47 protein-coding genes, 2 tRNA genes and 2 riboswitches (1 of these 51 cut by a window edge) are annotated in these 57,310 nt (G+C 71.1%); of the genes, 26 read left to right on the top strand and 23 right to left on the bottom strand.

Annotated features, from left to right (window positions below; all coding sequences use genetic code 11):
- The 5 genes from DRV96_RS02715 to DRV96_RS02735 form a co-directional block, all read right to left on the bottom strand.
- The coding region (locus DRV96_RS02715) for a transposase (protein WP_473199541.1) at positions 1-377 on the bottom strand (377 nt) is incomplete at its 3' end.
- Between the two features lie 61 nt (positions 378-438).
- Positions 439-1,746 carry a trigger factor gene (gene tig / locus DRV96_RS02720; protein ID WP_119287482.1) on the bottom strand — a complete coding sequence of 436 codons (1,308 nt, stop codon included), beginning with the start codon at positions 1,744-1,746 and terminating at the stop codon, positions 439-441.
- Between the two features lie 26 nt (positions 1,747-1,772).
- Positions 1,773-1,859: transfer RNA gene (locus DRV96_RS02725), tRNA-Leu, on the bottom strand.
- 103 nt (positions 1,860-1,962) lie between these two features.
- Positions 1,963-5,085: an efflux RND transporter permease subunit gene (locus tag DRV96_RS02730; protein ID WP_259371653.1), complete on the bottom strand. Its 3,123-nt coding sequence runs from the start codon at positions 5,083-5,085 to the stop codon at positions 1,963-1,965.
- Between the two features lie 36 nt (positions 5,086-5,121).
- The gene (locus DRV96_RS02735) at positions 5,122-6,246 is read right to left on the bottom strand and encodes an efflux RND transporter periplasmic adaptor subunit (RefSeq protein WP_119287776.1); all 1,125 of its coding nucleotides are present in this window, start codon (positions 6,244-6,246) and stop codon (positions 5,122-5,124) included.
- A 167-nt stretch (positions 6,247-6,413) separates the two neighbouring features.
- Here DRV96_RS02735 and hpnC point away from each other — a divergent pair, with 167 nt between their 5' ends.
- From hpnC to DRV96_RS02755, 4 genes are all read left to right on the top strand, one after another.
- On the top strand, positions 6,414-7,268 hold the full coding sequence (hpnC, locus tag DRV96_RS02740; protein ID WP_119287484.1) for a squalene synthase HpnC: 855 nt from the start codon (positions 6,414-6,416) through the stop codon (positions 7,266-7,268).
- Positions 7,265-8,113: a presqualene diphosphate synthase HpnD gene (gene hpnD, locus DRV96_RS02745; protein ID WP_119287487.1), complete on the top strand. Its 849-nt coding sequence runs from the start codon at positions 7,265-7,267 to the stop codon at positions 8,111-8,113. Before hpnC ends, hpnD begins: the two co-directional genes overlap by 4 nt.
- On the top strand, positions 8,077-9,378 hold the full coding sequence (gene hpnE / locus DRV96_RS02750; RefSeq protein WP_336470509.1) for a hydroxysqualene dehydroxylase HpnE: 1,302 nt from the start codon (positions 8,077-8,079) through the stop codon (positions 9,376-9,378). The genes hpnD and hpnE overlap by 37 nt, the downstream gene beginning before the upstream one ends.
- A gap of 105 nt (positions 9,379-9,483) precedes the next feature.
- Positions 9,484-10,254, top strand: coding sequence for an IclR family transcriptional regulator (locus DRV96_RS02755; protein ID WP_119287490.1), 771 nt, complete (start codon positions 9,484-9,486; stop codon positions 10,252-10,254).
- A gap of 24 nt (positions 10,255-10,278) precedes the next feature.
- Here the strand turns inward: DRV96_RS02755 and pbpG are convergent, their stop codons facing one another.
- From pbpG to DRV96_RS02785, 6 genes are all read right to left on the bottom strand, one after another.
- Positions 10,279-11,292 (bottom strand): D-alanyl-D-alanine endopeptidase, encoded by a 1,014-nt coding sequence (gene pbpG / locus DRV96_RS02760; protein ID WP_119287493.1) that lies wholly within the window; start codon positions 11,290-11,292, stop codon positions 10,279-10,281.
- A 145-nt stretch (positions 11,293-11,437) separates the two neighbouring features.
- Positions 11,438-12,979 carry a 2-isopropylmalate synthase gene (locus tag DRV96_RS02765; RefSeq protein WP_119287495.1) on the bottom strand — a complete coding sequence of 514 codons (1,542 nt, stop codon included), beginning with the start codon at positions 12,977-12,979 and terminating at the stop codon, positions 11,438-11,440.
- Positions 12,980-13,214: 235 nt separating this feature from the next.
- On the bottom strand, positions 13,215-14,042 hold the full coding sequence (gene pssA, locus DRV96_RS02770; RefSeq protein WP_119287497.1) for a CDP-diacylglycerol--serine O-phosphatidyltransferase: 828 nt from the start codon (positions 14,040-14,042) through the stop codon (positions 13,215-13,217).
- A 76-nt stretch (positions 14,043-14,118) separates the two neighbouring features.
- Positions 14,119-15,135 (bottom strand): ketol-acid reductoisomerase, encoded by a 1,017-nt coding sequence (gene ilvC / locus DRV96_RS02775; protein WP_119287499.1) that lies wholly within the window; start codon positions 15,133-15,135, stop codon positions 14,119-14,121.
- A gap of 138 nt (positions 15,136-15,273) precedes the next feature.
- Positions 15,274-15,765 (bottom strand): acetolactate synthase small subunit, encoded by a 492-nt coding sequence (gene ilvN / locus DRV96_RS02780; protein ID WP_119287501.1) that lies wholly within the window; start codon positions 15,763-15,765, stop codon positions 15,274-15,276.
- A gap of 168 nt (positions 15,766-15,933) precedes the next feature.
- The gene (locus DRV96_RS02785; protein ID WP_119287503.1) at positions 15,934-17,718 is read right to left on the bottom strand and encodes an acetolactate synthase 3 catalytic subunit; all 1,785 of its coding nucleotides are present in this window, start codon (positions 17,716-17,718) and stop codon (positions 15,934-15,936) included.
- A gap of 241 nt (positions 17,719-17,959) precedes the next feature.
- Here DRV96_RS02785 and DRV96_RS02790 point away from each other — a divergent pair, with 241 nt between their 5' ends.
- From DRV96_RS02790 to DRV96_RS02810, 5 genes are all read left to right on the top strand, one after another.
- Complete coding sequence (locus DRV96_RS02790; protein WP_119287505.1) at positions 17,960-18,526, top strand: RNA polymerase sigma factor; 567 nt, start codon at positions 17,960-17,962, stop codon at positions 18,524-18,526.
- Entirely contained in the window at positions 18,523-18,975 is a 453-nt protein-coding gene (locus DRV96_RS02795; protein WP_119287507.1) for a DUF3619 family protein, read from the top strand. Before DRV96_RS02790 ends, DRV96_RS02795 begins: the two co-directional genes overlap by 4 nt.
- 65 nt (positions 18,976-19,040) lie before the next feature.
- Positions 19,041-19,748 carry a DUF3106 domain-containing protein gene (locus tag DRV96_RS02800; RefSeq protein WP_162910927.1) on the top strand — a complete coding sequence of 236 codons (708 nt, stop codon included), beginning with the start codon at positions 19,041-19,043 and terminating at the stop codon, positions 19,746-19,748.
- Positions 19,745-20,281, top strand: coding sequence for an RDD family protein (locus DRV96_RS02805; protein ID WP_119287512.1), 537 nt, complete (start codon positions 19,745-19,747; stop codon positions 20,279-20,281). The genes DRV96_RS02800 and DRV96_RS02805 overlap by 4 nt, the downstream gene beginning before the upstream one ends.
- Positions 20,282-20,323: 42 nt before the next feature.
- Complete coding sequence (locus DRV96_RS02810) at positions 20,324-20,905, top strand: LOG family protein (protein WP_119287514.1); 582 nt, start codon at positions 20,324-20,326, stop codon at positions 20,903-20,905.
- Positions 20,906-20,920: 15 nt separating this feature from the next.
- Here DRV96_RS02810 and DRV96_RS02815 read toward each other — a convergent pair whose 3' ends face one another.
- On the bottom strand, positions 20,921-21,259 hold the full coding sequence (locus DRV96_RS02815; protein WP_119287516.1) for a P-II family nitrogen regulator: 339 nt from the start codon (positions 21,257-21,259) through the stop codon (positions 20,921-20,923).
- Positions 21,260-21,292: 33 nt separating this feature from the next.
- Positions 21,293-22,975 (bottom strand): NAD+ synthase, encoded by a 1,683-nt coding sequence (locus DRV96_RS02820; RefSeq protein WP_119287518.1) that lies wholly within the window; start codon positions 22,973-22,975, stop codon positions 21,293-21,295.
- Between the two features lie 12 nt (positions 22,976-22,987).
- Between DRV96_RS02820 and DRV96_RS02825 the strand changes: the two genes are divergently transcribed.
- Positions 22,988-24,193 carry a GNAT family N-acetyltransferase gene (locus DRV96_RS02825; protein WP_119287521.1) on the top strand — a complete coding sequence of 402 codons (1,206 nt, stop codon included), beginning with the start codon at positions 22,988-22,990 and terminating at the stop codon, positions 24,191-24,193.
- Here DRV96_RS02825 and DRV96_RS02830 read toward each other — a convergent pair.
- Positions 24,180-26,915 (bottom strand): M16 family metallopeptidase, encoded by a 2,736-nt coding sequence (locus DRV96_RS02830; RefSeq protein ID WP_235823253.1) that lies wholly within the window; start codon positions 26,913-26,915, stop codon positions 24,180-24,182. The genes DRV96_RS02825 and DRV96_RS02830 overlap by 14 nt on opposite strands.
- Before the next feature lie 170 nt (positions 26,916-27,085).
- A complete protein-coding gene (gene ppa, locus DRV96_RS02835; protein WP_119287525.1) occupies positions 27,086-27,625 on the bottom strand; it encodes an inorganic diphosphatase in 540 nt (179 codons plus the stop codon).
- Between the two features lie 203 nt (positions 27,626-27,828).
- Here ppa and DRV96_RS02840 point away from each other — a divergent pair, with 203 nt between their 5' ends.
- The 3 genes from DRV96_RS02840 (at position 27,829) to DRV96_RS02850 (ending at position 32,385) form a co-directional block, all read left to right on the top strand.
- Positions 27,829-29,982: a sodium-translocating pyrophosphatase gene (locus DRV96_RS02840; protein ID WP_119287527.1), complete on the top strand. Its 2,154-nt coding sequence runs from the start codon at positions 27,829-27,831 to the stop codon at positions 29,980-29,982.
- A gap of 85 nt (positions 29,983-30,067) precedes the next feature.
- Positions 30,068-31,549, top strand: coding sequence for an NfeD family protein (locus tag DRV96_RS02845; protein ID WP_119287529.1), 1,482 nt, complete (start codon positions 30,068-30,070; stop codon positions 31,547-31,549).
- A 35-nt stretch (positions 31,550-31,584) separates the two neighbouring features.
- The gene (locus DRV96_RS02850) at positions 31,585-32,385 is read left to right on the top strand and encodes a slipin family protein (RefSeq protein ID WP_119287531.1); all 801 of its coding nucleotides are present in this window, start codon (positions 31,585-31,587) and stop codon (positions 32,383-32,385) included.
- On the opposite strand, the gene DRV96_RS02855 is transcribed toward DRV96_RS02850, so the two are convergent.
- Together DRV96_RS02855 and DRV96_RS02860 are read right to left on the bottom strand one after the other, a co-directional pair.
- Entirely contained in the window at positions 32,358-33,344 is a 987-nt protein-coding gene (locus DRV96_RS02855; RefSeq protein ID WP_210756957.1) for an endonuclease/exonuclease/phosphatase family protein, read from the bottom strand. The genes DRV96_RS02850 and DRV96_RS02855 overlap by 28 nt on opposite strands.
- Before the next feature lie 4 nt (positions 33,345-33,348).
- Positions 33,349-34,143, bottom strand: coding sequence for an enoyl-CoA hydratase (locus tag DRV96_RS02860; protein ID WP_119287533.1), 795 nt, complete (start codon positions 34,141-34,143; stop codon positions 33,349-33,351).
- A gap of 104 nt (positions 34,144-34,247) precedes the next feature.
- Between DRV96_RS02860 and DRV96_RS02865 the strand changes: the two genes are divergently transcribed.
- The gene (locus DRV96_RS02865; protein WP_119287535.1) at positions 34,248-35,345 is read left to right on the top strand and encodes an acyl-CoA dehydrogenase family protein; all 1,098 of its coding nucleotides are present in this window, start codon (positions 34,248-34,250) and stop codon (positions 35,343-35,345) included.
- A gap of 18 nt (positions 35,346-35,363) precedes the next feature.
- On the opposite strand, the gene DRV96_RS02870 is transcribed toward DRV96_RS02865, so the two are convergent.
- Positions 35,364-37,016, bottom strand: a complete 1,653-nt coding sequence (locus DRV96_RS02870) for an acyl-CoA synthetase (protein WP_119287537.1) — start codon at positions 37,014-37,016, stop codon at positions 35,364-35,366.
- Between the two features lie 190 nt (positions 37,017-37,206).
- Here DRV96_RS02870 and DRV96_RS02875 point away from each other — a divergent pair, with 190 nt between their 5' ends.
- From DRV96_RS02875 to DRV96_RS02895, 5 genes are all read left to right on the top strand, one after another.
- Complete coding sequence (locus DRV96_RS02875; RefSeq protein WP_119287781.1) at positions 37,207-37,983, top strand: ABC transporter ATP-binding protein; 777 nt, start codon at positions 37,207-37,209, stop codon at positions 37,981-37,983.
- A complete protein-coding gene (locus DRV96_RS02880) occupies positions 37,976-38,686 on the top strand; it encodes an ABC transporter ATP-binding protein (RefSeq protein WP_119287540.1) in 711 nt (236 codons plus the stop codon). Before DRV96_RS02875 ends, DRV96_RS02880 begins: the two co-directional genes overlap by 8 nt.
- 50 nt (positions 38,687-38,736) lie before the next feature.
- Positions 38,737-39,948: an ABC transporter substrate-binding protein gene (locus DRV96_RS02885; protein ID WP_119287542.1), complete on the top strand. Its 1,212-nt coding sequence runs from the start codon at positions 38,737-38,739 to the stop codon at positions 39,946-39,948.
- Positions 39,949-40,015: 67 nt separating this feature from the next.
- Entirely contained in the window at positions 40,016-40,903 is an 888-nt protein-coding gene (locus DRV96_RS02890; RefSeq protein WP_119287544.1) for a branched-chain amino acid ABC transporter permease, read from the top strand.
- A gap of 107 nt (positions 40,904-41,010) precedes the next feature.
- Positions 41,011-41,901, top strand: a complete 891-nt coding sequence (locus DRV96_RS02895) for a branched-chain amino acid ABC transporter permease (protein WP_210756960.1) — start codon at positions 41,011-41,013, stop codon at positions 41,899-41,901.
- Positions 41,902-41,935: 34 nt separating this feature from the next.
- On the opposite strand, the gene DRV96_RS02900 is transcribed toward DRV96_RS02895, so the two are convergent.
- From DRV96_RS02900 to DRV96_RS02910, 3 genes are read right to left on the bottom strand one after another with little or no spacing between them, the layout of a single operon-like run.
- Positions 41,936-43,516, bottom strand: coding sequence for an aldehyde dehydrogenase family protein (locus DRV96_RS02900; RefSeq protein ID WP_119287549.1), 1,581 nt, complete (start codon positions 43,514-43,516; stop codon positions 41,936-41,938).
- Positions 43,517-43,564: 48 nt separating this feature from the next.
- Positions 43,565-44,866, bottom strand: a complete 1,302-nt coding sequence (locus DRV96_RS02905; RefSeq protein ID WP_119287551.1) for an O-acetylhomoserine aminocarboxypropyltransferase/cysteine synthase family protein — start codon at positions 44,864-44,866, stop codon at positions 43,565-43,567.
- A 21-nt stretch (positions 44,867-44,887) separates the two neighbouring features.
- Positions 44,888-45,349, bottom strand: a complete 462-nt coding sequence (locus DRV96_RS02910; protein ID WP_119287553.1) for a CoA-binding protein — start codon at positions 45,347-45,349, stop codon at positions 44,888-44,890.
- A 98-nt stretch (positions 45,350-45,447) separates the two neighbouring features.
- Between DRV96_RS02910 and DRV96_RS02915 the strand changes: the two genes are divergently transcribed.
- From DRV96_RS02915 to gcvP, 7 genes are all read left to right on the top strand, one after another.
- The gene (locus tag DRV96_RS02915; RefSeq protein ID WP_119287784.1) at positions 45,448-46,782 is read left to right on the top strand and encodes an aspartate aminotransferase family protein; all 1,335 of its coding nucleotides are present in this window, start codon (positions 45,448-45,450) and stop codon (positions 46,780-46,782) included.
- Positions 46,783-46,892: 110 nt separating this feature from the next.
- Positions 46,893-47,879 carry a TAXI family TRAP transporter solute-binding subunit gene (locus DRV96_RS02920; protein WP_119287556.1) on the top strand — a complete coding sequence of 329 codons (987 nt, stop codon included), beginning with the start codon at positions 46,893-46,895 and terminating at the stop codon, positions 47,877-47,879.
- Positions 47,880-48,001: 122 nt separating this feature from the next.
- Positions 48,002-50,599: a TRAP transporter permease gene (locus tag DRV96_RS02925; protein WP_119287558.1), complete on the top strand. Its 2,598-nt coding sequence runs from the start codon at positions 48,002-48,004 to the stop codon at positions 50,597-50,599.
- Positions 50,596-51,252 (top strand): aspartate/glutamate racemase family protein, encoded by a 657-nt coding sequence (locus tag DRV96_RS02930; protein WP_119287560.1) that lies wholly within the window; start codon positions 50,596-50,598, stop codon positions 51,250-51,252. Before DRV96_RS02925 ends, DRV96_RS02930 begins: the two co-directional genes overlap by 4 nt.
- Positions 51,250-51,349, top strand: a riboswitch (glycine riboswitch). It overlaps the preceding gene by 3 nt.
- A 10-nt stretch (positions 51,350-51,359) precedes the next feature.
- A riboswitch (glycine riboswitch) is annotated at positions 51,360-51,471 on the top strand.
- Between the two features lie 45 nt (positions 51,472-51,516).
- Complete coding sequence (gcvT, locus tag DRV96_RS02935; RefSeq protein ID WP_119287563.1) at positions 51,517-52,665, top strand: glycine cleavage system aminomethyltransferase GcvT; 1,149 nt, start codon at positions 51,517-51,519, stop codon at positions 52,663-52,665.
- Between the two features lie 23 nt (positions 52,666-52,688).
- Positions 52,689-53,063 (top strand): glycine cleavage system protein GcvH, encoded by a 375-nt coding sequence (gcvH, locus tag DRV96_RS02940; protein WP_119287566.1) that lies wholly within the window; start codon positions 52,689-52,691, stop codon positions 53,061-53,063.
- 49 nt (positions 53,064-53,112) lie between these two features.
- Positions 53,113-56,019 carry an aminomethyl-transferring glycine dehydrogenase gene (gene gcvP / locus DRV96_RS02945; RefSeq protein ID WP_119287568.1) on the top strand — a complete coding sequence of 969 codons (2,907 nt, stop codon included), beginning with the start codon at positions 53,113-53,115 and terminating at the stop codon, positions 56,017-56,019.
- Positions 56,020-56,070: 51 nt separating this feature from the next.
- Here gcvP and DRV96_RS02950 read toward each other — a convergent pair.
- Positions 56,071-56,163 (bottom strand) — tRNA-Ser (locus DRV96_RS02950).
- 49 nt (positions 56,164-56,212) lie between these two features.
- On the bottom strand, positions 56,213-57,310 hold the 3' portion of the coding sequence (locus DRV96_RS02955) for an aspartate kinase (protein ID WP_119287786.1). The gene runs 177 nt beyond the window's last position; the window shows 1,098 of its 1,275 coding nt (coding positions 178-1,275); its start codon lies off the right edge, out of view; its stop codon occupies positions 56,213-56,215.

The raw sequence follows: 57,310 nt of genomic DNA on the forward strand, positions 1-57,310 counted from the left end.
AGCCGCGCCAGCTCGCGTCCACTGCCCACGCCTTCGAGCGTGGCGTACAGCCACAGCGCAAACAGGATGCGCGGGTCGATCGCCGCGCGTCCGGCGTTGCTGCCGCGCGCCTTGATCGCATCGGTCAGCCGGCTCAGGTCCTGCCGCTCGACGTAGCCCCATACCAGCCGCGCTCGGTGATCCTCGCCCAGCAGCGACTCCAGGTCCGATGCTCGCAGTTCGATCTGCTTGCGGTTGGGCTGCAGCAGCCGCGGCGGCTGCGCGCGCAGCGCAACGGCTCGCGCTTGCGCGGCGGCCTGCGCTGCTTGCTCATCGACGGGCGCCAAGTCCTCGAACAAAACCCCGGCCACGCTGTCTTGGTGCTTCGGATCGCTCATGCCCAACAGCAAGCCAGAGACATGCCAGCACGAGGGCAGCGGACGAAAAACTCTCACGCTCTCAGGCCGTCATCAGCTCGTCGAACGGCACCGTCTTGTCGACGACCTTGGCCTGGCCGAGCACGTGCGCGGTGACGTTGTTCTCGATCACGACCGCCTCGACTTCGGCCATGCGCTGGCGGTCGCCGAGGTACCAGCGCACCACTTCGGCCGGCTTCTCGTAGCTCTGCGCGACTTCCTCGATGTGCGCCTGCAGCTGCTCGGGCTTGGCCTGCAGGTTGTGCGCGCGCACCAGCTCGGCCACCACCAGCCCGAGGCGCACGCGGCGCTCGGCCTGCGGCTGGAACAGTTCGGCCGGGATCGGCGCCTTGTCGGCGTCCTTGACGCCGCGCTTCTTCAGGTCCTCGCGCGCGGCGGCGGTCATGCGCTCGACCTCGGCCTCGACGAGCGCCTTCGGCACGTCGAGCTCGGCGACCTTGACCAGCGCGTCCATCACGGCAGCCTTGTTGCGCGCCTGCACGCGGAACTTGACCTCGCGCTCGAGGTTGCGCTTGACGTCTTCGCGCAGCGCCTCGAGCGTGCCGGCGGCGATGCCCAGCGACTTGACGAAGGCCTCGTCGACGGCCGGCAGGTGCTGCGCCTCGATCTTCTTCATCGACACCAGGAAGTCGGCCTCCTTGCCGGCGACCTCCTTGCCCTGGTAGTCGTCGGGGAACTTCAGGGGGAAGGTCTTGCTCTCGCCGACCTTCATGCCGCGCACAGCCTTGTCGAACTGCTCGAGCATCTGGCCTTCGCCGATGACGAACTGGAAGCCCTCGGCCTTGCCGCCGGCGAACGGCTCGCCGTCGATCTTGCCCTCGAAGTCGATCGTCACGCGGTCGCCCTCCTGCGCGCCTTCGGCGGCCGGGCGCTGCTGGAACGTGCGGCGCTGGCGGCGCAGGATGTCGATGGTCTTGTCGATCGCCGCGTCGGTGACCTCGGTGGCGATGCGCTCGACCTCGACGCCGGAGAGGTCGCCGATCTTGACCTCGGGGTAGACCTCGAAGGTCGCGTCGAACGCGAGCTGGCCCTCGGGGGCATCGGCCTTCGGTTCGATGCGCGGCATGCCGGCCACGCGCAGCTTGGCCTCGTTGGCGGCGTCGGCGAACGCGCGGCCGACGCGGTCGTTCATCACCTCGTACTGCACCGAATAGCCGTAGCGCTGGGCGACCACCGACAGCGGGACCTTGCCCGGGCGGAACCCGTCGGCCTTGACGGTGCGCGCGAGTTTCTTCAGGCGCGACTCGACCTCGCGGTTGATCTCGTCGGCGGGGAGCGTCAGCGTGATGCGGCGCTCGAGCTTGTCCAGGGTTTCCACGTTGACCGTCATGATGGGGAACTCTTTCGTCGTGTGTCTGGTGCGCGGGGGGGGACTCGAACCCCCACACCATCGCTGGCGTCAGGACCTAAACCTGGTGCGTCTACCAATTTCGCCACCCGCGCGAGGGCTCGAAGTGCGACGGGCCACGGCAGGCACCCTGCGGCCCGAACCGGCGATTCGGCGAACCGGGTAGTTTATCCGCTCACGGGCGCTGCGCGGCGCCGCTCAGGCCGCAGGCGCAGCGTCGCGCCGCACGCGGAACCACGCCGCGTACATCGCCGGCAGTGCGAGCAGCGTCAGCGCGGTGGCCACGACGAGGCCGCCCATGATCGCGACCGCCATCGGGCCCCAGAACACGCTGCGCGACAGCGGGATCATCGCCAGCACCGCGGCCGCGGCGGTCAGCACGATCGGCCGAAAGCGCCGCACCGCCGCCTCGACGATCGCGTCCCACGCCGGCACGCCGCGCGCGCGGTCCTGCTCGATCTGGTCGATCAGGATCACCGAGTTGCGCATGATCATCCCCGACAGCGCGATCACGCCGAGCAGCGCGACGAAGCCGAACGGCCGGTCGAGCAGCAGCAGCGCGGCGGCCACGCCGGCGATGCCCAGCGGACCGGTCAGGAACACCAGCAGCGCGCGGCTGAAGCTGTGCAGCTGCAGCATCAGCAGCGTGAAGATGATGAACAGCATCGCCGGCACGCCGGCGGCGATCGAGCCCTGGCCCTTGCTGCTCTCGGCCACGGCGCCGGCGACGACGATGTCGTAGCCGGGCGGCATCCGTTGCTTGATCTTGCTCAACTCGGGCCACAGCTGCGCCGTCACGGTCGCGCCCTGCAGGCCCTCGGCGACGTCGCCTTGCATCGTCACCGCGTACTGGCGCTGTTCGCGCCACAGCACGCCGGGCTCCCAACCGACCTCGATGCGCGCGACCTGCGCGAGCGGCACGGCACGCCCGTTCGCGGTGGGCAGGTAGGCGTCGGCGAGGTCGGTGATCGCACGGTGCTCGTCCTCGGGCTGGCGCAGCACGATGTCGAGCCGCTTGTCGCCCTCGCGGTACTGGCCGATCGTCGTGCCCGACAGGATCGTGCGCGACGCCTGCGCGATCGACTGACTCGTCACGCCGAGCGCACGCGCCTTGTCCTGGTCGACCTGCAGCCGCAGCGCGAGCACCGACTCGTTCCAGTTGTCATTGACGCCGCGCAGGTTCGCGTTGGTGCGCATCGCGTCCTTGACCTCGTCGGCCCAGCGGCGCACGCCGGCCACGTCGGGGCCGACGACGCGAAACATCACCGGGTACGACACCGGCGGCCCGTTGGGCAGCAGCTTGACGCGACCGCGCGCCTCGGGGAACTCGGCGGCCAGGATCGCCGGCAGCGCGCGGCGCAGCCGCTCGCGCTCGGCCAGGCTCGCCGGCAGCACGATCGCCTGGCTGACGTTGGGCTGCGGGAAGATCTGGTCCAGCGGCAGGTAGAAGCGCGGCACGCCCGAGCCGACCCAGGTCGTCACGCTGGCCACCCCGGGCTCGGCCATCAGGCGCGCCTCGAAGCGGCGCGCGACCTCGGCGCTGGTCTCGATCGCCGTGCCCTCGGGCAGCCACAGGTCGACCAGCAGCTCGGGCCGGTTCGAGTCGGGGAAGAACTGCTGCTGCACGCGCCCCATGCCGGCGAGGCCGAGCGCGAAGGTCAGCAGCGTCGCACCGATCGTCAGCCAGCGGTGACGCACGCACCAGCCGACCGTCGCGCGGAAGCGGTTGTAGAACGGTGTGTCGAACAGCTCGTGCGGCCCCTCGCCGGTGGCGTCGACCTTGGCCCTGACGCGCAGCAGCCGCCAGCCCAGCCACGGCACGAAGTACACCGAGACGACCCACGAGATCACGAGCGCCGCCGCCGTGACGGCGAAGATCGCGAACGTGTACTCGCCGGTGGCCGACTTCGCCAGCCCGATCGGCAGGAAGCCGGCGGCCGTGATCAGCGTGCCGGTGAGCATCGGCTTGGCGGTGACGTCGAACGCGAAGGTCGCCGCGCGCAGGCGGTCGTAGCCCTCCTCGAGCTTGCGCACCATCATCTCGACGACGATGATCGCGTCGTCGACGAGCAGGCCCAGCGCGATGATCAGCGAGCCCAGCGAGATCTTGTGCAGGCCCACGCCCCAGTAGTACATCGCGACGAAGGTGATCGCCAGCACGAGCGGGATCGTGATCGCCACCACCAGCCCCGGCCAGACGTCGATGCGCAGCGGCCGCGTGTGCAGCCCGAGGCTGACGAAGCTGACCGCCAGCACGATGACCAGCGCCTCGACGAGCACCTTGACGAACTCGCCGACCGAGCGGCTGACGGCCTGCGGCTGATCCTGCACCTGCACGAGTTCGACGCCGGCCGGCAGCTCGGCACGCAGGCGCTGCGCCTCGGCGCGCAGCGCCTTGCCCAGCGCGATGATGTCGCCACCGGGCGCCATCGACACGCCCAGCGCGATCACGTCGCGGCCCTGGTGGCGCACCATGACGGCCGGCGGGTCGACGTAGTCGCGGCGGATCGTCGCCAGGTCGCCCAGGCGCAGCGTGCTCGCCTGGCCGGTGGCGGGGTTGACGGCGCGGATCGGCAGCCGCGCGAGGTCGTCGACCGACGTGAATGCGCCGGCCACGCGCACCTGCACGTTGACGCCGCCAGCGTCGAGCACGCCGGCGCCCTCGACGGCGTTCTGCGCGCCGATCTGGGCGATCACCTGGTTCATGTCCAGGCCCAGCTGCGCGAGGCGGCGCTGCGGGATCTCGACGAACAGCTTTTCCGGCTGCACGCCGAACTGCGCGACCTTGGCCACGTCGCGCACGCGCAGCAGCCGCTCGCGCACCATGTCGGCGAACTCGCGCAGCTCCTCGCGGCTGAAGCCGTCGGCCGACAGGGCGAAGATCGAGCCGTAGACGTCGCCGAACTCGTCGTTGAACACCGGCCCGATCACGCCGGCCGGCAGCGTCGCGCGCATGTCGCCGACCTTCTTGCGCACTTGGTACCAGACGTCGGGCACCGACTGCGGCGGCGAGTCGTCGGCCAGCTGCAGCAGGGTCAGCGACTCGCCCGGCTTGGTGTAGCTGCGGATCACGTCGGCGTGCGGGACTTCCTGCAGCGTCTTCTCGATGCGGTCGGTGACCTGCTCGGCCATCTGCTGCGCCGTCGCGCCGGGCCAGAACGCCTGCACGACCATCGCGCGAAACGTGAACGGCGGATCCTCGTCCTGGCCGAGCTGGAAGTACGCCGCGCCGCCGAGCAGCAGCAGCACGATCATCAGGTAGCGCGTCAGCGGGGCGTGCTCGATCGCCCAGCGCGAGACGTTGAAGCGAGATGCGGTCAAGGCCGGCCCCACGGTGCGTCGACGGTGCCGCGCGCCTCAGCGCCCCGCCGGCGCCGGGGCGGCAGCGCGGCTGCCGGCCGCGTCGGCGGACGCACCGTGCTGCGTCACCTTCTGCCCCGCTGTCAGCACATGGACGCCGGCCGTGACGACGACATCGCCGTCCGCGAGCCCGCTCGCGACGAGCGCGACGTTGCCCTCGGTACCGGCCACGCCGACCGGGCGCGGCTGCACCGTCGACGTCGCCGCATCGACGACCCACACCGTGGTCTGTCCCTGCCGCTCGAACAGCGCCGTCAGCGGCAACCTGACGACGCCTTCACGCCGCGGCAGCGCGGCGGTCACGGTGGCCGTCTGCCCCAGGCGCACCGGCGCGTCGCCGACGTCGGCCTTGACGAGGAAGGTGCGCGTGAGCGGGTCGGCCGCGGCGGCGACTTCGCGCACACGCGCAGGAAACGGCGAAGCGTCGCTGCCCCACAGGCGCACCGTCAGCGCACCGGGTGTCGCCGCGATCGCGCGCAGGCGGTCGAGCTGATCCTCGGGCACCGAGAACACGACGTCGCGCGGCCCATCGTGCGCGACGCGCAGCACGGGGCTGCCGGCGGCGAGCACCGCCCCCGGCTCGGCCTCGACGGCGGTGACGACACCGGCCGCGTCGGCGCGCAACTCGGCGTAGCGCGCGAGGTTGGCCTGCACGCCGGCCTGCGCGCGGGCCTGCGCGAGTTGCGCCTGCGCCGCCTTCAACGCCGTGTCGTAACGGCTGAACTGCGCGTCGCTGATGAACCCCTGCTCGCGCAGCGCGCCGAAACGCTGCACGTCGGCTTCAGCCTGCGCGAACTGCACCTGCGCGGCCTGCAGCGCCGCCTGCGCGGCGTCGCTGCCCAGCCGCAGGTTGTCGGCGTCCAGACGCGCGAGGACTTGGCCGGCGCGCACCGGCTCGCCGAGGTTCACGCGCCGCTCGACGAGCCGGCCGCCCACCTCGAACGCGAGCCTCGACTCGGTGCGCGCGCGCACCTCGGCCGCGAACTGCTGCGTCGGCTGCGCACCGGACAGGCCCACGGTGACGGTGCGCACCGCGCGCACCGGCTCGGGCGACGGCGCGGGCCGCGAGCACGCGGCCAGCGCCACGCTCGCGGCAAGCAGCAGGGGCACGAACGCACGCATCGGGAACCTCGTCGGCGAACGCGCGACGAGCGCGGCATCCAGCATGCCGCGGCGCGACGCCACTTTAATGACTGACCGGTCAGTACTGTAGGGACCGCCGCGCGCGGTGTCAAGCAGCGAAGGCGCCGCCGCGAGGGGCGCCCGCCGTGGCGTGGACAATCACGCCGGTGAGCGTCGACCATTACGAGAACTTCCCCGTCGCGTCGTGGCTGTGCCCGCCGACGCTGCGCCCTGCGGTGCAAGCCATCTACTGGTTCGCGCGCACCGCCGACGACCTCGCCGACGAGGGCGACGTGCCGGCGCCCGAGCGTCTCGCGCAGCTGGCCGCCTACCGCGCCGAACTGGCCCGCGTGCTCGCCGACGCCCCCCCTGCCCCCGGCCCCTGGCGCACCGTCTTCGAGCCGCTGCAGCAGGCCGTGCGCCGGCACCGGCTGCCCGCGGCGCCGCTGTTCGACCTGCTCAGCGCGTTCGAGCAGGACGCGCACCCGCCGACCTACGCCGACCGCGCCGCGCTGCTCGACTACTGCCGCCGCTCGGCCAACCCGATCGGCCGCCTCCTGCTGCACCTGTACCGCGTCGACGACGCCACCGCGCTGGCGCGCTCGGACGCCGTGTGCAGCGCGCTGCAGCTGATCAACTTCTGGCAGGACCTCGGCGTCGATGCGCCGCGCGGGCGCCACTACGTGCCGCTGGCCGACGCGCGCCGCCACGGCGTGACGCTGGCGCAGCTCGAGGCCCGCGACGACACGCCGGCGGTGCGCGCGCTGGTGCGCGACCTGTGCGCGTGGGCGCGTGCGCTGATGCTCGACGGCGCGCCGCTCGCGCACGAGCTGCCCGGGCGCGTCGGCTGGGAACTGCGGCTCGTCGTGCAAGGGGGCCTGCGCGTGCTCGACCGCATCGCGCGGCTCGATCACGCGACACTGCGGCAACGCCCGACGCTGGGCGCCGCCGACGCGCTGCCGCTGCTGTGGCGCGCGCTGACGATGCGCCCGACGCCCGCAGCGCTGGAGCGCGCGGCATGACGCCCGAACAGTACGTGCAGGACAAGGCCGCGCGCAGCGGCTCGTCGTTCTACTACGCGTTCAAGTTCCTGCCACCGCGCCGGCAGGCCGCGATCACGGCGTTCTACGCCTTCTGCCGCGAGGTCGACGACGTCGTCGACGAGGTCCACGACGCCGGCGTCGCCGCGACCAAGCTGGCCTGGTGGCGCCGCGAGGTCGACGCCGCCTTCGCCGGCGCGCCGACGCACCCGGTGACGCGAGCGCTGCTGCCGCTGGCCGCCGAGCACGCGATCACCGCCGCGCAGCTGCAGCAGGTCATCGACGGCTGCGAGATGGACTTGCGGCAGACGCGCTACCTCGACTTCGCGTCGCTGGCCCGCTACTGCCACCTGGTGGCCGGCGTCGTCGGCGAGGTGTCGGCCAACATCTTCGGGCGCACGCGCGACGAGACGGTCGCCTACGCGCACCGGCTCGGCCTGGCGATGCAGCTGACGAACATCATCCGCGACGTCGGCGACGACGCGCGCCGCGGGCGCATCTACCTGCCGCTGGACGAGTTGCAGCGCTTCGACGTCAAGGCGCACGAGCTGCTGCGCCGCGAGCCGCCGTGGGGCTACAGCGAGCGCTTCGAGGCGCTGATGCGCTTCCAGGCCGAGCGCGCGCACCGGCTGTTCGACGAGGCGCGCGCGCTGCTGCCCGCGGCCGACCGCCGCGCGCAGCGCCCCGGGCTGATGATGGCGACGATCTACCGCACGCTGCTGCGGGAGATCGAGGCGACGGGCTTTCGCGTGCTGCACCAGCGCGTCGCGCTGACGCCGCTGCGCAAGGCGTGGCTGGCGATGTGCACGCACTGGCGCGAACGCTGATGCGCGTGGCCGTCGTCGGCGGCGGCTGGGCCGGCATCGCCGCGGCCGTGCACGCGACCCGCGCCGGCCACGCCGTCACGCTGTTCGAGATGGCCGCACAGCTCGGCGGGCGCGCGCGCAGCGTCGACGCCGGTGGCGCACGGCTCGACAACGGCCAGCACATCCTGATCGGCGCCTACGTCGAGACGCTGGCGCTGATGCGCACCGTCGGCGTCGACCCGCAGGAGGTGCTTGCACGGCAGCCGCTCGCCCTCGTCGGGCCCGACGGCCAGGGGCTGCGGCTGCGCCGCGGGCCGGCCGTGCCGGCGTTCGTCGCTGCCGTGCTGCGTCACCGCGGCTGGTCGTGGCGCGAGCGCGCGGCCCTCTTGCGCCACGCCGCGGCCTGGGCGCTCGCGGGCTTCGAGGCCGACGCCGCGTGCACCGTCGAGCGCCTGTGCGCCGCGATGCCGCAGCGTGTGCGCGACGAACTGGTCGCGCCGCTGTGCGTCGCCGCGCTCAACACGCCGGCGCCCGAGGCGAGCGCGCAGGTCTTCTTGCGCGTGCTGCGCGACGCGCTGTTCGCCGGACGCGGCGCGGCCGACCTGCTGCTGCCGCGCGCCCCGCTGTCCGAAGTGCTGCCGGCACCGGCCCGCGCGTGGCTGCAGGCTCACGGCAGCCGCGTCCGCCTGGGCCATCGCGTCCAAACGCTGACCGCCACCACTGCCGGCTGGGCCGTCGACGGCGAAGACTTCGACGCCGTCGTGCTCGCGTGCACGGCGCACGAGGCGGCGCGGCTGGCGCGTGCCGTCGCGCCGGCGTGGGCGGCACAGGCGGCCGCGTTCGAGTACCAGCCGATCGTGACCGTCTACCTCGACAGTGCGGGCACACGCCTGCCGCAGCCGATGACCGCGCTGCCCGAAGGGCCCGACGCACCGGCGCAGTATGTGTTCGACCATGGCGCGCTCGGCGCGTGCGCCGGCCGCTTCGCGGCCGTCGTCAGCGGCGCGCGCGCGTGGACGCAGCGCGGTCTGGAGGTCACGGCCGAGGCCGTGCGCCAGCAACTGCTCGACGCTTTCGCGCCCGGCACGTGGCGCTCGCCGCCACTCGTGCGGCGCGTGCTCGCCGACAAGCGCGCCACCTTCGCCTGCACGCCGGGGCTGCAACGGCCCGCCACCGTGCTGGCGCCGCGCCTGTGCGCCGCCGGCGACTATGTCGCCGGCCCGTACCCGGCCACGCTCGAAGGTGCCGTGCGTGCCGGCAAGGCCGCCACCGCTGCGCTGACCTGAAGCGCGCGCCGGTCACCGCCGAAGCCAGCGCGCCCGGCGCCGGTTCCAGTTCGCGCACCGCGCTTTCGCCATGCAGGAGCGCCGGCGGCAGCGCACAATACCGCCATGCGAAAAAAGGACGGCCACACCCCGGCGATCCAGGTGCTCGAGCGCACGTTCGCGCTGCTCGACGTCCTGGCGGCACACAACGAACCGATGGCGCTGAAAGACATCAGCGAGCGCACGGGCCTGCACCCGTCGACGGCGCACCGCATCCTCAACGACCTGGCGGCCGGTCGTCTCGTCGACCGCCCCGAGCCCGGCAGCTACCGGCTGGGCATGCGCCTGCTCGAACTGGGCAACCTCGTCAAGGCCCGGCTCGACGTGCGCGAAGCCGCGCTGGCCCCGATGCGCGAGCTGCACCGGCTGACGCACCAGCCGGTGAACCTGTCGGTGCGCCAGGGCGACGAGATCGTCTACATCGAACGCGCGTACAGCGAGCGCTCCGGGATGCAGGTCGTGCGCGCGATCGGCGGGCGGGCGCCGCTGCACCTGACCTCGGTGGGCAAGCTGTTCCTCGCCTACGACGAGCCGGCGCGGGTGCGCGCGTACGCGACGCGCACCGGGCTGGCGGGCCACACGCGCAACAGCATCACCGATCTGCCTCGCCTCGAGCGCGAGCTGGCACAGGTGCGCCAGAGCAACGTCGCGCGCGACGACGAGGAGCTCGAGGTCGGCGTGCGCTGCATGGCCGCCGGGATCTTCGACGACCAGAACCGGCTCGTCGCCGGACTGTCGATCTCGGCGCCGGCCGACCGCCTCGACGAGGCGTGGGTCGACAAGCTCAGGGCGACGGCGGCGCAGATTTCGGCGGCATTGGGCCACCGCCCGCGATGAGCCCGAGGCGGGGATCGCCCACCGTCACAGTGGCCGCGACTTGCCCGCGCCGGCGTCGTGGTCCCCGTGCCCGAGCAGCCAGCGGCGCAGCCGCTCGGCATCGGCGATGCGCGAGTAGCGGCCGGCCGAGTCGAGCAGCACCATGATCAGGTTGCGCCCGGCGAGCTCGGCCTGCATCACGACGCAGCGGCCGGCTTCGGCGATGTAGCCGGTCTTCTGCAGGCCGATCGACCACTCGGGGTTGCGCACCAGCCCGTTCGAGTTGCGGAACTGCATCGCCTGCGAGCCGACGGCGACCTGCGCCTCGGGCGACGTCGACAGCTCGCGGATCAGGTCGTGCTGGTACGCGGCCTTGACGAGCAATGCCAGGTCACGCGCACTCGAGCGGTTGCGGCTCGACAGGCCGGTGGGCTCGACGTAGCGCGTGTCGTGCATGCCCAGCAGCGCTGCCTTCGCGTTCATCGCCTCGACGAAGGCCGCGAGGCCACCGGGGTAGTGGCGACCGAGCGCATTGGCGGCACGGTTCTCCGACGACATCAGCGCCAGGTGCAGCATCTCGCCGCGCGTCAGCTGCGTACCCAGCCGCAGGCGCGATCCCGTGCCCTTCTCGGTGTCGACGTCGTCCTGCGTGATCGTCAGCACCTCGTCGAGCGGCTGCTTCGCTTCGATGACGACGAGCGCGGTCATCAGCTTGGTGATCGAGGCGATCGGCAGCACGGCCTGCGGGTTCTTGCTGAACAGCACCTCGTCGGTGTCCTGGTCGACGACGAGTGCGACGCTGGACTTCAACGCCAGCGGGTCGGGCGTGCTGTGCAGACCGTAGACCTGCCCGAGCGAAGGCCTCGCCGCAGCGGCCGCGACGACCGCGCGCCGGTGGGTCTTCGGCGTGGCCTTCGTGCGCGGGGCGGCCTTCTTCGTGCTTGATTTCTTGGCCGCGGCCGCCTGGGCGTGCGTCGCCGCCGCGTGAGCGCCACCCACCGGCAGCGCGCACGCGAGTGCAGCCACCAGGCATCCGACCGACCACCACCGCCACCCCATCGCCGACCTCCAGGCCTTGCGGCTCCCAACGCCGTCCCACGTTATCGGCGCAGTGTAGGAGAAGCTTGAAACGCAAGCAAGATCAGGAACTTGCAAAACGTTCCTCAAGTTGGGATCGGCGTCCGGCCGACCCCGGATCGTCGCTTCAGCCCTGCGCCGCGACCCGTTCGGTGTTGCTGTGCAGCTTGTTCAACGCCGCCAGGTAGGCCTTGGCCGACGCGACGACGATGTCCGGGTCGGCACCGACGCCGTTGACGACGCGGCCGCCGAGTTGCAGCCGCACCGTGACCTCCCCCTGCGATTCTGTGGAGCCGCTGGTGATCGCATTGACCGAATACAGCAGCAGTTCGGCGCCAGACTTCACCTTCGACTCGATGGCCTTCAGGCTCGCGTCGACGGGGCCGTTGCCGTCGCTCTCGGCGTGGTGCTCCTCGTTGCCGATCGCCAGCGTGACGCTCGCGTGCGGGCGCTCGCCGGTCTCCGAGTGCTGCGCGAGCGAGAGCAGACGGTAGTGCTCCTGCTCGGCGGTGACGCTCTCGTCGCCGACCAGCGCGATGATGTCCTCGTCGAAGATCTCGCTCTTGCGGTCGGCGAGGTCCTTGAAGCGCGCGAACGCGGCGTTGATCTCGGCCTCGGACTCGAGCTCGATGCCCAGCTCCTGCAGCCGCTGCTTGAACGCGTTGCGCCCGCTCAGCTTGCCGAGCACGATCTTGTTCGCCGCCCAGCCGACGTCCTCGGCACGCATGATCTCGTAGGTGTCGCGCGCCTTGAGCACGCCGTCCTGGTGGATGCCGCTCGCGTGCGCGAACGCGTTGGCGCCGACCACCGCCTTGTTTGGCTGCACGACGAAGCCGGTGGTCTGGCTGACCATGCGGCTGGCGGGCACGATCTGCGTCGTGTCGATGCCGACGTCGAGCCCGTAGTAGTCGCGCCGGGTCTTGACCGCCATCACGACCTCCTCGAGCGAGCAGTTGCCCGCGCGCTCGCCGAGCCCGTTGATCGTGCACTCGACCTGGCGCGCGCCGCCGATCTTGACGCCCGCCAGCGAGTTCGCCACCGCCATGCCGAGGTCGTTGTGGCAGTGCACGCTCCAGATCGCCTTGTCCGAGTTCGGGATGCGCTCGCGCAGCTGGCGGATGAAGTGGCCGTACAGCTCGGGCACCGCGTAGCCGACGGTGTCGGGGATGTTGATCGTGCCGGCGCCCTCGGCGATCACGGCCTCGAGCACCTGGCACAGGAAGTCGGGGTCGCTGCGGTAGCCGTCCTCGGGCGAGAACTCGACGTCGTCGCACAGGTTGCGCGCGAAGCGCACCGCGAGCTTCGCCTGCTCGAGCACCTGCTCGCGCGTCATGCGCAGCTTCTTGGCCATGTGCAGCTCGCTGGTGGCGATGAAGGTGTGGATGCGCGCGCGCGGCGCACCCTTGAGCGCCTCGGCCGCGCGCGCGATGTCGCGGTCGTTGGCGCGCGCGAGCGAACACACCGTCGACTCCTTGATGTGGTCGGCGATCGCCTTGACGGCCTCGAAGTCGCCGTTGCTCGACGCGGCGAACCCGGCCTCGATCACGTCGACGCGCAGCCGCTCGAGCTGGCGCGCGATGCGCAGCTTCTCGTCCTTGGTCATCGAGGCACCGGGCGACTGCTCGCCGTCGCGCAGCGTGGTGTCGAAGATGATCAGCTTGTCGCTCATGACGTTCTCTCCAGGGCAAGTTCGGGGTCGGTGCACGCAGCCCCATCGCCTCAAAGCAAACGGCCCGCTGCGTTGCGCTGGCGGGCCGTTGATCGGGGAAGGACTCGGACGGTTCGTTCGGACGTGGTCGATCAGCGCACCCGCGGGGCACGTAGGAGCGCTAGCACGAGGAGGTCGCGGCCGAAGTCCATGCTCGAAATGTAGCACGCCGGTGCGCGGCCCGTGCCATCGCGGCTCACGAGTGCAGCCCCTTCTCGTCGGGCTCGTCGGTCGAGGTCGCGATCACGCTGACCGGCTTGCCCTTGCTCTTGCGCCACGCGTACACGGCATACCCCGACAAGCCGTAGACGCAGAACAGCGCGAACAGCACGGTGGGCGGGTGGATCGTGATCAGCGCGATGCCCAGCGCGATCGCGACGACGACGATGAACGGCACCGACTTGCGGAAGTTGACGTCCTTGAAGCTGTAGAACGGCACGTTGGTCACCATCGTCAGCCCGGCGTACAGCGTCAGCGCGAACGCACCCCACGCGAGCCAGTCGATGCGCGTCGCGCCGCGGATCCCGGCGTCGTCGACGATCCAGATGAAGCCGACGACGAGCGCGGCCGCGGCCGGGCTCGGCAGCCCCTGGAACCAGCGCTTGTCGACGACGCCGATGTTGGTGTTGAAGCGCGCGAGCCGCAGCGCCGCGCAGGCGCAGTAGATGAAGGCGGCGATCCAGCCGAGCTTGCCCAGGCCGCTGAGGGCCCACACGTAGACGATCACGGCCGGTGCCGCGCCGAAGCTGACCATGTCGGCCAGGCTGTCCATCTGTTCGCCGAAGGCACTCTGCGTGTTCGTCAGCCGCGCGACGCGCCCGTCGAGGCTGTCGAGCACCATCGCCGCGAAGATGCCGATCGCCGACTGTTCGAAGCGGCCGTTGATCGCCATCACGATGCCGTAGAACCCGCCGAACAGCGCCGCCACCGTGAACAGGTTCGGCAGGATGTAGATGCCCTTGCGGCGCGGGCGCACGAGCGGCACGTCGTCGCCGGGCTCGGGGTGGGCGGTCGGTTCCGTCATGGGGCGCGAGGATACCGCGGGCCGGGCAATGAAAAGGGCCGCCCGCGGCGGCCCTCGGTCGTGGCACGCGGTGCGCTCAGTTGCGGCTCTTGTCGACCAGCTTGTTGGCCTTGATCCACGGCATCATCGCGCGCAGCTTCTCGCCGACGACCTCGATCTGGTGCTCGGCCATCAGCCGCCGGCGAGACAGCAGCGTCGGCGCGCCGGCGCGGTTCTCGAGGATGAAGCTCTTCGCGTACTCGCCGGTCTGAATGTCGCGCAGCGCCTGGCGCATCGCCTTCTTCGTTTCCTCGGTGACGATCTTCGGCCCGGTCACGTACTCGCCGTACTCGGCGTTGTTCGAGATCGAGTAGTTCATGTTTGCGATGCCGCCCTCGTAGATCAGGTCGACGATCAGCTTGAGTTCGTGCAGGCACTCGAAGTACGCCATCTCGGGCGCGTAGCCGGCCTCGACCAGCGTCTCGAAGCCGGCCTTGATCAGCTCGACGGTGCCGCCGCACAGCACGGCCTGCTCGCCGAACAGGTCGGTTTCGGTCTCCTCGCGGAAGTTGGTCTCGATGATGCCGGCCTTGCCGCCGCCGTTGGCCGCCGCGTACGACAGCGCCAGGTCGCGCGCCTTGCCGCTCCTGTCCTGGTGCACCGCGATCAGGTGCGGCACGCCGCCGCCTTGCGTGTAGGTGCTGCGCACCGTGTGGCCCGGCGCCTTGGGCGCGACCATCCAGACGTCGAGGTCGTCGCGCGGCACGACCTGGCCGTAGTGCACGTTGAAGCCATGCGCGAACGCGAGCGAGGCCCCCTGCTTGATGTGCGGCTCGACGTCGTTCTTGTAGACGGCGGCGATCTGTTCGTCGGGCAGCAGGATCATCACGACGTCGGCGCCCTTGACGGCCTCGGCGACCTCGGCGACCTTCAGCCCCGCCTTCTCGACCTTGGCCCAGCTCGCGCCGCCGCGACGCAGACCGACGGTGACCTTGACACCGCTGTCGTTGAGGTTCTGCGCGTGCGCATGGCCCTGCGAGCCGTAGCCGATGATCGCGACCTGCTTGCCCTTGATCAGACTCAGGTCGGCGTCCTTGTCGTAGTAGACCTTCATGGTTCTCTCCAGAAAGATGCTGCGGAACGGGGGCGGGCTCGATGCAGCCGAATCAAGCGGCCGCCGCGGCACCGGCTTGGCCGGACCGCTGGCGGCGCCCCCTCGAGGGGGAGGCGCCGAAGGCGCTTCGGGGGTCGGTCACACTCGGAGGATGCGCTCGCCGCGACCGATGCCGCTGGCGCCGGTGCGCACCGTCTCGAGGATCGCGGCGCGGTCGATCGCGACGAGGAACGCGTCGAGCTTGGCGCCGTCGCCGGTCAGTTCGATCGTGTAGGTCTTCTCGGTCACGTCGATGATGCGGCCGCGGAAGATGTCGGCCATGCGCTTCATCTCCTCGCGCTCCTTGCCGACGGCGCGCACCTTGACGAGCATCAGCTCGCGCTCGGTGTAGCTGCCCTCGGTGAGGTCGACGACCTTGACGACTTCGATCAACCGGTTCAGGTGCTTGGTGATCTGCTCGATCACCTCGTCGCTGCCGGTGGTGACGATCGTCATGCGCGACAGCGATGCGTCCTCCGTCGGCGCGACGGTCAGGCTCTCGATGTTGTAGCCGCGCGCCGAGAACAGCGCCACGACGCGCGACAGCGCACCGGGCTCGTTCTCGAGCAGTACCGCGATGATGTGTCTCATGGGGTTCGTCCTTCGCGCTCTTCAGCGGCCGCCGCGGTAACGGCGGCGCCTTGGCCACGCCCTTCGAATGTCAGTGAATCGGAAATGCAGTCCTCGGCCGTTGGCCGGCGCCGCGCCGGGGCCCGGGGCAGCGCGGTGACGCCACCTCGCCCGCCGGCGTGCGCCGAGTCACAGATCCTCGGACCCGAGCAGCATCTCGGTGATGCCCTTGCCGGCCTGCACCATCGGCCAGACGTTCTCGGTCGGGTCGGTGCGGATGTCGAGGAACACGGTGCGGTCCTTCAGCCGGATCGCCTCGCGCAGCGCCGGCTCGACGTCGGCGGGCTTCTCGATCAGCATCCCGACGTGCCCGTACGCCTCGGCGAGCTTGACGAAGTCGGGCAGCGCGTCCATGTAGCTGTGCGAGTAGCGCCCGCCGTAGTCGAGCTGCTGCCACTGGCGCACCATGCCGAGGTAGCGGTTGTTCAGCGAGACGATCTTGACCGGCGTGTCGTACTGCTTGCAGGTCGACAGTTCCTGCAGGCACATCTGGATCGATCCCTCGCCGGTGATGCAGAACACGTCGGCCTGCGGCCGCGCGAGCTTGATGCCCATCGCATACGGCAGGCCGACGCCCATCGTGCCGAGTCCGCCGGAATTGATCCAGCGGCGCGGCTGCTCGAAGCCGTAGAACTGCGCGGCCCACATCTGGTGCTGGCCGACGTCCGAGGTGATGTAGCAGTCGCTGCCCCGGGTCAGCTCCCACAGCGTCTCGACGACGTACTGCGGCTTGATGACCTCGTGGCTCTTGCGATAGGCCAGGCAGTTGCGGCCGCGCCACTCGTTGACCTGCGCCCACCACGCGCCGAGCGCCTGCGCGTCGATCTTCTGCTGCGACTCGCGGATCTGCGCGATCAGCTCGACGAGCACTTCCTTCACGTCGCCGACGATCGGGATGTCGACCTTCACGCGCTTGGAGATGCTCGACGGGTCGATGTCGATGTGGATGATCTTGCGTTCGACCTGCGCGAAGTGCTTCGGGTTGCCGATCACGCGGTCGTCGAAGCGCGCGCCGACGGCGAGCAGCACGTCGCAGTGCTGCATCGTCATGTTGGCCTCGTAGGTGCCGTGCATCCCGAGCATGCCGAGGAATTTCGGGTCGCTCGCGGGAATCGCGCCGAGCCCCATCAGCGTGTTCGTGCACGGCGCGCCGAGCAGGTCGACGAGCTCGCGCAGTTCGGCCGACGCGTTGCCCAGGATCACGCCGCCGCCGGTGTACACGTAGGGCCGCTTGGCGTTCATCAGCAGCTGCACGGCCTTGCGGATCTGGCCGCCGTGGCCCTTGCGCACCGGGTTGTACGAGCGCATCTCGACCTTGTCCGGATAGTGGAACGGGCAGGTCTTGAGCGAGACGTCCTTCGGGATGTCGACGACGACGGGGCCGGGACGGCCGGTGCGCGCGATGTGGAACGCCTTCTTGATCGTCAGCGCGAGGTCGCGCACGTCCTTGACGAGGAAGTTGTGCTTGACGATCGGGCGCGTGATGCCCACCGTGTCGCATTCCTGGAACGCGTCCAGGCCGATCGCCGGCGTCGGCACCTGGCCGGTGATGATCACCATCGGGATCGAGTCCATGTACGCGGTGGCGATGCCGGTCACGGAATTCGTCACGCCGGGACCCGACGTCACCAGCGCGACGCCGACCTCGCCGGTGGCCCGCGCATAGCCGTCCGCTGCGTGCACCGCGGCCTGCTCGTGGCGCACGAGCACGTGCTGGATGCTGTCTTGCTTGTACAGCGCGTCGTAGATGTAAAGCACCGCGCCGCCGGGGTAGCCCCAGAGGTACTTGACCCCTTCGGCCTGGAGGCAGCGGACGAGGATTTCCGACCCGTTGGGGTCGGCGGTGGAGGTGTGCGGTTGTGCCTGGGCGTCCAGGACGGAGGCACGCTTGACTTCCGCGGCAGACATGTCCATTTCGAACCTCTGTGAATTTCTCTGACGAAAAACCATCGGTGTCCCTCCTCGCGCCCTCGTGAGGCGGAATCGGAACCTGCGCGGTCAAAAACGGGGCGCCCGGGTCGGCCACCCTGCTCGAGACCCGAAAAGAGCGTTGTGCGACCGCACATTATGGCACCGCCGAACGCGCCGACACCCGGTGTGATAATCGCGCCCGCTTTGCGCGGGCCACGCCCGCCTGCCTGCCGCCCGCGCTGCCTTGGCCACCGAACGAGAGCTCGACGAGTTCCTCCGCGACGTCGAACGACGCGCCTTCAAGCGCACCGTGTACACGGTGCGCGACGAGGAAGCCGCGCTGGACATCGTGCAAGACGCGATGATCCGCCTCGTCGAGCGCTACGCCGACCGGCCGGCCGCCGAGCTGGCGCCACTGTTCCAGCGCATCCTCGGCAACGCGACGATGGACTGGTTCCGGCGTCAGCGCGTGCGCGACGGCGTCGTGCAAAACCTGTCGGACTTCGAGGGCGGCAGCGACGACGGCGATTTCGACCTGCTCGAGCGGCTGGAAGCGCTGCACGCAGGCGTCGGCGTCGAGGGTGCCGACACCTCGGTGGCGCGCCAGCAGGTGCTGGCGGCGATCGAAGACGAGGTCGCGCGCCTGCCGGCGCGTCAACGGGAGGCGTTCCTGCTACGTTACTGGGAAGAATTAGACGTTGCCGAGACGGCGCAGGCGATGGGCTGCACCGAAGGCAGCGTCAAGACCCACTGCTCGCGCGCGGTGCACACCCTCGCGCGGGCATTGCGTTTGCGAGGAATCGTGCCATGACCACGCCACCGTCACCGCTGTCCGCCGCCCGTCCGCCGCTCGTGCGCGAGGCGCTCGAGGTGCGCTTCGGCGAGCGCGTGGCCGCACACCTCGACGAGGCCGCTGCCGCGTTGCCGCCGGACATCGTCGCGCGGCTCGGCCGCGCGCGCCAGGCCGCCGTGCTGCGACTGCGCCACGAGCGCCAGGCGGCGGCCGGCACCGTCACCGTCGGGGCAGGCACCGCCGCCCGCCACGCGCCGTCGTCGCATCCGCGCTGGCAGCGCGCACTGGCCTGGGTGCCGCTGCTCGCGATGGTGCTCGGGGTCTGGGCCATCGGCGAGTACCAGGCGCAGCGTCGCGTGCAGGCGGCTGCCGAGATCGACGCACGCCTGTTGACCGACGTGTTGCCGCCGGCGGCCTACGCCGACCCGGGGTTCACCCAGTTCCTGCGCGAAGGGGGGCAGCGTTGACGTTGCACCGCCGGCAGCCGATCGAGCGAGACTGGCCACGCAGCGCAGTCGCATGCGCGGTCGGCGTGGCGCTGCTCGCGCCGCTCGCGACGCTGGCGCAGCCGGCGGGGACGGCGCCGCGACCCACGGTGGCCGCCGCCAACGCCGTGCCGTGGTCGTCGCTGACGCCGAGCCAGGCGCGCGTGCTCGCGCCGCTCGCGCCGGTGTGGTCCACGCTGGAGCCCGAGCGACAGCGCAAGTGGCTCGAGCTCGCGTCGCTGTACCCGCGGATGTCGGCGGCCGACCAGCAACGCCTGCGCGAGCGCATGAACGAATGGGCCGCGATGAGCCCGGACGAGCGTCGTCGCGCCCGGCTCGAGTTCCAGCGCGCCAGTGCGATCAGCCCGCAGGAGCGGCAGGCGCAGTGGGAAGCCTACCGCGCGCTGCCGCCCGAGGAGCGCCAGCGGTTGGCCGAACAGGCCGAGCAGGCCGCGGCGGCGCGCCAGGGCAAACCCAGCGCCGAGGCGGCGCGCCCCGCCGTCGTGCGTGCGTCGCCGCCCGGCAGCGATCGCCCCGTGACGCCGGGGACGGTGCAGGCGGCGCCCGGTGTGTCGACGCGCCCCGTGACGCGCTCGGCGGAGCCGCCGCGCCACCAGCAGGCCGGGTTGCCGAAGATCGCCGCGACGCCCGACTTCGTCGACCGCAGCACGCTGCTGCCGCGCCGAGGCGCGCAGGCGGCTGCGGTGCGCAACCCGGGCGGTCCCGCACAGATCGAGCCCGACGGCGCGCAATGAGCGCCGCACCGCCACCGGCGGGCGCGGCCGCGACGCCCGGCATCGCGCGCCGACTCGCGAGCTTCGTCTACGAGGGCGTGCTGCTGTTCGGCGTCGTGATGATCGCCGGCTACCTGTATTCGTCGCTGACGCAGCAGCGCCACGCGCTGGAAGGGCGCGCCGGCCTGATGGCTTTCCTGTTCGTCGTGCTGGCGATCTATTTCGTCTGGTTCTGGTCGCACGGCGGCCAGACGGTGGCAATGAAGGCATGGCACGTGCGGCTGGTCACGGCCGACGGCGGTCCGGTGTCGCAGCTGCGCGCGCTGGCGCGCTACCTGCTGAGTTGGGTGTGGTTCCTGCCCGCGCTGGCCACGGCGCACTTCGCCGGACTCAAGTCGTCGCTGGCGGTGTTCACGCTGATGACGGTGGGCGTGCTCGCCTACGCGGCGCTGGCGTGGCTGCACCCGCAGCGGCAGTTCTGGCACGATGCGGTGTGCGGCACACGGCTGGTGCACTGGAACCCGCCGCGGCCGCCGAAGCCGGCGCAGCGCTGACGGCCGCGCCGGCCCTCCCTTCCCTACACCCCGCGAAAAGCCATGTCCCTTTCGCTGTGCGTCTACTGCGGCTCGCGCCTGGGCGACTCGCCGGTCTTCGAGCACGCCGCACGCACGCTCGGCGAACGCCTGGCCGCACGCGGCGGGCGCCTGGTCTACGGCGGCGGACGCGTCGGGCTGATGGGCATCGTCGCCGACGCGGTGCTGCGTGGCGGCGGCCAGGTCGTCGGCGTCATTCCGCAGGCGCTGATGCAGCGCGAGGTCGGGCACGCCGGGCTGACCGAGCTGCACGTCGTGCAGACGATGCACGAGCGCAAGCAGCGGATGGCCGAACGCGCCGATGCCTTCGTCGCGCTGCCCGGCGGCATCGGCACACTCGAAGAGCTGTACGAGGTGTGGTCGTGGCAGCAGCTGGGCTACCACGACAAGCCGGTCGCGCTGCTCAACGTCGACGGCTATTACGACGCGCTGCTGCGATTCATGGACATCGGCCACCGCCGCGGCTTCGTGTCGGATGCACAGCACGCCGCGCTGATCGTCGACGACGACGTCGAACGCCTGCTCGACCGCGTCAGCGCCGCCGCCGCGAAGGCGACGGCCCCCGACGACTACAGCCGCATCTGAAAGCCCGCGGCGGCGTCAGATCGCCGCTTCGTCGGTCTCGCCGGTGCGGATGCGCACGACCTGCTCGACCGGGGTCACGAAGATCTTGCCGTCGCCGATCTTGCCCGTCTTCGCGCTCGCGACGATGGCCTCGATCGCACGCTCGACGTCGCTGTCCTTGACGACGACCTCGATCTTCACCTTCGGCAGGAAGTCGACGACGTACTCGGCACCCCGATACAGCTCGGTGTGGCCCTTCTGCCGGCCGAAGCCCTTGACCTCGGTGACGGTCAGCCCCGACACGCCGACCTGACCGAGCGCTTCGCGCACTTCCTCGAGCTTGAACGGTTTGATGATGGCGGTGATCTGCTTCATCGCGCACTCCGAAGGCTGGACACTGCGCACGATTTAAGCACGGAACTTCGACGTGATGGGGTAACGCCAGTCGCGGCCAAAGGCTCGGTGCGTGATGCGGATGCCCACCGGCGCCTGCCGGCGCTTGTACTCGTTGACCTTGATCAGGTGCGCGACGCGCTCCACCGTGGTGCGCTCGAAGCCAGCCGCGACGATCTCATCGATGCTCTGGTCGTCTTCCATGTAGCGCGCGAGGATCGCGTCGAGCACGTCGTACGGCGGCAGGCTGTCCTGGTCGGTCTGGTTGGGCTTCAGTTCGGCCGACGGCGGGCGGGTGATGATGCGCTCGGGGATCACCGGCCCGACGCTGCCGTCGGCGCGCACCGTCGGCTGGCGGTTCTTCCACTCGGCGAGGCGGTAGACGAGCGTCTTGGCCACGTCCTTGATCACCGCGAAGCCGCCGGCCATGTCGCCGTACAACGTGCAGTAGCCGGTGGCCATCTCGCTCTTGTTGCCGGTGGTCAGCACGATCGCGCCGGTCTTGTTCGACAGCGCCATCAGCAGCGTGCCGCGGATGCGCGCCTGGATGTTCTCTTCCGTCGTGTCCTCGGCGCGGCCGGCGAACAGTGGCGCCAGGCTGGTGCGGAAGGCGTCGAACATCGGTGCGATCGGGATCTCGTCGTGGTGCACGCCGAGGCGGCGCGCCATCTCGCGCGCATCGAGCCACGAGATCTCGGCCGTGTACGGCGACGGCATCATCACGGTGCGCACGCGTGCGGCGCCCAGCGCGTCGACCGCGATCGCGAGGACCAGCGCCGAGTCGATGCCACCCGACAGCCCGATGATCGCGCCGGGGAATCCGTTCTTGCCGACGTAGTCGCGCACGCCCAGCACCAGTGCGCCCCACGCCTGTGCGAGCGGGTCGGGCATCGGCGCGATCGCGCCGCGTACGTCACCGCCGTCGATCGCCACCGCGAGCAGCGCCGGCTCGAAGCTCGGTGCGCGCGCCGCGAGCCTGCCGTGCGCATCGACGGCGAACGACGCGCCGTCGAACACGACCTCGTCCTGGCCACCCACCAGGTGCGCATAGACCAGCGGCAAACCGACGTCGCGCGCGCGCTCGGCCATGCGCGCCTCGCGCTCCTGCGCCTTGTCGAGGTGGAACGGCGACGCATTGAGCACCGCCAGCACCTGCGCGCCGGCGGCCTTCGCGCTGCGCGCCGGCTCGTCGAACCACGCGTCCTCGCAGATCAGCAGGCCCACGCGCACGCCGTGGACGTCGAACACGACGGGGCCATGGCCGGCGTCGCGGCCCGACGCGAAGTAGCGCCGCTCGTCGAACACCTGGTAGTTCGGCAGCTCGCGCTTGCAGTAGGTCGCGATCACGCGCCCCCCTGCGAGCACCGAGGCCGCGTTGAAGCGCTGCTGCACCGCGAGCGACTTGGTCCTAACATCGCCGCGCGCGCCGAACTGGTGCGGGTGTCCGACCACCAGATGCAGTCCCTCGCAGTCCGCCAGTTCCGCCGCCAGCTGCTCGAGCCGGCGCGCGCAGGCCTGCATGAAGGCCGGGCGCAGCAGCAGGTCCTCGGGCGGGTAGCCGCTGAGCGCGAGCTCGGGAGCGACGACGACGTGCGCACCGGCCGCGTGCGCGTCGCGCGCCGCCTGCGCGATCTTGCGCGCGTTGCCGTCGAGATCGCCGACGGTGGCGTTGATCTGCGCCAGCGCGACGTTCAGCATCGATAGCCTTGCATGGCGGGCGACGGATCCACTGCAAACGATTATGTCATCCGGGTCCACGACGACCCGGACGCGATCGATGCCTCGGCGTGGAACGCGCTGCTCGCCGCGCAGCCCGCACCCACGCCGTTCCTGCGCCACGAGTACCTCGCCGCACTGCACACCTCGGGCAGCGCGGTGCCGGCCACCGGCTGGGCGCCGCAGTTCGTCACCGTCGAGCAAGGCGATGCCCTCGTCGGCGCCTGCGCGCTGTACCTGAAGGGCCATTCGTACGGCGAGTACGTGTTCGACTGGGCGTGGGCCGACGCCTATCGCCGCGCCGGCCTGCCGTACTACCCGAAGCTGCTCGCCGCGGTGCCGTTCACGCCGGTGCCGGGCACGCGGCTGCTCGCGCGCGACGACGCGGTGCGCGACGTGCTCGTGCGCACGCTCGCGTCGCTGGCGACGTCGCTGAAGCTGTCGTCGGTGCATGTGCTGTTCGTCGACGACGCCGACCGCGCGGCGTTCGCGCGCGCCGGCTGGCTGCTGCGCGAAGGCGTGCAGTTCCACTGGACGCAGCCGGCCGGTGCGCCGCTCGCGAGCTTCGACGACCTGCTCGCGCGCCTGCAGCGCGACAAGCGCAAGAAGATCGCGCAGGAACGGCGCCGCGTCGCCGAGGCCGGGGTCACGTTCACGGTGCACCGCGGCGCCGAGATCGACGACGGGCTGTGGGACTTCTTCCACGACTGCTACACGCGGACCTACCGTGCGCACCGCTCGACGCCGTACCTCACGCGCGCGTTCTTCGGTGCGATGGCGCGCACGATGCCCGAGGCGTGGCTGCTGTTCGTCGCGTGGCGCGGCGGCGAGCGCATCGCCGCGTCGCTGGTCGCCGTCGACGAGGCGCGCCGCAGCGCATATGGGCGCTACTGGGGCTGCACCGAATACGTGCCGTGCCTTCACTTCGAGGCCTGCTACTACCGCCCGCTGGCGTGGTGTCTCGAGCACGGCTACCTGCGCTTCGAGGGCGGCGCGCAGGGCGAGCACAAGATGGCGCGCGGGCTGCTGCCGGTGCGCACGACGTCGGCGCACTGGCTGCGCGACGCGCGCTTCGCGCGCGCGGTGGCCGACTTCGTCGCGCGCGAGGGCGAACACGTCGCGCTGTACGTCGACGAGCTGAACGAGCGCAACCCGTTCAAGCCGGCCGCCGAAGGCACCGGCGGCGCTACGGCTGCCTGAAGTCGCCGGCCAGCGCGCGCACGAAAGCCGCCGGGTCGAGGTGGCGGCGCAGCGCCGCGTTGACCTGCGCCGGCGTCAGCGCGGCGATCGCCTCGTCGACCTGCTGCGACACCGCCATCGTGCGGCCGAGGTACAGGTTGGCCGCCAGCGCGCCGGCCAGCCGCTCGTCCTGCGCGCGCGACAGGCGGCGGAACGCCAGCAGCGACTCGCGCGCCGCGCGCACCTCGTCGTCGCTGAATCCCTCGTCGAGGGCGCGCCGGATCTCCTCGGCGAACGCGCGCTCGACGGCGTCGCGGTTGGCCGGCGCGAAGATCGCGCCGGCGCCCCACACCGAGTGCGGCTCGTGGCTGCTCCAGTCGACGTAGCTCCAGGTGCCGTACGACAGCCCGTCCTTCTCGCGGATGCGCCGCCACAGCCGCGAGTCGCCGCCGCTGCCGAGCATGAAGTTGGCCAGCGCGAACGCGGCGTAGTCGGCGTCGGTGTCGGCGAGCGCGACGCGCTGCTGCACGGCGAGCACCGCGTTTTGCTTGTCGGGCGTGAGCCGTTGCAGCCGCGCCGCTGGCGGCGCATACCACGGCCGCGGCACCCGCGCGTACGGCTCGGGCGCCGTCCAGCCGCCGAACGCCCGCTCGACCGCGGCCCGCAGCGCATCGGCGTCGAAGTCGCCGACGGCGGCGAACTGCGCGTGCGCGCTGCCGTAGAAGCGGCGGTGGAACTCGCGCAGCTGCGCCAGCGTGACGGCGCGCACGTCGTCGGCGCGCTCGTCGAAGCTGCGTGCGTGGCGCACGTCGCCGCGCGGGTACGGGTTGCCGTGCCGAGCGAGCGCGAGGTCGGCGATCGCCTGCGGGTCGTCGCGCTGCGACGCGATGCCCGCCAGCGCCTGGCGTCGCACCTCCTCGAGTGCGTCGGGCGGCAGCGCCGGTTCGCGCAGCAGCGACGCCACCAGCGCGACGGCGTCGGCCGCGTGCTCGCGCCGCGTGCGCAGCGACACGGTCAGCACGCCGCCGCGCGCGGCGATGTCGAGCTCGGTGCGCAGCGCGTCGAGCCGGTCCTCGATCTGCTGGCGCGTGAGCCCACCGCCGCCCTTGTCGAGCATCGCGGCGAGCATCGCCTCGACCTCGGCCTGGCCGGCCAGCGACTGCGCGGTGCCGTAGCGCAGCGTCAGCACGGCGTGGACGGCCTGACCGCGCGTCGGCTTGGGCAGCAGCGCGAGCTGCATGCCGTGCGCGAGCGTGACGCGCTGCGTGCGCGCCTCGATGTTCGCCGGTGACGGGTCGAACGGCGGCACGGGCGCCGCGGCCGGCGCGGGACGGAATGCCCGGAGCTGCTCGGCGACGTCGACGCGCTGCGGCGCCGGTGCGCGCACCGGCTGCGGGGTCGGCAGGTAGGTACCCAGCGTGCGGTTGGCGACGATCAGGCGCTCGCGCGCGACGCGCTGCACGTCGGCCAGCGTCAGCGCGCGCACGCGGTCGCGCTGCAGGAAGAACAGCCGCCAGTCGCCGGCAGCGATCGCCTCCGACAGCGCGACGCCGACCTGCTGCGGGTCGCTGAAACGCAGCTCCCACGCCTTGAGCCACTTGTGGCGCGCGCGTTCGAGCTCCTCGGCCGTGACCGGCTCGCGCTCGAGACCTTCGAGCGTGTCGAGCAGCGCCGCGCGCGCGGCCTCGACGTCCTGCTGCGGCTCGAGCTGTGCGCCGAAGTACGCCACCCCCGGCTCTTCGGTCGGCAGCGTGCCGCCGAACACGCTCGCCGCGAGCCGCTGCTCGACCAGCCGCTTGTGCAGCCGCCCCGACGGCGTGTCGCCGAGCACGCTGGCGAGCACCTCGGCCGCGGCGAAGTCGGGCGCCGCCGCCGGCGGCAGGTGGTACAGCGCGAGCAGCGCCGGCGTGCCGCCGGCGCGGCGCAGCGTGACGCTGCGCTCGCCGTCCTGCGCGGGGTCGAGCGTCGGCGCGAGCCAGCGCGGCTCGGCCGGCCGCGCGATGGAGCCGAAGCGCTCGGCGATCCACGCCAGCGTCGCCGGCGGGTCGAAGCGGCCGGAGACGATCAGCGTCGCGTTGTCGGGGCGGTAGTGCTTGCGGTAGAACGCGCGCAGCCGCTCGATGTCGACGTTCTCGACGTCGGTGCGCGCACCGATCGTCGCGTTGCCGTAGTTGTGCCACTGGTACGCCGCGGCCAGCGAGCGCTGCAGCAGGATGCGAAACGGGCTGTTCTCGCCCATCTCCATCTCGTTGCGCACCACCGTCATCTCGGTGTCGAGGTCGCGCTGCGAGATCGTGCTGTGGACCATCGCGTCGGCCAGCCACGCGAGGTACCAGCGCAGGTGCTCGTCGTTGTCGGCGAAGCTGGCGAAGTAGTTCGTGCGGTCGACCCAGGTCGTGCCGTTGGCGCGCAGCCCGCGGCGCATGAACTCGGCCCACGGGTTCGGTGTCGTCGGCGTGCCCTTGAACAGCATGTGCTCGAGCAGGTGCGCCATGCCGGTTTCGCCGTAGCTCTCGTGGCGCGAGCCGACGCGCACCGTCAGGTTGACGGTCGTCGCCGGCTTCGAGTCGTCGGCCACGAGCAGCACCTGCAGGCCGTTGGCGAGGCGGTACTCGGCGATGCCCTCGACCGAGGTCACGGCCTCGACGCCGGCGGGCAGCGCGCGCGCGGACGCCGCCAGCGCCAGCGCGCCCAGCGCGGTCAGCACCAGCGCGTGGAGCCACAGGCGGTGGGCGCGCGTCACCCGCCGCGCCGACCGCGCCAAAACGCCCGTCACCGACTGCAACATGGTCGCTCAGTGTAGGCAGCGCCAGCGCGGCGCGCCGCGGCGGGGTCATCCCCTCGGCAGCCGCGCTGCGCCCACAAACGGCAACGGGGCCCTCGGCCCCGTCGTGTCGCGAGCAGCCCTGACGGTCAGGCGCGTTTGACCTTGCGGTAGTTCGCGATGCCGTCGGCGACTTCGGCGCGCGCGCTGTCGGGGCCTTCCCAGCCCGTGACCTTGACCCACTTGCCCTTTTCGAGGTCCTTGTAGTGCTCGAAGAAGTGCTGGATCGTCTTCAGCCGCATCGGATTGAGGTCTTCGGGCTTCTTCCACTGCGTGTAGATCGACAGGATCTTGTCGATCGGCACCGCGAGCAGCTTGTTGTCGCCGCCGGCCTCGTCCTCCATCTTCAGCACGCCCAGCGGGCGGCACGTCACGACGACGCCGGGAATCAGCGGCACCGGCGTGATCACGAGCACGTCGACCGGGTCACCGTCGGCGGCGAGCGTCTGCGGGATGTAGCCGTAGTTGCACGGATAGTGCATCGACGTGCCCATGAAGCGGTCGACGAACAGCGCGCCGGTCTCCTCGTCGACCTCGTACTTGATCGGGTCGCCCATCATCGGGATCTCGATGATGACGTTGAACTCGTCGGGCGCCTTCGCCCCGGGGGTGACGTTGTGCAGACTCATCGACCGGCCTCGACAGCAGTGGAAACCCGAATTGTAGAAGCCCGCCTTGCCCCGCCCTGACGGCATGGCGCCCCGCAGGAAAACACCATGCCGTCGCCGGCGGGCGTTCCCGTAGCATGCCGGCGCGCCGCGCACGGACGAGCCATCGAACCAGCGGCGGGACAATCATCAAATCGGGTCAGACAGAGGAAGGAGAGACATTCATGTCCACCGCAATGGCGCTGTACCTGGCGCTGGCATGCGGCCTCGCGGCCGTCATCTACGGGTTCGTCCAGCGCAGCTGGATCCTGCGCCAGGACGCCGGCAATGCCCGCATGCAGGAGATCGCCGGCGCCGTCCAGCAGGGCGCGGCCGCGTACCTCGCGCGGCAGTACAAGACGATCGCGATCGTCGGTGTCGTGCTCGCGGTGCTGATCGGCGCCTTCCTCGACGTGACGACGGCCATCGGCTTCGTGCTCGGCGCCGTGCTGTCGGGCGCGTGCGGCTTCATCGGCATGAACATCTCGGTGCGCGCCAACGTGCGCACCGCGCAGGCGGCCACGCGCGGCATCGGCCCGGCGCTCGACGTCGCGTTCAAGGGCGGCGCGATCACCGGCCTGCTCGTCGTCGGGCTGGGGCTTCTGGGCGTCGGCGTCTTCTACTGGTTCCTCGTCGGCAACGGCGCGATGAACCCGACGACCAAGCTCACCGACCTGCTCAAGCCGCTGCTCGGCCTGGCGTTCGGCTCGTCGCTGATCTCGATCTTCGCGCGTCTGGGCGGCGGCATCTTCACGAAGGGCGCCGACGTCGGCGCCGACCTGGTGGGCAAGGTCGAGGCCGGCATCCCCGAAGACGACCCGCGCAACCCGGCGGTCATCGCCGACAACGTCGGCGACAACGTCGGCGACTGCGCCGGCATGGCCGCCGACCTGTTCGAGACCTATGCCGTGACGCTGATCGCGACGATGACGCTCGGCGCGCTGATGGTCGCCGCCGCGCCGCTGAACGCGGTCGTCTACCCGCTGCTGCTCGGCGGCGCGTCGATCATCGCGTCGATCATCGGCGCGAGCGTCGTCAAGGCCCGCCCCGGCATGAAGAACGTGATGCCGGCGCTGTACAAGGGCCTGATCGTCGCCGGCGTGATCTCGCTCGTGCTGTTCTACGTCGTCACCGCGCTCGTGATGCCGGCCGACGCGCTGGGCGCCGGCACGCACTGGCGGCTGTGGGCCGCGAGCGTCGTCGGGCTGGCGCTGACGGCGGCGATGGTGTGGATCACCGAGTACTACACCGGCACCGACTACAAACCGGTCAAGCACGTCGCGCAGGCGTCGACGACCGGCCACGCGACGAACATCATCGCCGGCATCGGCGTGAGCATGAAGTCCACCGCGTGGCCGGTGATCTTCGTGTGCCTGTCGATCCTGGTCGCCTACTGGCTCGCCGGCCTGTACGGCATCGCGGTGGCGGCCACGTCGATGCTGAGCATGGCCGGCATCATCGTCGCTCTCGACGCCTACGGCCCGATCACCGACAACGCCGGCGGCATCGCCGAGATGGCCGAGCTGCCCGACAGCGTGCGCGACATCACCGACCCGCTCGACGCGGTGGGCAACACGACGAAGGCGGTGACCAAGGGCTACGCGATCGGCTCGGCGGGCCTCGCGGCACTGGTGCTGTTCGCCGACTACACGCACTCGCTCGAGGCCAAGGGCATCCTCGCGACGTTCGACCTCAGCAACCCGAACGTGATCATCGGCCTGTTCATCGGCGGCCTGATCCCCTACCTGTTCGGCGCGATGGCGATGGAAGCCGTCGGCCGCGCGGCCGGCAGCGTCGTCGAGGAGGTACGCCGCCAGTTCCGCGAGATCAAGGGGATCATGGAAGGCACCGCGAAGCCCGAGTACGGGCGTGCGGTCGACATGCTGACCAGCGCCGCGATCAAGGAGATGATGATCCCGTCGCTGCTGCCCGTGGCGGTGCCGATCGTCGTCGGCCTCGCGCTCGGCCCCGAGGCGCTCGGCGGCCTGCTGATGGGCACGATCGTCACCGGTCTGTTCGTCGCCATCAGCATGTGCACCGGCGGCGGCGCGTGGGACAACGCGAAGAAGTACATCGAAGACGGGCACCACGGCGGCAAGGGCAGCGACGCGCACAAGGCCGCCGTCACTGGCGACACCGTGGGCGACCCCTACAAGGACACCGCCGGCCCGGCCGTCAACCCGCTGATCAAGATCATCAACATCGTCGCGCTGCTGATCGTGCCGCTGCTGCCGGCCGCGGGCGGCAAGCCGCACGCCGAACTGGCCACGCCGCCGGCCGTGGTGCACACCGCCGCAGTGCCGGCCGCGGCGATCGCGCCGCCGGCCGCGAAGCCCTGAGCGGGCGCTTCTCGACCCAGAGGGCCGGCCACGTGCCGGCCCTTTTTCTTGCTCGGCGGCACGTCGCGCCTATGATGCGGTGGCGATGGACACGCCGCGCCGCCCGACACCGCCCACGCGCAGCCGCCTGCGCGCGCTCGGCTGGATGCTGCTCGCCGGGCTCTGGGCGTGGCTCGGTGTTCTCGCCGCCTCGCTCGCGCAGGTCCCCGGCGGGGCGCGCACCGCCGTCGTGCTGACGATCGACGGTGCGATCGGGCCGGCGAGCGCCGACTACGTCAAGCGCGGGCTCGCGCGCGCGCAGGAACGCGGCGCCGCGGCCGTCGTGCTGCAGATCGACACCCCGGGCGGGCTCGACACCTCGATGCGCGAGATCATCCGCGCGATCCTCGCGTCACCGCTGCCGGTACTCAGCCACGTCGCGCCCAGCGGCGCGCGCGCCGCCAGCGCTGGCACGTACATCCTCTACGCGAGCCACGTCGCCGCGATGGCGCCGGGCACCAACCTCGGTGCCGCGACCCCGGTGCAGATCGGCGGCGGCTCGCCGCTGCCCGGCGGCCCGAGCGACGAGCGGCCGGCCCCACCGCCGGCGCCCGCCGCGTCCGCGGCCAGCGCCCCGGCGGGCGGCGACGGCGTCACGCGCAGCCCGCGCCGTGGCTCAAGCGCGATGGACGCCAAAGTGACGAACGACGCGGTGGCCTACATCCGCTCGCTGGCCGAGCTGCACGGTCGCAACGCCGACTGGGCCGAGGCCGCGGTGCGCGACGCCGCGAGCCTCGCCGCCGAGGACGCGCTCAAGCGCGGCGTCATCGACCTGATCGCCGCCAGCGTCGCCGACCTCCTCGACAAGGCCCACGGGCGCGAGGTGCGCCTGGGCGAGGCGCGGGTCACGCTCGACACGAAGGGGCTCGCCATCGAGCGGCTCGACCCTGACTGGCGCTCGCGGCTGCTGGGTGCGATCACCAACCCCAACCTCGCGCTGATCCTGATGCTGGTGGGCATCTACGGGCTGATCTTCGAGTTCATGAACCCCGGCGCGCTGGTGCCCGGCACGATCGGCGCGATCAGCCTGCTGCTCGGGCTGTACGCGCTGTCGGCGCTGCCGGTCAACTACGTCGGCGTCGCGCTGCTGCTGCTGGGCATCGCGCTGATGGTCGCCGAGGCGTTCACGCCGTCGGTGGGCGTGCTCGGCATCGGCGGCGTCGTCGCGTTCGTGTTCGGCGCGATGCTGCTGTTCGACGCCGACGCGCCGGGCTTCGGCGTCTCACTGCCGCTGGTCGCCGGCATCGCGCTCGCGAGCCTCGGCATGACGCTGCTGATCGTGCGCCTGGCGCTCAAGTCGCGGCGCAGCCGCGTCGTGACGGGGGCCGAAGGCATGGTCGGCACCGAGGGCCGCGTGCTCGACTGGGACGGCCGCGCCGGCCACGTGCTCGCCGCCGGCGAACGCTGGGCGGCCGACGGACCCGAAGGACTGCGCCCCGGCCAGGTCGTGACCGTCACTGCGGTGCACGGGCTGCAACTGAGCGTGCAGCCGGCGCGCGAGGCGTGGCCGGTGCCGCATCACCCCTGACCGCCCCGATGGACCACCCCCTGGAAGCCCTCGACATGTTCTTCGACTTCGCGTTCTACCTGCCCTTTCTCGTGCTCGCGCTCGTCGTTCTCGGCGCGTCGATCCGCATCCTGCGCGAGTACGAGCGCGGCGTCGTGTTCACGCTCGGGCGCTTCACCGGCGTCAAGGGCCCGGGCCTGATCCTGCTCGTGCCGTACATCCAGCAGATGGTGCGCGTCGACCTGCGCGTGGCGGTGCTCGACGTGCCGAGTCAGGACGTGATCTCGCGCGACAACGTCTCGGTCAAGGTCAACGCGATCATCTTCTACCGTGTCGTCGAGCCGGCGAAGGCGGTGGTGCAGGTGCAAAACTTCCATCAGGCGACGAGCGAGCTGGCGCAGACGACGCTGCGCTCGGTGCTCGGCAAGCACGAGCTCGATGAACTGCTCGCCGAGCGCGACAAGATGAACGCCGACATCCAGGAGATCCTCGACCAGCAGACCGACGCTTGGGGCATCAAGGTCGCCAACGTCGAGATCAAGCACATCGACCTCGGCGAAGGCATGGTGCGCGTGATGGCGCGCCAGGCCGAAGCCGAGCGCGAGCGGCGCGCGAAGATCATCAACGCCGAGGGCGAGGAGCAGGCGGCGCGCAAGCTGCTCGAGGCCGCGCGCATCCTCGGCGGCGCGCCCGAGGCGATGCAGCTGCGCTACCTCAGCACGCTGGCGACGATCGGCATGCAGAATAGCTCGACGATCGTGTTCCCGTTCCCGACCGAGTTCGCGCAGTGGCTGTCACGCCTGCAGCCCGCGGGCGCGCGCCCCGGCGATCAGACGAACTCGACCCACAGCGGGTAGTGGTCGGAGACGCGGTACTGCATCTGCGCGCGCGTGAGCCCGACGTCGCGGTACAGGTGCGGCACGAAGTCGACGCTGCCCGCGGCACCGGCGCGCAGGTCGATCAGCTGGCGCTTGCGGTCGGTGAACCACGCGATCTGGTCGTAGAACTTGTCGAGCGCCGGCTTGACCGGGTCGGCGAAGATCGAGCGCGGCACCGCGTGCAGCGCCTCGGGCACGGTGAGCCCGGTCGACGTGAACGCCTGCCACAGCGCGTCGTCGCGGCGGTCGATGTTGAAGTCGCCCAGCACGACGAGGTTGTGGTGCCAGCGCGAGGTCTGCTGCGCCCAGTCGGCCATCCAGCGCGCGATGCCCTGCAGCTCGGGCACGCGGTCGGCCGCCGCACTGCCATACAGCACGTGCATCGCGACGAGGATCACGGTCGCGTCGCCGGCGCGAAAGCTCACCGTGTACGGGGTGCGCGCGAACTGGCGGCGCAGCGCGATCGACGGGTCGGTGCCGGCGATCCACTCGGGCGGCACGACGAGTTCGCCGGCCAGCCCCGACAGCTCGACGCGCGCGCCGTCGAACACGAAGGTCATGCGCTCGCCGCCGCCAGCCTCGCCGCGCGTGACGTCGGTCATCACGAACTGCCAGCGCGCGCCCAGCGTCTTCATCAGCGTGCGCAGCGCACGCAGGTTGCCGGTGACCTCCTGCAGCGCGACGACGTCGAAGCGCGAGACGATTTCGGCGATCGCCCACAGCGCACGCCAGTCGCGCTTGGGCGTGTCGCGCGCGCCGGCGTCCCACTTCTCGGTCAGCGAGCCGAACTCCTTCAGGTTCCAGGTCGCGACCAGCAGGTTGCGGTCGAGGTGCCGCTTGCGCGGTACCGTCGCGTCGAGTGCGGCGCGCAGCGCCGCCATCTCGGCGCGCACCGCGGCCGGCGCGGTGTCATCGAGCGGCGGCAGCGGCTGCGACACGGGCTCAGCCCTGCGCGGCCCAGGCCGGCTTGCGCTTGTCGATGAAGGCCTGCACGCCCTCGAGCGCGGCCTCGTCCATCATGTTGCACGCCATCGTCTGCTCGGCGTCGGCGTAGGCGGCCTCGATGCCCTTCTCGAGCTGGCGGTAGAACAGCGCCTTGCCCATCGCCACCGCGACGCGCGGCTTCGCGACGATGGCCGCCACCAGCCGCTCGACCTCGGCGTCGAGCTGGTCGGGTTCGGCGACGCGATTGACGAGACCCTTGGCCTTCGCGTCGTCGGCGTCGATGAACTCGCCGGTGACGAGCATCTCGAACGCCGCCTTGCGGCCCAGGTTGCGGCTCAGCGCGACGCTCGGCGTCGAGCAGAACAGCCCGAGGTTGACGCCGCTGACGGCGAACTTCGCGCCGCGCGCCGCCACCGCGAGGTCGCACATCGCCACCAGCTGGCAGCCCGCGGCGGTGGCGATGCCGTGCACTCGCGCCACCACCGGCACCGGCAGCTTCTGCAGGCTCATCATCATGCGCCCGCACTGGCCGAACAGGCGCTCGTAGTAGCCGAGCGACGGCTGCGCGCGCATCTCTTTCAGGTCGTGGCCGGCGCAGAAGGCCTTGCCGGCGCCGGCGATCACAACGACGCGCGCCGTCTCGTCCTTCGCGATCGCGTCGAGTTCGCGCTGCAGCGCCGTGAGCATCGCCTCCGACAGCGAGTTGAAGGCCTGAGGGCGGTTCAGCGTCAGCGTGATGACGCCGCGCGCGTCTTTCGCGTAGCACACCAGCGGATCGTCGGTGGTCAGCATCGTCGCTCTCCTGTCTCCTGCATTGCGGGCCCGGCGCACTGGCGGCCATCGTGCATGGTAGCGCCTCGCGGCAAGGCCGCACGCCGGCCTACAGTGGCGGCGAGATGACCGCCACCGTTCCCCACCCCGACATCACTGGCACCGCGCTCGCTCCACGTGACGCAAAGCGCCTGCGCGACGACGCCGCAGTGGCCGACGCCAGCGGTGCGCTGACTGCCGCGCAGCGCGCGCTGGTGCACTGCCGCGGCTGGCTGGGCATGCTGGCACCACGCGCCGTTGGCGGCGCCGAGTGGCCACTGCCGCGGGTCGTCGCGCTCGAGGAGGCGCTGGCCGAGGCCGACGGCAGCACCGCCTGGGTCGTCACGCTGTGTGCCGGCGCTGCGTGGTTCGCCGGGTTCTGGCCGCCGGCGCTGGCGCGCCATGTGCTGGCCACGCACCGGGCATGCGTGGCCGGCAGTGGCGCCGCGACCGGCAGCGCCGAACACGACGGCGATGGCTGGCGGCTGCAGGGACGCTGGGCCCACGCCAGCGGCGCCCCGTGGGCAACACACTTCACCGTCAACGCCGTGCTGCACGAGCACGGCGTGCCACTGCACGATGCCGGCGGTGCGCCGCGCGTGGCCGCCTTCGTCGTGCCGGCGCGCTGCGTGCACGTCGAGCCGACGTGGCGCGCGATCGGGCTGCGCGCGAGTGCGTCGCACGCGTTGCGCATCGACGGCGCGTGGGTGCCGGCGTCGCACCGTTTCGCGATCGACGCCGCGCACGCGACCCACGACGGTCCGCTGTGGCGCTTTCCGTTCCGCGCGCTGGCCTTCGCGACGCTGGCGGCGGTGACCTGCGGCATCGCGCGCCACTTCGTCGCGCTGGCCATGCCGGCCGTCGCGGTGCGACTGGCCAGCGAAGGCGCCGCATCGCCGCTGCGCGAGGCCGCACGCGATGCGCCGCGGCAGTTGACGCAGGCGCGCGACGCGTTCTACGCCCGGCTCGACGCAGCGTGGGCGCGCGTCGAAGCCGGGCTGCCCGCGCACGACGCAGCGACCGCGGTCGAGGCGGCCGCGCGCGAACTCGTCCACGCGGCGCGGCGCGCCGTCGACGACCTCTACCCGGCCTGCGGGCTGCCGGCCGCCGACGCCGGCTCCGACATCAACCGCGTCTGGCGCGACCTGCACACGGCCACCCAGCACGCGCTGTGGTGGACCTGAGCGCAGGCACACAGCGCGCTACCCGATCGCGCTGGCGGACTTCGCCCGCTCGCGCAGCTGGAACTTCTGGATCTTGCCGGTCGAGGTCTTCGGGATCTCCTCGAAGCGGATTTCGCGCGGCACCTTGTAGCCGGCCAGCTGGGTGCGGCAGTGCGCGACCAGCTCGTCGGCGGTGACGGAAGCACCAGGCTTGAGCTCGACGTAGGCCAGCGGCGTCTCGCCCCACTTCGGGTCGGGCTTGGCGACCACCGCGCACGCGAGCACCGCCGGGTGGCGGTACAGCGCGTCCTCGACCTCGATCGAGCTGATGTTCTCGCCGCCGCTGATGATCACGTCCTTGCTGCGGTCGCGGATCTTGACGTAGCGGTCCGGCTCGAGCACCGCGAGGTCGCCGGTGTGGAACCAGCCGCCCTCGAAGGCCTTCGCGGTCGCCGACGGGTTCTTCAGGTAGCCCTTCATCACGATGTTGCCGCGGAACATGATCTCGCCCATCGTCTGCCCGTCGGCCGGCACTTCCTGCATCGTCTGCGGGTCCATCACCGTCATGCCGTCCTGCAGCGCGTAGCGCACGCCCTGGCGGCCGTTCAGGCGCGTCTGCTCGGCCAGGCTCTGGCGCGCCCAGCTGTCGCGCTTGACCGCGACCGACGCTGGCCCGTAGACCTCGGTCAGCCCGTAGACGTGCGTGATGTCGAAGCCGATGCGCGCCATGCCCTCGATCATCGCCGCCGGCGGCGCCGCGCCGGCGACCATGCCCTTGACGCCGTGTACGCCCTCGCGCCACTCGGGCGGTGCATTGACGATGAGGTTGTGCACGATCGGCGCCGCGCAGTAGTGCGTGACAGCGTGCTCGCGCATCGCGTCGAGGATCGCGCGCGCCTCGACGCGGCGCAGGCACACGTGCACGCCGGCCTGCAGCGCCACGGTCCACGGGAAGCACCAGCCGTTGCAGTGGAACATCGGCAGCGTCCACAGGTACTTCGGGAACTGCGGCATCGTCCACGTGACGGCGTTGCCCACCGCGTTCAGGTACGCGCCGCGGTGGTGCGTGACGACACCCTTCGGGTCGCCCGTCGTGCCGCTGGTGTAGCTCACCGCGATCGCGTCCCACTCGTCGGCCGCACCCTCGAGCCTGTGCAGCGGCGCGTGGGCGGCCAGCAGCGCCTCGTACTCGTGCGCGCCGACGCGCTCGCCGCCACCGGTGTACTCGCTGTCGCAGACGTCGATCACGACCACCTCGCGGCCGTGCTGTTCGCGCAGCAGGCGCAGCGCCTCGCGCACCGTCGGCGCGAACTCGCGGTCGCTGAGCAGCACCTTGGCCTCGCAGTGGGCCATCTGCCACGCCAGCAGCGGCGCGTCGAGCCGTGTGTTCAGCGTGTTGAGCACGGCGTTGATCGCCGGCACCGCGTAGTGCGCCTCGACCATCTCGGGCGTGTTGGCGAGCATCGTGCTGACGGTGTCGAGCCACCCGACACCCAGCGCGCGCAGCGCGGCGCCAAGCCGCGCCGCGCGCTCGCGGCACTGCGCCCACGTGTAGCGGCGCGCGCCGTGGATCACTGCCGGCAGGTCGCCGAAGACCTCGGCGCTGCGCTCGACGAAGCTCGTCGGCGTCAGCGCCGCGAAGTTGGCCGCGTTGCGGTCCAGGTGCTCTTCGTAGATGTTCTTCGTCCTCATCGTGGCGCCTCATCGGGGCCCAGGCCCCTCTTGCCGTGGTCGGGCGACCGTATGGTAATCAGGCGCGCCGCGATGGCTGCGGCCCGCGGACCGTCGACGTTAGGCACAAACCCGATGGCGGGCAGCGCGGCCGCCACCGAATAATGCCGCCGTTCAATCAGACAACGGCGGCGCGATGCGCTGCCTGCCGATGACCACCGACGTCATCCTCGAGACCCGCGGTCTCGTCAAAGAATTCAAGGGCTTCGTGGCCGTCGCCGGCGTCGACCTGCGGGTGCGCCGCGGCACGATCCACGCACTCATCGGACCCAACGGTGCCGGCAAGACGACCTGCTTCAACCTGCTGACCAAGTTCCTGCCGCCCACGCGCGGGCAGATCCTCTACGAGGGCAGCGACATCACGGCCGAGAAGCCGGCGCAGATCGCACGCCGCGGCATCGTCCGCTCGTTCCAGATCTCGGCCACGTTCCCGCACCTGACGGTGCTGGAGAACGTGCGCGTGGCACTGCAGCGCCAGCTCGGCACGTCGTTCCACTTCTGGCGCTCCGAGCGCACGCTCGATGCGCTCAACGGCCGCGCGCTCGAGCTGCTCGACACCGTCGGGCTGCGCGAGTTCGCCGACGTCGTCACCGTCGAGCTGCCCTACGGCCGCAAGCGCGCGCTCGAGATCGCGACGACGCTGGCGATGGAACCGAAGCTGATGCTGCTCGACGAGCCGACGCAGGGCATGGGCCACGAGGACGTCGACCTCGTCACGCAGCTGATCAAGAAGGTCGCCGCCAACCGCACCGTGCTGATGGTCGAGCACAACATGAACGTCGTCGCGCGCATCGCCGACACGATCACCGTGCTGGCGCGAGGGGCCGTGATCGCCGAGGGCCGATACGAGCAGGTGTCGAAGAACCCGCAGGTGCTCGAAGCCTACATGGGCAGCGCCGAAGTCGAACTGCAGGGCGCGCATGGCTGAAGGCGTCGAGCTGCTGCGGTTGACGGACGTGCACGCCTGGTACGGCGAGTCGCACATCCTGCACGGCGTCGACCTCCAGGTGCGCCGCGGCGAAGTCGTCACGCTGCTCGGCCGCAACGGCGCCGGGCGCACGACGACGCTGCGCGCGATCCTCGGGCTGGTCGGTCGGCGCAGCGGGTCGATCATGATCAACGGCACCGAGGCGATCGGCCTGCCACCGCACGCGATCGCGCACCTGGGCGTGGGCTACTGCCCCGAAGAGCGCGGCATCTTCGCCAGCCTGACCTGCGAGGAGAACCTGCTGCTGCCGCCCGCGGTCGCCTCCGGCGGAATGAGCCTGGACGAGATCTACGCGATGTTCCCCAACCTGAAGGAGCGCCGTGCGAGCCCCGGCGGCCGGCTCTCGGGCGGCGAGCAGCAGATGCTGTCGGTGGCGCGCATCCTGCGCACCGGCGCGAAGCTGCTGCTCCTCGACGAGATCTCCGAAGGGCTGGCGCCAGTGATCGTGCAGGCGCTGGGCCGCGCGATCCGCACGCTGCGCGACAAGGGACTGACGATCGTGATGGTCGAGCAGAACTTCCGCTTCGCCGCGCCGCTGGCCGACCGTTTCTACGTGATCGAGCACGGCCGCGTGATCGAGTCGTACGCTGCCAGCGAGCTGGCGGCCAAGCAGGACATGCTGCACGAGGTGCTCGGCGTGTGAGGGCCGGCGCGAGCCGGATCGGTGATTCGACCAAAGAAAGGGACAAGTCCATGAAGCTGCGTATCGTGTCGGCGCTCGTCGCAGCCGCCTGCGCCCTCGGCGCGGGCGGCGCTCAGGCGCAGATCTCCGATGGCGTGATCAAGATCGGCGTGATGAACGACATGTCGGGCCTGTACGCCGACATCTCGGGGCCGGGGGCGCTGGTCGCCGCGCGTCTCGCCGTGGAGGACTTCGGTGCCGCCGCCAAGGGGCTCAAGGTCGAGATCCTCGGCGCCGACCATCAGAACAAGCCCGACGTGGGGTCGACGATCGCGCGCAGCTGGTACGACCGTGACGGCGTCGACGTCATCGTCGACGTGCCGACCTCGTCGGTGGCGCTGGCGATCAACCAGATCACGCGCGAGAAGGGCAAGGCCTTCCTCGTCTCGGGTGCGGCCACCGCCGACCTGACCGGCAAGGCGTGCAGCCCGAACACGATCCACTGGACCTACGACACCTGGATGCTCGCCAACGGCACCGGCAGTGCGATCGTCAAGACCGGCGGCGACACCTGGTTCTTCCTGACCGCCGACTACGCGTTCGGCCACGCGCTCGAGCGCGACACCGAGGCCGTCGTCGTCAAGAACGGCGGCAAGGTGGTCGGCAAGGTCCGCCACCCCTTCCCCGGCACCGACTTCAGCTCGTTCCTGCTGCAGGCGCAGGCGTCGAAGGCCAAGATCATCGGCCTGGCCAATGCGGGCGGCGACACGATCAACTCGATCAAGCAAGCCGCCGAGTTCGGTCTGACCCGCCGTGGCCAGAACCTCGCCGGGATGCTGGTGTTCATCAACGACATCCACAGCCTCGGTCTGAACACCGCGCAGGGGCTGATCCTGACGGAGACCTTCTACTGGGACCTCAACGACCAGACCCGCGCCTGGTCCAAGCGCTTCGCGGAGCGCCACAACGGCCGCATGCCGTCGATGGTGCAGGCGGGCGTCTACTCGGCGGTGCTGCACTACCTGAAGGCGGTCGAGGCGCTCAAGAGCGACGACGGCACCAAGGTCATCGAACAGATGAAGAAGATGCCCACCGACGACCCCCTGTTCGGTAAGGGGTCGATCCGCGCCGACGGCCGCAAGATCCACCCGGCGTACCTGTTCGAGGTCAAGACCCCGGCCGAGTCGAAGGGGCCGTGGGACTACTACAAGCTGCGCGCGACGATCCCGGCGGCCGAAGCCTTCCGCCCGCTGAACCAGGGCGAATGCCCCCTCGTCAAGTGAGCGCCCCCGGCGGCTGAGCCCCCACGCCGGCGCCGCGCACGCGCGGCGCCGGCCCATTCGAAGCGCCATGACCGAGATCTTCGGGATCCCCACGCAGGCCCTTTTCGGGCAGCTGTTGATCGGCCTCATCAACGGGGCGTTCTACGCGCTGCTGTCACTCGGGCTGGCCGTGATCTTCGGCCTGCTCAACATCATCAACTTCACGCACGGCGCGCAGTACATGATGGGCGCGTTCGTCGCGTGGTGGCTGCTCAACAAGTTCGGGCTGGGCTACTGGTGGGCGCTGCTGATCGCGCCGCTCGTCGTCGGCGCCACCGGCGTCGTGATCGAGCGCACGATGCTGTCGCGCCTGTACAAGCTCGACCACCTCTACGGCCTGCTGCTGACCTTCGGCCTGGCGCTGATCATCCAGGGCCTGTTCCGCCAGCAGTACGGCTCCTCCGGCCAGCCCTACGCGATTCCCGAGGCGCTGCAAGGCGGCCAGAACCTGGGCTTCATGTTCCTGCCGAACTACCGGGCGTGGATCATCGTCGCCTCGCTGATCGTGTGCCTGGCCACCTGGTACGTCATCGAGCGCACCAAGCTCGGCGCCTACCTGCGCGCAGCCACCGAGAACCCGCAGCTCGTGCAGGCGTTCGGGATCAACGTGCCGCGCATGATCACGCTGACCTACGGCTTCGGCGTCGCGCTGGCCGCGCTGGCCGGCGTGATGGCCGCGCCGATCTACCAGGTCAGCCCCCAGATGGGCGCGGACCTGATCATCGTCGTCTTCGCCGTCGTCGTCATCGGCGGCATGGGCTCGATCCTCGGCTCGGTGGTCACCGGATTCGGGCTCGGCCTGGTCGAAGGGCTGACCAAGGTCTTCTACCCCGAAGCCTCGAGCACGGTGATCTTCATCATCATGGCCATCATGCTGCTCGTGCGTCCTGCCGGGCTGTTCGGAACACAGAAATAGCGATGAGCGCCCCCACCTCCCCCCTCGCGCGAGGCGCGATCGCGCCGGCCGACAGCGGTGCACGCCGCGACGCGCAGGCGCGTCTGCACCTGACGCTGTTCGTCGTGATGGCGCTGTTCTTCGCCGTCGCGCCGGCCGTGGCCTACCCGGTGTTCCTGATGAAGGTGATGTGCTTCGCGCTGTTCGCCTGCGCGTTCAACCTGCTGATCGGCTTCGGCGGGCTGCTGTCGTTCGGCCACGCGATGTTCCTCGGCTCGGCGAGCTATGCGTCGGCGCACGCGGCCAAGGTGTGGGGGTTCAACCCCGAGTTCGCGATCCTGTTCGGCACGCTGTGCGCTGGCCTGCTCAGCGTCGTCGCGGGCTCGCTCGCGATCCGCCGCCAGGGCATCTACTTCGCGATGATCACGCTCGCGCTCGCGCAGATGGTGTTCTTCTTCAGCCTGCAGGCGCCCTTCACTGGCGGCGAGGACGGCATCCAGGCGGTGCCGCGCGGGCACCTGTTCGGCGTCGTGGACCTGTCGCAGCCGCTGGCGATGTACGCCGTCGTGCTCGCCGTGTTCCTCGGCGGCTTCGCGCTGATCTACCGCGTCGTGCATTCGCCGTTCGGCCAGGTGCTCAAGGCGATCCGCGAGAACGAGAACCGCGCGATCTCGCTAGGCTACGACACCGACCGCTACAAGCTCGTCGCGTTCGTGCTCTCCGGGACGCTGGCCGGCCTGGCCGGCGCGACCAAGGCCATCGTGTTCCAGCTCGCGTCGCTGACCGACGTGCACTGGACGATGTCGGGCGAGGTCGTCCTGATGACGCTGGTCGGCGGGCTGGGCACGATCTTCGGCCCCATCGTCGGCGCCGCGGTGATCGTGACGATGCAGAACTACCTCGCGCCGCTGGGCGCGTGGGTCACCGTCGTGCAAGGCGTGATCTTCGTCGTGTGCGTGCTGGCGTTTCGGCGCGGCATCGTCGGCGAGATCGGGCACGCACTGAAGAAGTCGCTGTAGGCGCTGCCGCAGCGGCGCCCTGTGCGCGCGGCCGTCACTCGACGACGGTCACCGACTGCTCGCGCAGGTATTGCGGCAGGTACCAGAACGAGCCGATCGCCTTGCCGGTGCTGCCGCTGCCCTTCCAGCCACCGAAGGGCTGGTAGCCGGGCCACGCGCCGGTGGTCGCGCCCTGCGGCCGGTTCACGTAGGTGACGCCGGCCTCGATGCGGTCGAGGAACACCTCGACTTCGTCGGGGGCACCGTAGAAGCCTGCGGTTAATCCGTAGTCGCTGTCGTTGGCGCGCGCCAGCGCCTCGTCGAGGGATTCGACCTCGCCGACGAGCACGAGCGGCAGAAACAGCTCGTCGCGCCACAGACGGTGCCCATAGGGCACGCGCGCCACGGTCGGCGCGACGAAGTGGCCGTGCGTGAAGTCACCCGCCTGCAGCACCTCGCCGCCGACGTCGACGCGGCCGCCGGCGCGGATCTCGTCGACCGCCCGCCGGTAGCGCGCCACCGCGGCGGCGTTGATCACCGGCCCCATCCAGTGCGCCGCGAGCACCGGATCGCCGATCGCGATCGCGCGCGTGCGCTCGACGAGCCGCTCGCGCAGCGCGTCGGCGACGCTGCGCTCGACGTACACGCGCGAGCACGCCGAGCATTTCTGCCCCTGCAGCCCGAATGCCGAGCGCACGATGCCGGTGGCAGCGCGGTCCAGATCGGCGTGGTGCGTGACGATCGCCGGGTTCTTGCCCCCCATCTCGGCGATCACCGGCCGCGGGCGCGTGCCGGCGGCGAAGCGGCGCAGCAGCGCCGTGCCGACCTCGTGCGATCCGGTGAACGTGACGCCGGCGACGTCGGGCGCGCCCACCAGCGCGTCGCCGACCTCGCCGCCGGCGCCGGCGACGAGGTTGACGACGCCCGGCGGCAGTGCCGCCTCTTCGAACACGTCCATCAGCAGCCGCCCGCTCCACGGCGTGTCGCTGGCGGTCTTGAACACCACCGTGTTGCCCGCCACCAGCGCCGCGCCGACCGGCCCGCCGGCCAGCGCGAACGGGAAGTTGAACGGAGCGATCACGGCCCACACGCCGTAAGGCCGCAGCCGCGTGCGGTTGTGGCTGCGCCAGCCCGGCAGCGGGTCGTCGGGCAGCGCCCGCTCGAAGCCGTCGGCTTCTTCCATGCGGTCGCAGTACCAGGCGATCAGGTCGGCCGTCTCCTGCACCTCGCCGAGCGCCTCCATGCGGTTCTTGCCGACCTCCAGCGCCACCGCGGCGGCCAGATCGAACACCCGCGCCTCGATGCGCTGTGCCGCGCGGCGCAGCAGCGCGACGCGCTCGCGCCAGGGTGTAGCCGCCCAGGCGGGCGCGGCCGCGCGCGCGGCGTCCACCGCGGCCCGCGCGTCGGCGGCGGTGCCGGCGGCGAAGCGCCCGAGCTGCAGGCGCGCGTCGGCAGGCGCGCGCTTGTCGATCCACTGCGCACCGCCACGGCGCTGCCCGCCGATCGTCATCGCGTGGTCGGCGCCGAGCTGTGCCCGCACGCGCTGCAGGGCCTCGTCGAAGCGCTCGTGCAACTGCGCCGGCGGGTCGAACATCGTCGCGTAGGTCAGGCGGAAGGCGGGGGGCGTGTCGCTCATCGTGTCGCTGGGTCAGGGGTCGAAGGAATCGCGCTGCCGCGCAGCCGGTCACGCGCCCGCCTTCGCGAGCGCCTGGTCGATGTCCCACAGGATGTCGTCGACGTGCTCGAGACCGACCGACATGCGGATCATGTCGGGCGTGACACCGGCGGCGCGCTGCTGCGCCTCGTCGAGCTGGCGGTGCGTCGTCGACGCCGGGTGGATCACGAGCGTGCGCACGTCGCCGATATTGGCGAGGTGGCTCATGAACTGCGCCGCCTCGATGAACCGCACACCGGCGTCGAGCCCGCCGTCGATCCCGAACGCGAGCAGCCCCGACGCACCCGGCGCGCCGTCGACGTGGCGCATCTGGCGCGCCAGCAGCGCGTGCTGCGGATGATCGGGCAGCCCGGGGTAGTTGACCCAGCGCACGCGCGGGTGCGCGCGCAGGAACTCGGCCACCTTGCGCGCGTTCGTGCAGTGACGCTCCATGCGCACGTGCAGCGTCTCGACGCCCTGCAGGATCTGCCATGCGCTCATCGGAGCCAGCGCCGCGCCGTAGACGCGCAGCGTCTCCATGCGGCAGCGCATCGTGAAGCCGAAGTCGCCGAAGGTCTCGTAGAAGCGCACGCCGTGGTAGCCGGGGCTCGGCTCCGTCATGCCCGGGAACTTGCCGTTGTCCCACGGAAACCTGCCGCCCTCGACGACGACGCCGCCCAGTGTCGTGCCGTGGCCGGCGAGGTATTTCGTCGCGCTGTGCACGACGACGTCGGCGCCGTGCGCGATCGGGTTGCACAGGAACGGGCTCGGCACCGTGTTGTCGATCACCAGCGGCACGCCGTGCGCGTGCGCGACGTCGGCCACCGCGGCGATATCGAGCACCGCGAGGCTCGGGTTGCCCAGGCTCTCGGCGAACACGGCACGCGTGTTCGGCCGCATCGCGGCGGCAAAGGCCTCCGGCCGCGTCGCGTCGACGAAGGTCGTCTCGATGCCGAACTTCGCGAGGTTGACGGCGAGCATCGTCACGGTGCCGCCGTACAGCGCCCCCGCGGCGACGACGTGGTCGCCGGCCTGCAGGATCGTCATCAGCGCGAGCGCCTCGGCGGCCATGCCGCTGGCGGCGGCCACCGCGGCGCGGCCGCCCTCGAGCGCGGCGACGCGCTCCTCGAGCGCGGCCACCGTCGGGTTGGACAGGCGCGAGTAGACGTTGCCGAAGGTCTGCAGGTTGAACAGCGCCGCGGCGTGGTCGGCGTTGTCGAACACGAAGCTCGTCGTCTGGTAGATCGGCAGCGCACGCGCGCCGGTCGCGGCGTCGGGGATCTGGCCGGCGTGGATCGCCAGCGTTTCGGGGTGGAAGCGGCGGTCGGCCACGGTGTGCTTTCTGCGGTCGTGTCAGTGCGGCCGCTTGGCCGAGATGACCCCGGTGTTGACGCCGACCCAGTGCAGGCCGCCGAACAGGCGCGCGTGCTCGATCTTGACGCAGCGGTCCATCACGCTGTCGAGGCCGGCGGCACGTGCGATCGCGTCGGCCTCGGCGTTGGCCACGCCGAGCTGCTGCCACAGGCACTTCGCGCCGATGGCCACCGCGCTCGCCGCGATCGGCGGCAGGTCGGCGGGCTTGCGGAACACGTCGACCATGTCGACCGGGAACGGGATGTCCTCGAGCCGCGCATAGCTCTTCTCGCCGAGGATCTCGGGGTACTTCGGGTTGACCGGCACGATGCGGTAGCCCTTGCCCTGCAGGTAACTGGCTGCGAAGTAGCTCGGCCGGAACCAGTCGGCCGACAGGCCGACGACGGCGATCGTGCGGCAGTTGCGCAGGATGCGGCGCAGCGTGGCGATTTCGTCTTGCATGCTGGGCGTCGACTGTAGCGGGCCGGACACGGATCACAATCGTGGCTTCCCTGCCCCCGCGACCCGCGTCCGACCGTCTGTTGACCGACCCGACCGCCATGAGCCACGTCCTGCACCGCCAGCTGAAATTCCCCCTGCCCGTCGCCGTCGGCGGCGAAGGCTGCTGGCTGATCGACCGTGACGGTCGCCGCTACCTCGACGCGTCGGGCGGCGCCGCCGTCTCGTGCCTCGGTCACGGCCACCCCGACGTGATCGCCGCGATGCACGCGCAGATCGACCGCCTGGCCTACGCGCACACGAGCTTCTTCACGACCGAGGTCGCCGAGGAGCTCGCCGACCACCTCGTCGCGCACGCGCCCCCCGGCACGAGCCACGCCTATTTCGTCAGCGGCGGCTCGGAAGCGGTCGAGGCGGCGCTGAAGATGGCGCGGCAGTACTTCGTCGAGATCGGGCAGCCTCAGCGCGAGCACTTCATCGCCCGGCGGCAGAGCTACCACGGCAACACGCTCGGCGCGCTCGCAGTGGGCGGCAACGAGTGGCGAAGGCGCCAGTTCGCGCCGCTGCTGATCCCGGTCACGCACGTCTCGCCGTGCTACGAATACCGCGACCGACGTGCCGACGAGACGCCCGAACAGTACGGCCAGCGGCTGGTGACCGAACTCGCCGAAGCGATCGACCGCCTCGGCGGCGAGCGCGTGATCGCCTTCGTCGCCGAAACGGTCGTCGGCGCGACCGCCGGCGCGCTGACACCTGTGCCGGGGTACCTGAAGGGCGTGCGGGAGCTGTGCGACCGCCACGGCATCCTGCTGATCCTCGACGAGGTGATGTGCGGCATGGGCCGCACCGGCACGCTGCACGCGTGCGAGCAGGAAGGCGTCGTGCCCGACCTGCTGACGGTCGCGAAGGGCCTCGGCGGCGGCTACCAGCCCATCGGCGCCGTGCTCGCGCAGCGGCGCATCGTCGATGCGTTCGCGCGCGGCAGCGGCATGTTCCACCACGGCCACACCTACATCGGCCACGCGGTGGCGTGCGCGGCGGCGCTCGCGGTGCAGCAGGTCATCGAGCGCGACGCGCTGCTCGAGCGCGTGCAGCGGCAGGGGCACGGCCTCGCCGAGCGGCTGCGCGCGACGCTGGGCACCCACCCCCACGTCGGCGACATCCGCGGCCGCGGGCTGTTCTGGGGCGTCGAGCTGGTGGCCGACCGCGCGACAAAGGCGCCGTTCAACCCCGCGCGCCGGCTGCACGCGGCCGTCAAGCGCGAGGCGATGGCGCGCGGGCTGATGGTCTACCCGATGGGCGGCACGATCGACGGACGGCGTGGCGATCACGTGCTGCTCGCGCCGCCGTTCATCGTGTCGGATGCCGAACTCGACGCGATCGTCGAGCGGCTCGCCGCGGCGATCGACGCGGCGCTGGCGGCCACCGCCGCGTGAGCCGCCGCTGCGGTGAAACCCGCGGGTGACGCCGCGTCGCCGGTGCAAGAATCCACGCTTCGCGTCGCGTCGACGACGCGGCCACCCCCATCGCATTCAGGAGTGACTGCATGACCTCGATCCGCAAGATCCCCGCCCTGCGCCCGCTGCTCGCCGCCGCCGCGCTGGCGCTCGCGCTGCCAGCCACGCCGGCGCTCGCGCAGCAGAAGTTCATCACGATCGGCACCGGCGGCGTCACCGGCGTGTACTACGCCGCCGGCGGCGCGATCTGCCGCCTGATGAACAAGGACCGCGCCAAGCACGGGATCCGCTGCTCGGTCGAATCGACCGGCGGCTCGGTGTTCAACATCAACACGATCCGCTCGGGCGACCTCGACTTCGGCGTCGCGCAGTCCGACTGGCAGTACCACGCGATGAACGGCACCAAGGCGTTCGAGAAGGACGGCAAGTTCGCCGACCTGCGCGCCGTGTTCTCGCTGCACCCCGAGCCGTTCACAGTGCTCTCGCGCAAGGAAGCCAACATCACCAAGATCGACGACCTCAAGGGCAAGCGCGTGAACATCGGCAACCCGGGCTCGGGCACGCGCGCGTCGATGGAAGAGCTGATGAATGCGCTCGGCTGGACGGCGCGCGACTTCGCGCTCGCCGCCGAACTCAAGGCCGACGAGCACGGCCCGGCGCTGTGCGACAACAAGATCGACGCCTTCTTCTACGGCGTCGGCCACCCGAGCGCCAACATCCAGGACCCGATCACGACCTGCGGGGCGCGCCTCGTGCCGCTGCAGCACCCGGCGATCGACAAGCTCGTCGCCGGCGCGCCGTACTACGCCAAGGTCAACATCCCCGGCGGGCTGTACGCCGGCCACCCGAACCCAACGCCCACCTACGGCGTGATGGCCACCTTCGTGACCTCGGCCAAGGTGCCCGAGGCGACGGTGTACGAGCTGACCAAGGCGGTGTTCGAGAACTTCGAGGAGTTCAAGAAGCTGCACCCGGCGTTCGGCGCGCTCGACCCGAAGGAAATGATCAAGAACGGCATCTCGGCGCCGCTGCACCCCGGCGCGGTCAAGTACTACAAGGAAAAGGGCTGGATGTAAGCCCCGTGCCGGCGGCACCGGCGCGCGAACCCCGTGCCGCCGTTGCCGGCGCGCCCGAAGGCCCCGCACGGGGCCTTTTTTGATCCGACCGTGCCCGCATCCCGCGAGGAGGAGCCACCCCGATGCTGCGCAAGAACAAGCCCGATATGGCCGAGATCGACGTCGCCCAGCTCGCCGCCGACACCGACACCGGCGGGCGCAACCCGGGCCCGATCGTCGCGAAGCTGATCCTCGTCGTCACGCTGGCGTGGAGCCTGTTCCAGCTGTGGATCGCCTCGCCGCTGCCGTTCGCGCTCGGCGTCGGAGTGTTCAACGACACGCAGTCGCGCGCGGTGCACCTGGGCTTCGCGGTGTTCCTCGCGTTCATGGCGTACCCGGCGTTCGCGCGCTCGCCGCGGCACCAGGTGCCGATCACCGACTGGGTGATCGCCATCGTCGGCGCGTTCTGCGCCACCTACCTGTTCTTCTTCTACCGTGAGCTCGCCACCCGCCCCGGCCAGCCGACCGAGTTCGACCTCGCGGTCGCGATCGTCGGCATCGCGATGCTGCTCGAAGCCACGCGGCGCGCGCTCGGGCTGCCGATGGTGATCGTGGCCCTGGTCTTCCTCGGCTACACCTTCGCCGGGCCGTACATGCCCGACCTGATCGCGCACAAGGGCGCGTCGCTCGCGCGCGCGATGTCGCACTATTGGCTGACGACCGAAGGCGTGTTCGGCGTCGCGCTCGGCGTCTCGAGCGGCTTCATCTTCCTGTTCGTGCTGTTCGGCTCGCTGCTCGACAAGGCCGGCGCCGGCAACTACTTCATCAAGAGCGCGTTCGCGCTGCTCGGCCATATGCGGGGCGGCCCGGCCAAGGCGGCGGTCGTCTCGTCGGCGGCCACCGGCATCATCAGCGGCAGCTCGATCGCCAACGTCGTGACCACCGGCACGTTCACGATCCCGCTGATGAAGCGCGTCGGCTACCGCGGCGACCAGGCCGGCGCGGTCGAGGTCTCGAGCTCGGTCAACGGCCAGATCATGCCGCCGGTGATGGGCGCAGCGGCGTTCCTGATGGTCGAGTACGTCGGCATCCCGTACACCGAGGTGATGAAGCACGCGTTCCTGCCGGCCGTGATCTCGTACATCGCGCTGGTCTACATCGTCCACCTCGAGGCGCTGAAGGCCGGGCTGCAGGGGCTGCCGCGGCGCACGACGTCGACCTTCGGCCAGCGGCTGCTGGCGTTCGGCCTCACCGTCAGCGGCTTCGTCGTGCTCGCCGGCGCCGTCTACTGGGGCATCGGCTGGCTCAAGGCCGCGCTCGGCGACGCAGCGATCTTCGTCATCGGCGTCGGCGTGTTCGCCGCCTACCTCGGCCTGCTGTGGATCGGCACGCGCGAGCCCGAACTCACGCTCGACGACCCGAACGCGCCGGTGTTCGAGCTGCCCGAGACCGGCCCGACGCTGCGCAGCGGGCTGCACTACCTGCTCGCCGTCGTCGTGCTGATCTGGTGCCTGATGGTCGAGCAGATGTCGCCGGCGCTGTCGGCGTTCTGGGCGACGATGTTCATCATCTTCGTGATCCTGACGCAGCGCCCGCTGATCGCGTGGATGCGCGGCCGCGGCGGTCTCGGCGGCGCGTTCGCGCTCGGGCTGAAGGAGCTCGTCGCCGGACTCGAAGCCGGCGCGCGCAACATGATCGGCATCGGCGTGGCCACCGCCGCGGCGGGCATCATCGTCGGCACCGTGTCGCTGACCGGCATCGGCCTCGTGATGACCGAGATCATCGAGATCCTCTCCGGCGGCAACCTGATGCTGATGCTGGTGCTGGTGGCCGTCATCAGCCTGATCCTCGGCATGGGCCTACCGACGACGGCGAACTACATCGTCGTCTCGACGCTGATGGCGCCCGTCGTCGTCGAGGTCGGCGCGCAAAGCGGCCTGCTCGTGCCGCTGATCGCGGTGCACCTGTTCGTCTTCTACTTCGGGCTGATGGCCGACGTGACGCCGCCGGTCGGGCTGGCGTCGTTCGCCGCGGCAGCGATCTCGCGCGCCGACCCGATCAAGACCGGCGTCACCGCGTTCTTCTACAGCATGCGCACGGCGATCCTGCCGTTCCTGTTCATCTTCAACACGCAGCTGCTGCTGATCGGCATCACCGGGCCGCTGCACCTGGCGCTGACGGTGGCCAGCGCGGTGGTCGCGATGCTGGTCTTCGCCGCCGCGACGCAGGGCTACTTCCTCGTCAAGTCGCGCTGGTGGGAGACGGCGGCACTGCTGCTCGTCACGTTTACGCTGTTCCGCCCTGGGTACTGGTGGGACATGGTCTACCCGCCGTACGAGGAGCGCCCGGCCAGCGAACTGATGTCGCTGGTCGAGGCCGCGCCCGCCGGCGAGCGCAAGCGTGTGTGGGTCGAGGGCGTCAACCTCGACGGCAAGGAGATCCGCAAGGGCGTGCTGCTGCCGCTGGGCAACCCCGGGCCGGCACGCGAGCGGCTGCGGCGCATCGGCCTGACGGTGATGACGCTCGGCGACGAGGTGCAGATCGCCGCGGTGCAGTTCGGCTCGACCGCGGAGAAGCTCGGTCTCGAGCAGGGTTTCAGGATCACGCAGATCGAGATGCCCGCCGACCGTCCGCCCAAGGAGTGGATGTATCTGCCGGCACTGCTGCTGCTCGGCGTCGTCGTCGCCGCGCAGCGCGCGCGGCTCAAGCGCGGGCTCGCCTCCCACCCCGCTGCGGCATGACACGCATCGCACTGATCCACGCGCTCGCGCACTCGATCGCGCCGGTCAACGACGCGCTCGCACGCGCCTGGCCCGAGGCGACGCGGATGAACCTGCTCGACGACAGCCTGTCGGCCGACCTCGCCGCATCGCCCACCGGCATCGACGACGCGATGACGCGGCGCTTCCTCGCGTTGGCCGACTACGCGGTCGGCACCGGCGCGCAGGGCATCCTGTTCACCTGCTCGGCGTTCGGGCCGTGCATCGACGCCGTCAAGCGGCGGCACGCGTCGATCCCGGTGCTCAAGCCCAACGAGGCGATGGTCGACGACGCCGCCGCTCTCGCGACCACGCGCGGTGTGCGCATCGGGCTGGTCGCGACCTTCGGCCCGACGCTGCGCTCGATGCCACCCGAGTTCCCGCCGGCGGTCGAGTTGCGCACCGCGCTCGCCGACGGCGCGCTCGACGCGCTGAACCGCGGCGACACGGCGCGCCACGACGAGCTCGCCGCGCAGGCGGCGCGGCACCTCGTCGAGCGCGAAGGCTGCGGCGTGATCGCGCTGGCGCAGTTCAGCCTCGCGCGCGCGCGCCCCCGCGTCGAGGCCGCTTGCGGCGTGCCGGTGCTCACCACCGTCGACAGCGCGGTGCGCGCGCTGCGCGCTCGGCTACACTGACGCCCGTCAGGAGAGAGCCGCGGGCCTTGGCGCCGCGGCCGCCGAAGGCGCAGAGGCTCGCCCTCGAACGCTCAGGCAAAAGGACTGGCGAGCGCTTCCGCAGGAAGCGTCACCACGCTGGAGAGAGACCGCGGCACGCGGTCCACCGAAGGGGCAAGCGGCAGGCGCTTCGAGAGCGCCCCCGCCAATCTCTCAGGTAAAGCGGACAGCGAGGGGCTCCACCGGCACGATGGCGGTGGATCGACGGCCCTTCCGGAGAGCACGATGTCCGCACCGCTTCTGAAGACCCCCCTGCACGCACTGCACGTCGAACTCGGCGCGCGCATGGTGCCGTTCGCCGGCTACGAGATGCCGGTCAACTACCCCGGCGGCATCCTCGCCGAGCACCGCCACTGCCGCGAGTCGGCGGCGCTGTTCGACGTCTCGCACATGGGCCAGGTGCGCCTGGCCGGCGAAGAGGCCGCGGCGGCGCTCGAGTCGCTGGTGCCGGCCGACATCGTCGGGCTCGCGCCGGGCCAGCAGCGCTACGCGCTGTTCACGAACCCCGCCGGCGGCATCCTCGACGACCTGATGGTCACGCGCCGCGTGCACGACGGCGCCGACGACCTGCTGCTCGTCGTCAACGCCGCGTGCAAGGACGCCGACCTGCGCCACCTCGTGACGAACCTCGGCTCGCGCTGCCTCGTGCAGCCGCTGCCCGAGCGCGCGCTGCTCGCGCTGCAGGGGCCGAAGGCGGTGACGGCCCTGTCGCGGCTGAACCCCGCGGTGGCGGCGCTGACCTTCATGACCGGCGGCCAGTTCAATCTCGCGGCGCACGAGGTCGGCCTGCGCGGCGCGGAGTGCTTCGTCACGCGCAGCGGCTACACCGGCGAGGACGGCTTCGAGATCTCGGTGCACCGCGACGACGCCGAGGCGCTCGCGCGCGCGCTGCTCGCGCAGCCCGAGGTCAAGCCCGCGGGGCTCGGCGCGCGCGACACGCTGCGCCTCGAAGCGGGCCTGTGCCTGTACGGCCACGACATCGACGAGAAGACGACGCCGGTCGAGGCCGGCCTCGCGTGGGCGGTCGCCAAGGTGCGCCGCCCGGGCGGCGCGCGCGCCGGGCGCTACCCCGGCGCCGAGACGATCGCGCTGCAGCTCGAGCGCGGCGCGACGATCCGCCGCGTCGGCCTGACCGGCCTCGAGCGCATCCCGGTGCGCGAAGGCGCGGTGCTGCAGGACCGCCGCGGCCACAAGCTCGGCCGCGTCACGAGCGGCACGACGTCGCCGACGCTCGGCGTGCCGATCGCGATGGGCTACGTCAGCGTCGAGCACGCGCAGCCGAACGCCGAGATCTGGGCCGACGTGCGCGGCAAGTTGCAGCCGCTCAAGGTGACGCCCCTTCCCTTCACTCCCCACCGCTACCACCGCGGCTGAACACCCCCGAACCGGAGCCTCCCATGACGACCAAGTTCACCCCCGACCACGAGTGGATCAACATCGAGGACCACGAGGCCGCCGTCGTCGGCATCACGCCGCACGCGCAGGAAGCGCTCGGCGACGTGGTCTACGTCGACCTGCCCGAGGTCGGCCGCACCTACAAGAAGGGCGAGGTCGCCGGCGTCGTCGAGTCGGTCAAGGCCGCGGCCGACGTCTACATGCCGGTCGAGGGCGAGATCGTCGAAGTCAACGAGGCGCTGCGCGCCGACCCGTCGCTGGCCAACAAGGACCCGATGGGCGAAGGCTGGTTCTTCAAGGTCCACGTCACGCACATGGAGCAGTTCGACGAGCTGATGGACCCGCCCGCCTACGACGCGCTGCTGAAGACGCTCTGACCCCCCTCTCACTCCCTCCGACCGCCGCTCGCACGACCCGGGACGCCCCATGCTGATGTCCGCCCTGCCCCCGCTCGCCGAACTCGAGAACGCCGACGAGTTCGTCGCCCGCCACGTCGGCCCGACCGAGGCCGAGCAGCAGCGGATGCTGTCGGCAATCGGCGCGGCGTCGCGGCGCGCGCTGATCGAGGCGGTCGTGCCTGCGGCGATCGCGCGCACGCAGCCGATGGAGCTGCCGCCGGCCGTGCCCGAGGCGCAGGCGCTCGCCGAGCTGAAGGCGATCGCGGCAAAGAACAAGGTGTTCAGGAGCTTCATCGGCCAGGGCTACCACGGCACGCACACGCCCGGCGTCATCCTGCGCAACGTGCTCGAGAACCCGGCCTGGTACACCGCGTACACGCCGTACCAGGCCGAGATCAGCCAGGGGCGCATGGAAGCGCTCGTCAACTTCCAGACGATGGTCACCGACCTGACGGGCATGGCGATCGCCAACGCATCGATGCTCGACGAGGCCACCGCCGCCGCCGAGGCGATGACGCTCGCGATGCGCGTGGGCAAGAGCAAGAGCACGCGCTTCTACGTCGCCGACGACGTGCTGCCGCAGACGATCGAAGTCGTGCGCACGCGCGCGAAGCCGCTGGGCATCGAGGTCGTCGTCGGGCCGGCCGAGGCGTGCGCCGAGGCCGAGTGCTTCGCCGCGCTCGTGCAGTACCCCGGCGTCACCGGCCGCATCCGTGCGCTGCAGCCGCTGGCCGACGCGGTGCACGCGCGCGGCGGCCTGCTGGTGGTGGCCGCCGACCTGCTCGCGCTCGCGCTGCTCGCCCCGCCCGGCGAACAGGGTGCCGACATCGTCGTCGGCACGACGCAGCGCTTCGGCATGCCGATGGGCGCCGGCGGCCCGCACGCCGCCTACATGGCCACGCGCGACGAGTTCAAGCGCTCGCTGCCGGGCAGGCTGGTGGGCGTCAGCGTCGACGCGCACGGGCAACCGGCGTACCGGCTTGCGCTGCAGACGCGCGAGCAGCACATCCGCCGCGAGAAGGCGACGAGCAACATCTGCACCGCGCAGGTGCTGCCGGCCGTGGTCGCGAGCATGTACGCCGTCTACCACGGCCCCGAGGGGCTGAAGCGCATCGCGCGGCGCGTCGCGACCTACACCGCGATCCTCGCCGCGGGACTCGAGGCGATGGGCGTCGCGCTGCGCCACCCCGAGGCCTTCGACACGCTCGAACTGCTCACCGGCGAGCGCACCGACGCGCTGCTCGCCGCGGCCGAGTCGCGCGGCATGAACCTGCGCCGCGCGAGCGCCACGAGCGTGGGCATCACGCTCGACGAGACGACGACGCGCGCCGACCTCGCCGCGCTGTGGCAGGTGGCGGCGCTCGCCACCGGCTGGCGCGGCGCGCTGCCCGAGGTCGAGCGCTTCGAGACCGGCGTCGCGACGCGCCTGCCCGACGCGCTCGTGCGCCGCAGCGCGTGCCTGACCCACCCGGTGTTCAACACCCACCACAGCGAGACGTCGATGCTGCGCTACCTGCGCGGCCTCGCCGACAAGGACCTCGCGCTCGACCGCACGATGATCCCGCTCGGCTCGTGCACGATGAAGCTCAACGCGACGAGCGAGATGATCCCGATCACGTGGCCCGAGTTCGCGCACGTGCATCCGTTCGCGCCGGCCGACCAGCTCGCCGGCTACGCCGAACTGAACGCGCAGCTCACCGCGTGGCTCGCGCAGGCCACCGGCTACGCCGGCATCAGCCTGCAGCCCAACGCCGGCTCGCAGGGGGAATACGCCGGGCTGCTGGCGATCAAGGCCTGGCACGAGGCGCGCGGCCAGGGCCACCGCGACGTGTGCCTGATCCCCGAATCGGCGCACGGCACGAACCCGGCGAGCGCGCAGATGGCGGGCATGAAGGTGGTCGCCGTCAAGTGCGACGCCAACGGCAGCGTCGACCTCGCCGACCTCGAGGCCAAGTGCACCGCGCACGCCGACAGGCTCGCCGCGGTGATGATCACGTACCCGTCGACCTACGGCGTGTTCGAAGCCGGCGTCACGCGGCTGTGCGAGATCGTCCACCGCGCGGGCGGGCGCGTCTACGTCGACGGCGCGAACATGAACGCGCTGGTGGGCATCGCCGCGCCGGGGCAGTTCGGCGGCGACGTCAGCCACCTGAACCTGCACAAGACGTTCTGCATCCCGCACGGCGGCGGCGGGCCGGGTGTCGGCCCGGTGTGCGTCGTCGAGGACCTGGTGCCATTCCTGCCGGGTCACGGCGACACGAAGGCGCCGGTGGGCGCCGTCAGCGCCGCGCCGCTGGGCAACGCGGCGGTGCTGCCGATCAGCTGGATGTACATCCGCATGATGGGCGCCGACGGGCTGCGCACCGCGACCGAGGTCGCGATCCTCGCGGCCAACTACGTCGCGGCGCGCCTGGCGGACCACTACGACATCCACTTCAGCGGCGGCGTGCCGGGCCTCAAGGGCGGCGGCGTCGCGCACGAGTGCATCCTCGACCTGAGGCCGCTCGCCAAGACGAGCGGCGTCAGCGCCGAGGACGTCGCCAAGCGGCTGATCGACTACGGCTTCCACGCGCCGACGCTGAGCTTCCCGGTGGCCGGCACGCTGATGGTCGAGCCCACCGAGAGCGAGTCGCTGGCCGAGCTCGACCGTTTCTGCGACGCGATGATCGCGATCCGCGGCGAGATCGCGAAGATCGAGCGCGGCGAGTGGCCGCAGGACGACAACCCGCTGAAGCACGCGCCGCACACCGCAACCGCGCTCACCGCGAGCGACTGGACGCACCCGTACACCCGCGACGAGGCCGCCTACCCGCTGCCCGCGCTGCGCCAGCGCAAGTACTGGGCCCCAGTGAGCCGCGTCGACAACGTGTACGGCGATCGCAACCTGTTTTGCAGCTGCGTGCCGCTTGGGGATGACACGCCGGCCGCACGCTGAGCGTCGCGCGAACCGCTGCAGCCAAAGAAAACGGCCCTTGCGGGCCGTCGCTGGCGGAGACGGAGGGATTCGAACCCTCGATGCAGGTTTTGCCCGCATACTCCCTTAGCAGGGGAGCACCTTCGGCCTCTCGGTCACGTCTCCAGCACGAAGTGTCGGATTCTAGCCCCGGACGCCGCCCGGCGCGCGGGCGTCAGGCCGCGGCGGCTTCCTGGTCGAGCTCGAACGCGCGGTGCAGTGCGCGCACCGCGAGCTCCATGTACTTCTCGTCGATCACGACGCTGGTCTTGATCTCGCTGGTCGAGATCATCTGGATGTTGATGCCCTCTTCGCTGAGCGTGCGGAACATCTTCGCCGCGACGCCGACGTGGCTCTTCATCCCGATGCCGACGATGCTGACCTTGCAGATGCGCGCGTCGCCGATCACTTCGCGCGCGCCGAGCGCCGGCACGACCTTTTGCTTGAGCAGGTCCATCACGCGGGCGTGGTCGTTGCGGTGCACGGTGAACGAGAAGTCGGTCTTGCCGTCGTGCGATACGTTCTGGATGATCATGTCGACGTCGATGTTGGCGTCGGCGACCGCGCCGAGGATCTGGTACGCAATGCCCGGCTTGTCGGGCACGCCGAGCACGGTGACCTTGGCCTCGTCGCGGTTGAACGCGATGCCCGACACGACGGCTTGTTCCATCTTCTCGTCCTCTTCGAAAGTGATCAGCGTGCCCGACTTCGCTTCCTCGTCGATCGGGATGTCCCAGTCGGTGAAGCTGGAGAGCACGCGCAGCGGCACGCGGTACTTGCCGGCGAACTCGACCGAGCGGATCTGCAGCACCTTCGAGCCCAGGCTCGCCATCTCGAGCATTTCCTCGAAGCTGATCGTGTGCAGCCGCCGCGCCTCGGGGACGATGCGCGGGTCGGTCGTGTAGACGCCGTCGACGTCGGTGTAGATCAGGCACTCGTCGGCCTTCAGCGCGGCGGCCACCGCCACCGCCGACGTGTCGCTGCCGCCGCGGCCCAGCGTCGTGATGTTGCCGGCGTCGTCGACGCCCTGGAAGCCGGTGATGATGACGACGCGCCCGGCGTCGAGGTCGGCCCTCACGCGTGCGTCGTCGATGCTCGTGATGCGCGCCTTCGTGTACGCCGAGTCGGTCCTGATCGGCACCTGCCAGCCGGTGTAGCTGATCGCGTCGATGCCCTCGGCCTGCAGCGCGAGCGCGAGCAGCCCGACCGAGACCTGTTCGCCGGTCGACGCGATCATGTCGAGCTCGCGCAGCACGCGCTCGTCGACCTTCGC

This window comes from Azohydromonas sediminis, assembly GCF_003574675.1.
Classification (GTDB): domain Bacteria; phylum Pseudomonadota; class Gammaproteobacteria; order Burkholderiales; family Burkholderiaceae_C; genus Calidifontimicrobium; species Calidifontimicrobium sediminis.

What these genes read in the sequence shown, in the direction of transcription:
- DRV96_RS02805 (WP_119287512.1), top strand. Translation starts at nt 19,745, where the DNA reads ATGAGCGCCGCACCGCCACCGGCGGGCGCGGCCGCGACGCCCGGCATC.
- DRV96_RS02820 (WP_119287518.1), bottom strand. Translation starts at nt 22,975, where the DNA reads ATGCTGAACGTCGCGCTGGCGCAGATCAACGCCACCGTCGGCGATCTC.
- DRV96_RS02880 (WP_119287540.1), top strand. Translation starts at nt 37,976, where the DNA reads ATGGCTGAAGGCGTCGAGCTGCTGCGGTTGACGGACGTGCACGCCTGG.
- DRV96_RS02890 (WP_119287544.1), top strand. Translation starts at nt 40,016, where the DNA reads ATGACCGAGATCTTCGGGATCCCCACGCAGGCCCTTTTCGGGCAGCTG.
- DRV96_RS02810 (WP_119287514.1), top strand. Translation starts at nt 20,324, where the DNA reads ATGTCCCTTTCGCTGTGCGTCTACTGCGGCTCGCGCCTGGGCGACTCG.
- ilvC (WP_119287499.1), bottom strand. Translation starts at nt 15,135, where the DNA reads ATGAAGGTCTACTACGACAAGGACGCCGACCTGAGTCTGATCAAGGGC.
- hpnD (WP_119287487.1), top strand. Translation starts at nt 7,265, where the DNA reads ATGACGCCCGAACAGTACGTGCAGGACAAGGCCGCGCGCAGCGGCTCG.
- DRV96_RS02875 (WP_119287781.1), top strand. Translation starts at nt 37,207, where the DNA reads ATGACCACCGACGTCATCCTCGAGACCCGCGGTCTCGTCAAAGAATTC.
- DRV96_RS02845 (WP_119287529.1), top strand. Translation starts at nt 30,068, where the DNA reads ATGGACACGCCGCGCCGCCCGACACCGCCCACGCGCAGCCGCCTGCGC.
- DRV96_RS02895 (WP_210756960.1), top strand. Translation starts at nt 41,011, where the DNA reads ATGGCGCTGTTCTTCGCCGTCGCGCCGGCCGTGGCCTACCCGGTGTTC.
- DRV96_RS02910 (WP_119287553.1), bottom strand. Translation starts at nt 45,349, where the DNA reads ATGCAAGACGAAATCGCCACGCTGCGCCGCATCCTGCGCAACTGCCGC.
- DRV96_RS02735 (WP_119287776.1), bottom strand. Translation starts at nt 6,246, where the DNA reads ATGCGTGCGTTCGTGCCCCTGCTGCTTGCCGCGAGCGTGGCGCTGGCC.
- DRV96_RS02900 (WP_119287549.1), bottom strand. Translation starts at nt 43,516, where the DNA reads ATGAGCGACACGCCCCCCGCCTTCCGCCTGACCTACGCGACGATGTTC.
- DRV96_RS02865 (WP_119287535.1), top strand. Translation starts at nt 34,248, where the DNA reads ATGACCGCCACCGTTCCCCACCCCGACATCACTGGCACCGCGCTCGCT.
- DRV96_RS02795 (WP_119287507.1), top strand. Translation starts at nt 18,523, where the DNA reads ATGACCACGCCACCGTCACCGCTGTCCGCCGCCCGTCCGCCGCTCGTG.
- DRV96_RS02825 (WP_119287521.1), top strand. Translation starts at nt 22,988, where the DNA reads ATGGCGGGCGACGGATCCACTGCAAACGATTATGTCATCCGGGTCCAC.
- ilvN (WP_119287501.1), bottom strand. Translation starts at nt 15,765, where the DNA reads ATGAGACACATCATCGCGGTACTGCTCGAGAACGAGCCCGGTGCGCTG.
- DRV96_RS02860 (WP_119287533.1), bottom strand. Translation starts at nt 34,143, where the DNA reads ATGCTGACCACCGACGATCCGCTGGTGTGCTACGCGAAAGACGCGCGC.
- DRV96_RS02885 (WP_119287542.1), top strand. Translation starts at nt 38,737, where the DNA reads ATGAAGCTGCGTATCGTGTCGGCGCTCGTCGCAGCCGCCTGCGCCCTC.
- gcvH (WP_119287566.1), top strand. Translation starts at nt 52,689, where the DNA reads ATGACGACCAAGTTCACCCCCGACCACGAGTGGATCAACATCGAGGAC.
- pssA (WP_119287497.1), bottom strand. Translation starts at nt 14,042, where the DNA reads ATGACGGAACCGACCGCCCACCCCGAGCCCGGCGACGACGTGCCGCTC.
- DRV96_RS02840 (WP_119287527.1), top strand. Translation starts at nt 27,829, where the DNA reads ATGTCCACCGCAATGGCGCTGTACCTGGCGCTGGCATGCGGCCTCGCG.
- DRV96_RS02915 (WP_119287784.1), top strand. Translation starts at nt 45,448, where the DNA reads ATGAGCCACGTCCTGCACCGCCAGCTGAAATTCCCCCTGCCCGTCGCC.
- DRV96_RS02920 (WP_119287556.1), top strand. Translation starts at nt 46,893, where the DNA reads ATGACCTCGATCCGCAAGATCCCCGCCCTGCGCCCGCTGCTCGCCGCC.
- DRV96_RS02755 (WP_119287490.1), top strand. Translation starts at nt 9,484, where the DNA reads ATGCGAAAAAAGGACGGCCACACCCCGGCGATCCAGGTGCTCGAGCGC.
- DRV96_RS02930 (WP_119287560.1), top strand. Translation starts at nt 50,596, where the DNA reads ATGACACGCATCGCACTGATCCACGCGCTCGCGCACTCGATCGCGCCG.
- DRV96_RS02870 (WP_119287537.1), bottom strand. Translation starts at nt 37,016, where the DNA reads ATGAGGACGAAGAACATCTACGAAGAGCACCTGGACCGCAACGCGGCC.
- DRV96_RS02785 (WP_119287503.1), bottom strand. Translation starts at nt 17,718, where the DNA reads ATGGACATGTCTGCCGCGGAAGTCAAGCGTGCCTCCGTCCTGGACGCC.
- ppa (WP_119287525.1), bottom strand. Translation starts at nt 27,625, where the DNA reads ATGAGTCTGCACAACGTCACCCCCGGGGCGAAGGCGCCCGACGAGTTC.
- pbpG (WP_119287493.1), bottom strand. Translation starts at nt 11,292, where the DNA reads ATGGGGTGGCGGTGGTGGTCGGTCGGATGCCTGGTGGCTGCACTCGCG.
- DRV96_RS02850 (WP_119287531.1), top strand. Translation starts at nt 31,585, where the DNA reads ATGTTCTTCGACTTCGCGTTCTACCTGCCCTTTCTCGTGCTCGCGCTC.
- DRV96_RS02815 (WP_119287516.1), bottom strand. Translation starts at nt 21,259, where the DNA reads ATGAAGCAGATCACCGCCATCATCAAACCGTTCAAGCTCGAGGAAGTG.
- DRV96_RS02925 (WP_119287558.1), top strand. Translation starts at nt 48,002, where the DNA reads ATGCTGCGCAAGAACAAGCCCGATATGGCCGAGATCGACGTCGCCCAG.
- gcvP (WP_119287568.1), top strand. Translation starts at nt 53,113, where the DNA reads ATGCTGATGTCCGCCCTGCCCCCGCTCGCCGAACTCGAGAACGCCGAC.
- tig (WP_119287482.1), bottom strand. Translation starts at nt 1,746, where the DNA reads ATGACGGTCAACGTGGAAACCCTGGACAAGCTCGAGCGCCGCATCACG.
- gcvT (WP_119287563.1), top strand. Translation starts at nt 51,517, where the DNA reads ATGTCCGCACCGCTTCTGAAGACCCCCCTGCACGCACTGCACGTCGAA.
- DRV96_RS02765 (WP_119287495.1), bottom strand. Translation starts at nt 12,979, where the DNA reads ATGAGCGACAAGCTGATCATCTTCGACACCACGCTGCGCGACGGCGAG.